The organism is Mesorhizobium sp. P2_E10 (assembly GCF_056404235.1).
In genome coordinates, this window is the sequence record NZ_JBFUEK010000008.1 from 53,511 (window position 1) to 109,852 (window position 56,342).

General features: G+C 62.8%; 51 protein-coding genes, 2 pseudogenes and 1 riboswitch (2 of these 54 cut by a window edge). Of the genes and pseudogenes, 26 read left to right on the forward strand and 27 right to left on the reverse strand.

Annotated elements, in window-relative coordinates:
• From AC1D0N_RS21200 to rpmG, 3 genes are all read left to right on the forward strand, one after another.
• Nucleotides 1-1,175, forward strand: partial view of an MFS transporter gene (locus AC1D0N_RS21200; RefSeq protein ID WP_477247315.1) — the 3' portion only. Its footprint begins 1 nt before the window's first position; 1,175 of the gene's 1,176 nt are visible here — the last part of the coding sequence; only part of the start codon is in view: it crosses the left edge, with 2 bases visible at nucleotides 1-2; it ends in the stop codon at nucleotides 1,173-1,175.
• 121 nt (nucleotides 1,176-1,296) lie between these two features.
• Nucleotides 1,297-1,755: a YqfO family protein gene (locus tag AC1D0N_RS21205; RefSeq protein WP_477247317.1), complete on the forward strand. Its 459-nt coding sequence runs from the start codon at nucleotides 1,297-1,299 to the stop codon at nucleotides 1,753-1,755.
• A gap of 164 nt (nucleotides 1,756-1,919) precedes the next feature.
• Entirely contained in the window at nucleotides 1,920-2,087 is a 168-nt protein-coding gene (rpmG, locus tag AC1D0N_RS21210) for a 50S ribosomal protein L33 (protein WP_006201775.1), read from the forward strand.
• A 480-nt stretch (nucleotides 2,088-2,567) separates the two neighbouring features.
• Here the strand turns inward: rpmG and AC1D0N_RS21215 are convergent, their stop codons facing one another.
• Both AC1D0N_RS21215 and AC1D0N_RS21220 read right to left on the reverse strand, forming a co-directional pair.
• Nucleotides 2,568-3,941 carry a PleD family two-component system response regulator gene (locus tag AC1D0N_RS21215; RefSeq protein WP_477247319.1) on the reverse strand — a complete coding sequence of 458 codons (1,374 nt, stop codon included), beginning with the start codon at nucleotides 3,939-3,941 and terminating at the stop codon, nucleotides 2,568-2,570.
• A gap of 33 nt (nucleotides 3,942-3,974) precedes the next feature.
• On the reverse strand, nucleotides 3,975-4,346 hold the full coding sequence (locus AC1D0N_RS21220) for a response regulator (RefSeq protein WP_023667574.1): 372 nt from the start codon (nucleotides 4,344-4,346) through the stop codon (nucleotides 3,975-3,977).
• 237 nt (nucleotides 4,347-4,583) lie between these two features.
• Here AC1D0N_RS21220 and AC1D0N_RS21225 point away from each other — a divergent pair, with 237 nt between their 5' ends.
• Nucleotides 4,584-4,883 carry a DUF3572 domain-containing protein gene (locus AC1D0N_RS21225; protein ID WP_477247322.1) on the forward strand — a complete coding sequence of 100 codons (300 nt, stop codon included), beginning with the start codon at nucleotides 4,584-4,586 and terminating at the stop codon, nucleotides 4,881-4,883.
• On the forward strand, nucleotides 4,880-5,533 hold the full coding sequence (locus tag AC1D0N_RS21230) for a hypothetical protein (protein ID WP_477247323.1): 654 nt from the start codon (nucleotides 4,880-4,882) through the stop codon (nucleotides 5,531-5,533). Before AC1D0N_RS21225 ends, AC1D0N_RS21230 begins: the two co-directional genes overlap by 4 nt.
• Nucleotides 5,534-5,558: 25 nt before the next feature.
• Here the strand turns inward: AC1D0N_RS21230 and AC1D0N_RS21235 are convergent, their stop codons facing one another.
• On the reverse strand, nucleotides 5,559-7,091 hold the full coding sequence (locus AC1D0N_RS21235) for a hypothetical protein (RefSeq protein WP_477247325.1): 1,533 nt from the start codon (nucleotides 7,089-7,091) through the stop codon (nucleotides 5,559-5,561).
• Nucleotides 7,092-7,194: 103 nt separating this feature from the next.
• A complete protein-coding gene (locus tag AC1D0N_RS21240) occupies nucleotides 7,195-7,770 on the reverse strand; it encodes an N-acetyltransferase family protein (protein ID WP_477247326.1) in 576 nt (191 codons plus the stop codon).
• A 65-nt stretch (nucleotides 7,771-7,835) separates the two neighbouring features.
• On the opposite strand from AC1D0N_RS21240, the gene AC1D0N_RS21245 reads away from it, so the two are divergent.
• The gene (locus AC1D0N_RS21245; protein ID WP_477247328.1) at nucleotides 7,836-9,164 is read left to right on the forward strand and encodes a DNA polymerase IV; all 1,329 of its coding nucleotides are present in this window, start codon (nucleotides 7,836-7,838) and stop codon (nucleotides 9,162-9,164) included.
• A 10-nt stretch (nucleotides 9,165-9,174) separates the two neighbouring features.
• Here the strand turns inward: AC1D0N_RS21245 and AC1D0N_RS21250 are convergent, their stop codons facing one another.
• Nucleotides 9,175-9,681: a hypothetical protein gene (locus AC1D0N_RS21250; protein ID WP_477247330.1), complete on the reverse strand. Its 507-nt coding sequence runs from the start codon at nucleotides 9,679-9,681 to the stop codon at nucleotides 9,175-9,177.
• A gap of 185 nt (nucleotides 9,682-9,866) precedes the next feature.
• On the opposite strand from AC1D0N_RS21250, the gene AC1D0N_RS21255 reads away from it, so the two are divergent.
• Entirely contained in the window at nucleotides 9,867-10,748 is an 882-nt protein-coding gene (locus AC1D0N_RS21255; RefSeq protein ID WP_477247332.1) for a DMT family transporter, read from the forward strand.
• Here the strand turns inward: AC1D0N_RS21255 and dnaE are convergent.
• Nucleotides 10,745-14,239 (reverse strand): DNA polymerase III subunit alpha, encoded by a 3,495-nt coding sequence (gene dnaE / locus AC1D0N_RS21260; protein WP_477247695.1) that lies wholly within the window; start codon nucleotides 14,237-14,239, stop codon nucleotides 10,745-10,747. The two genes, AC1D0N_RS21255 and dnaE, sit on opposite strands and share 4 nt — an antisense overlap.
• Before the next feature lie 270 nt (nucleotides 14,240-14,509).
• Between dnaE and AC1D0N_RS21265 the strand changes: the two genes are divergently transcribed.
• Entirely contained in the window at nucleotides 14,510-14,737 is a 228-nt protein-coding gene (locus AC1D0N_RS21265; protein ID WP_477247334.1) for a hypothetical protein, read from the forward strand.
• 26 nt (nucleotides 14,738-14,763) lie between these two features.
• Nucleotides 14,764-15,195 (forward strand): hypothetical protein, encoded by a 432-nt coding sequence (locus AC1D0N_RS21270; protein WP_477247336.1) that lies wholly within the window; start codon nucleotides 14,764-14,766, stop codon nucleotides 15,193-15,195.
• A 21-nt stretch (nucleotides 15,196-15,216) separates the two neighbouring features.
• Here AC1D0N_RS21270 and AC1D0N_RS21275 read toward each other — a convergent pair whose 3' ends face one another.
• On the reverse strand, nucleotides 15,217-17,229 hold the full coding sequence (locus tag AC1D0N_RS21275) for an acetyl-CoA carboxylase biotin carboxylase subunit (protein ID WP_477247338.1): 2,013 nt from the start codon (nucleotides 17,227-17,229) through the stop codon (nucleotides 15,217-15,219).
• Nucleotides 17,230-17,426: 197 nt separating this feature from the next.
• Here AC1D0N_RS21275 and AC1D0N_RS21280 point away from each other — a divergent pair, with 197 nt between their 5' ends.
• The 6 genes from AC1D0N_RS21280 (at nucleotide 17,427) to AC1D0N_RS21305 (ending at nucleotide 22,225) form a co-directional block, all read left to right on the forward strand.
• Complete coding sequence (locus AC1D0N_RS21280; RefSeq protein ID WP_477247340.1) at nucleotides 17,427-18,554, forward strand: S-(hydroxymethyl)glutathione dehydrogenase/class III alcohol dehydrogenase; 1,128 nt, start codon at nucleotides 17,427-17,429, stop codon at nucleotides 18,552-18,554.
• A 68-nt stretch (nucleotides 18,555-18,622) separates the two neighbouring features.
• Nucleotides 18,623-19,192, forward strand: a complete 570-nt coding sequence (gene gfa, locus AC1D0N_RS21285) for an S-(hydroxymethyl)glutathione synthase (protein WP_477247342.1) — start codon at nucleotides 18,623-18,625, stop codon at nucleotides 19,190-19,192.
• A 64-nt stretch (nucleotides 19,193-19,256) separates the two neighbouring features.
• On the forward strand, nucleotides 19,257-19,724 hold the full coding sequence (locus AC1D0N_RS21290; protein WP_477247344.1) for a YaiI/YqxD family protein: 468 nt from the start codon (nucleotides 19,257-19,259) through the stop codon (nucleotides 19,722-19,724).
• A 22-nt stretch (nucleotides 19,725-19,746) separates the two neighbouring features.
• On the forward strand, nucleotides 19,747-20,427 hold the full coding sequence (locus AC1D0N_RS21295; RefSeq protein ID WP_477247346.1) for a DUF1345 domain-containing protein: 681 nt from the start codon (nucleotides 19,747-19,749) through the stop codon (nucleotides 20,425-20,427).
• A 126-nt stretch (nucleotides 20,428-20,553) separates the two neighbouring features.
• Nucleotides 20,554-21,432, forward strand: coding sequence for a cytochrome b/b6 domain-containing protein (locus AC1D0N_RS21300; RefSeq protein WP_477247348.1), 879 nt, complete (start codon nucleotides 20,554-20,556; stop codon nucleotides 21,430-21,432).
• Nucleotide 21,433: 1 nt separating this feature from the next.
• The gene (locus AC1D0N_RS21305; RefSeq protein ID WP_477247349.1) at nucleotides 21,434-22,225 is read left to right on the forward strand and encodes a molybdopterin-binding protein; all 792 of its coding nucleotides are present in this window, start codon (nucleotides 21,434-21,436) and stop codon (nucleotides 22,223-22,225) included.
• A gap of 158 nt (nucleotides 22,226-22,383) precedes the next feature.
• Here the strand turns inward: AC1D0N_RS21305 and AC1D0N_RS21310 are convergent, their stop codons facing one another.
• The gene (locus AC1D0N_RS21310; protein WP_477247351.1) at nucleotides 22,384-23,385 is read right to left on the reverse strand and encodes a hypothetical protein; all 1,002 of its coding nucleotides are present in this window, start codon (nucleotides 23,383-23,385) and stop codon (nucleotides 22,384-22,386) included.
• 258 nt (nucleotides 23,386-23,643) lie between these two features.
• A riboswitch (glycine riboswitch) is annotated at nucleotides 23,644-23,730 on the forward strand.
• 148 nt (nucleotides 23,731-23,878) lie between these two features.
• Between AC1D0N_RS21310 and gcvT the strand changes: the two genes are divergently transcribed.
• The 3 genes from gcvT to gcvP are packed head-to-tail and all read left to right on the forward strand — an operon-like array spanning nucleotide 23,879 to nucleotide 28,177.
• Nucleotides 23,879-24,973, forward strand: coding sequence for a glycine cleavage system aminomethyltransferase GcvT (gene gcvT, locus AC1D0N_RS21315; RefSeq protein WP_477247353.1), 1,095 nt, complete (start codon nucleotides 23,879-23,881; stop codon nucleotides 24,971-24,973).
• A gap of 5 nt (nucleotides 24,974-24,978) precedes the next feature.
• The gene (gene gcvH / locus AC1D0N_RS21320) at nucleotides 24,979-25,347 is read left to right on the forward strand and encodes a glycine cleavage system protein GcvH (RefSeq protein WP_477247355.1); all 369 of its coding nucleotides are present in this window, start codon (nucleotides 24,979-24,981) and stop codon (nucleotides 25,345-25,347) included.
• A 19-nt stretch (nucleotides 25,348-25,366) separates the two neighbouring features.
• Complete coding sequence (gene gcvP / locus AC1D0N_RS21325; protein WP_477247357.1) at nucleotides 25,367-28,177, forward strand: aminomethyl-transferring glycine dehydrogenase; 2,811 nt, start codon at nucleotides 25,367-25,369, stop codon at nucleotides 28,175-28,177.
• Between the two features lie 15 nt (nucleotides 28,178-28,192).
• On the opposite strand, the gene AC1D0N_RS21330 is transcribed toward gcvP, so the two are convergent.
• The 9 genes from AC1D0N_RS21330 to cpaB form a co-directional block, all read right to left on the reverse strand.
• Nucleotides 28,193-29,329: a GGDEF domain-containing protein gene (locus tag AC1D0N_RS21330; protein ID WP_477247359.1), complete on the reverse strand. Its 1,137-nt coding sequence runs from the start codon at nucleotides 29,327-29,329 to the stop codon at nucleotides 28,193-28,195.
• Nucleotides 29,330-29,534: 205 nt separating this feature from the next.
• Entirely contained in the window at nucleotides 29,535-30,005 is a 471-nt protein-coding gene (locus AC1D0N_RS21335) for a tetratricopeptide repeat protein (protein WP_477247361.1), read from the reverse strand.
• Nucleotides 30,006-30,138: 133 nt separating this feature from the next.
• On the reverse strand, nucleotides 30,139-31,101 hold the full coding sequence (locus AC1D0N_RS21340; protein ID WP_477247363.1) for a type II secretion system F family protein: 963 nt from the start codon (nucleotides 31,099-31,101) through the stop codon (nucleotides 30,139-30,141).
• A 1-nt stretch (nucleotide 31,102) separates the two neighbouring features.
• Nucleotides 31,103-32,068, reverse strand: a complete 966-nt coding sequence (locus tag AC1D0N_RS21345; RefSeq protein ID WP_477247365.1) for a type II secretion system F family protein — start codon at nucleotides 32,066-32,068, stop codon at nucleotides 31,103-31,105.
• Nucleotides 32,069-32,071: 3 nt separating this feature from the next.
• Nucleotides 32,072-33,493 (reverse strand): CpaF family protein, encoded by a 1,422-nt coding sequence (locus tag AC1D0N_RS21350; protein ID WP_477247367.1) that lies wholly within the window; start codon nucleotides 33,491-33,493, stop codon nucleotides 32,072-32,074.
• Nucleotides 33,490-34,704 carry a CpaE/TadZ family protein gene (locus AC1D0N_RS21355; protein ID WP_477247369.1) on the reverse strand — a complete coding sequence of 405 codons (1,215 nt, stop codon included), beginning with the start codon at nucleotides 34,702-34,704 and terminating at the stop codon, nucleotides 33,490-33,492. Before AC1D0N_RS21355 ends, AC1D0N_RS21350 begins: the two co-directional genes overlap by 4 nt.
• Nucleotides 34,705-34,752: 48 nt before the next feature.
• Nucleotides 34,753-35,022, reverse strand: a complete 270-nt coding sequence (locus AC1D0N_RS21360) for a hypothetical protein (protein WP_477247371.1) — start codon at nucleotides 35,020-35,022, stop codon at nucleotides 34,753-34,755.
• Nucleotides 35,023-35,026: 4 nt separating this feature from the next.
• Complete coding sequence (locus tag AC1D0N_RS21365; protein WP_477247373.1) at nucleotides 35,027-36,448, reverse strand: type II and III secretion system protein family protein; 1,422 nt, start codon at nucleotides 36,446-36,448, stop codon at nucleotides 35,027-35,029.
• A 57-nt stretch (nucleotides 36,449-36,505) separates the two neighbouring features.
• Nucleotides 36,506-37,411, reverse strand: coding sequence for a Flp pilus assembly protein CpaB (gene cpaB / locus AC1D0N_RS21370; protein ID WP_477247374.1), 906 nt, complete (start codon nucleotides 37,409-37,411; stop codon nucleotides 36,506-36,508).
• A 254-nt stretch (nucleotides 37,412-37,665) separates the two neighbouring features.
• Between cpaB and parE the strand changes: the two genes are divergently transcribed.
• Both parE and AC1D0N_RS21380 read left to right on the forward strand, forming a co-directional pair.
• Nucleotides 37,666-39,720 carry a DNA topoisomerase IV subunit B gene (gene parE, locus AC1D0N_RS21375; protein ID WP_477247376.1) on the forward strand — a complete coding sequence of 685 codons (2,055 nt, stop codon included), beginning with the start codon at nucleotides 37,666-37,668 and terminating at the stop codon, nucleotides 39,718-39,720.
• A 73-nt stretch (nucleotides 39,721-39,793) separates the two neighbouring features.
• Complete coding sequence (locus tag AC1D0N_RS21380) at nucleotides 39,794-41,821, forward strand: FUSC family protein (RefSeq protein ID WP_477247697.1); 2,028 nt, start codon at nucleotides 39,794-39,796, stop codon at nucleotides 41,819-41,821.
• A gap of 147 nt (nucleotides 41,822-41,968) precedes the next feature.
• On the opposite strand, the gene AC1D0N_RS21385 is transcribed toward AC1D0N_RS21380, so the two are convergent.
• Nucleotides 41,969-43,090, reverse strand: coding sequence for a DUF2336 domain-containing protein (locus AC1D0N_RS21385; protein ID WP_477247378.1), 1,122 nt, complete (start codon nucleotides 43,088-43,090; stop codon nucleotides 41,969-41,971).
• Nucleotides 43,091-43,202: 112 nt separating this feature from the next.
• Here AC1D0N_RS21385 and AC1D0N_RS21390 point away from each other — a divergent pair.
• Nucleotides 43,203-43,694: pseudogene (locus tag AC1D0N_RS21390) on the forward strand (MaoC family dehydratase); the annotation flags it as partial.
• A 3-nt stretch (nucleotides 43,695-43,697) separates the two neighbouring features.
• Nucleotides 43,698-44,579, forward strand: coding sequence for an HpcH/HpaI aldolase/citrate lyase family protein (locus AC1D0N_RS21395; RefSeq protein WP_477247379.1), 882 nt, complete (start codon nucleotides 43,698-43,700; stop codon nucleotides 44,577-44,579).
• Here AC1D0N_RS21395 and AC1D0N_RS21400 read toward each other — a convergent pair.
• Together AC1D0N_RS21400 and AC1D0N_RS21405 are read right to left on the reverse strand one after the other, a co-directional pair.
• Nucleotides 44,576-46,477, reverse strand: a complete 1,902-nt coding sequence (locus tag AC1D0N_RS21400; protein ID WP_477247381.1) for a CASTOR/POLLUX-related putative ion channel — start codon at nucleotides 46,475-46,477, stop codon at nucleotides 44,576-44,578. The two genes, AC1D0N_RS21395 and AC1D0N_RS21400, sit on opposite strands and share 4 nt — an antisense overlap.
• A gap of 108 nt (nucleotides 46,478-46,585) precedes the next feature.
• Nucleotides 46,586-47,170: a nitroreductase family protein gene (locus tag AC1D0N_RS21405; RefSeq protein WP_477247383.1), complete on the reverse strand. Its 585-nt coding sequence runs from the start codon at nucleotides 47,168-47,170 to the stop codon at nucleotides 46,586-46,588.
• Between the two features lie 167 nt (nucleotides 47,171-47,337).
• On the opposite strand from AC1D0N_RS21405, the gene AC1D0N_RS21410 reads away from it, so the two are divergent.
• Complete coding sequence (locus AC1D0N_RS21410) at nucleotides 47,338-48,303, forward strand: hypothetical protein (protein WP_477247385.1); 966 nt, start codon at nucleotides 47,338-47,340, stop codon at nucleotides 48,301-48,303.
• Nucleotides 48,304-48,518: 215 nt separating this feature from the next.
• On the forward strand, nucleotides 48,519-49,415 hold the full coding sequence (locus AC1D0N_RS21415; RefSeq protein ID WP_477247387.1) for an ankyrin repeat domain-containing protein: 897 nt from the start codon (nucleotides 48,519-48,521) through the stop codon (nucleotides 49,413-49,415).
• 84 nt (nucleotides 49,416-49,499) lie between these two features.
• On the opposite strand, the gene AC1D0N_RS21420 is transcribed toward AC1D0N_RS21415, so the two are convergent.
• From AC1D0N_RS21420 to AC1D0N_RS21440, 5 genes and pseudogenes are all read right to left on the reverse strand, one after another.
• Complete coding sequence (locus tag AC1D0N_RS21420; protein WP_477247389.1) at nucleotides 49,500-50,438, reverse strand: lysophospholipid acyltransferase family protein; 939 nt, start codon at nucleotides 50,436-50,438, stop codon at nucleotides 49,500-49,502.
• Nucleotides 50,439-50,522: 84 nt separating this feature from the next.
• The gene (gene thrS, locus AC1D0N_RS21425) at nucleotides 50,523-52,499 is read right to left on the reverse strand and encodes a threonine--tRNA ligase (protein WP_477247391.1); all 1,977 of its coding nucleotides are present in this window, start codon (nucleotides 52,497-52,499) and stop codon (nucleotides 50,523-50,525) included.
• A gap of 164 nt (nucleotides 52,500-52,663) precedes the next feature.
• Nucleotides 52,664-52,801 (reverse strand): annotated as a pseudogene (locus AC1D0N_RS21430) (class D beta-lactamase); the annotation flags it as partial.
• Nucleotides 52,802-52,942: 141 nt separating this feature from the next.
• On the reverse strand, nucleotides 52,943-53,317 hold the full coding sequence (gene yidD, locus AC1D0N_RS21435) for a membrane protein insertion efficiency factor YidD (protein WP_477247393.1): 375 nt from the start codon (nucleotides 53,315-53,317) through the stop codon (nucleotides 52,943-52,945).
• Nucleotides 53,318-53,408: 91 nt separating this feature from the next.
• Nucleotides 53,409-53,573: a hypothetical protein gene (locus AC1D0N_RS21440; protein WP_477247394.1), complete on the reverse strand. Its 165-nt coding sequence runs from the start codon at nucleotides 53,571-53,573 to the stop codon at nucleotides 53,409-53,411.
• A gap of 92 nt (nucleotides 53,574-53,665) precedes the next feature.
• Here AC1D0N_RS21440 and AC1D0N_RS21445 point away from each other — a divergent pair, with 92 nt between their 5' ends.
• A complete protein-coding gene (locus AC1D0N_RS21445; protein WP_477247396.1) occupies nucleotides 53,666-54,571 on the forward strand; it encodes a LysR substrate-binding domain-containing protein in 906 nt (301 codons plus the stop codon).
• Nucleotides 54,572-54,596: 25 nt separating this feature from the next.
• Here the strand turns inward: AC1D0N_RS21445 and AC1D0N_RS21450 are convergent, their stop codons facing one another.
• Together AC1D0N_RS21450 and AC1D0N_RS21455 are read right to left on the reverse strand one after the other, a co-directional pair.
• Entirely contained in the window at nucleotides 54,597-55,040 is a 444-nt protein-coding gene (locus AC1D0N_RS21450; RefSeq protein ID WP_477247398.1) for a hypothetical protein, read from the reverse strand.
• A 47-nt stretch (nucleotides 55,041-55,087) separates the two neighbouring features.
• Nucleotides 55,088-55,534, reverse strand: a complete 447-nt coding sequence (locus tag AC1D0N_RS21455) for an iron-sulfur cluster assembly scaffold protein (RefSeq protein ID WP_477247400.1) — start codon at nucleotides 55,532-55,534, stop codon at nucleotides 55,088-55,090.
• A 243-nt stretch (nucleotides 55,535-55,777) separates the two neighbouring features.
• Between AC1D0N_RS21455 and folE the strand changes: the two genes are divergently transcribed.
• Nucleotides 55,778-56,342 carry the 5' portion of a GTP cyclohydrolase I FolE gene (folE, locus tag AC1D0N_RS21460; protein WP_455861560.1) on the forward strand. Its footprint extends 62 nt past the window's final position, so the window shows 565 of its 627 coding nt (coding positions 1-565); its start codon is at nucleotides 55,778-55,780; the stop codon falls past the right edge of the window.

Genomic DNA, 56,342 nt, shown 5'->3' on the forward strand with positions numbered 1-56,342 from the left:
TGACGGTCGATACCCAACCACAGGGCGACGAACGCGTACACTGGCTGCCGATGATCGCGGCGATCTCGTCGATCAGCGTCGTCGGCATCGCCATCGGCCTCGGCATGCCGCTGCTCAGCGTCATCTTGGAAACGCGCGGCCATTCGGCATCGATGATCGGCCTCAACACCGCGGTCGCCGGCCTGGCCTCGATCGCCGGCGCCCCACTTGCCACCCCGCTCGCCATGCGCTTCGGCGTCGCATGGACCATGATTGCCATGATTGTCGCGGGGGCGCTCGCCTTCGTCGGTTTCCATTTCGCGCCGGATTTCTGGATGTGGTTTCCATTGCGCATCGTGCTGCACATCGCGCTGACGGTGCTGTTCATCCTGTCGGAGTTCTGGATCAGCACCTCGGCGCCGCCGCACCGGCGTGGCCTGGTTCTCGGCATCTACGCCACCGTCCTGTCGCTCGGCTTTGCCGCGGGACCGTGGCTGTTCGCCCATCTCGGCAGTTCCGGCTTCGCGCCCTTCGGCGTCATCATCGGATTGGTGACGCTGGCCGCCATACCGGTGCTGGCCGCGCGGAACGAAAGCCCCACCATTGTGGCCGACGGCGAGACCAGCAATTTCCTGCGCTACATCTGGCTGGTGCCGACGGCGACCGCTGCCGTGCTGGTATTCGGCGCCGTCGAAACCGGCGGTTTTGCGCTGTTCCCGGTCTACGGCAACCGCATCGGCTACTCCGAGGCCGACGCCGCCCTGCTGCTGACCATGATCGGCCTCGGCAACGTGCTGTTGCAGATCCCGATCGGCATGATCAGCGACCGCGTCTCAGACCGCCGCTATCTGCTTCTGGCCTGCGCCATCGTCGGACTGGCAGGCACCATCTTCATGCCGTTCTTCGCCCAGAACTGGCATCTGATGGCGGCACTGCTGTTCGTCTGGGGCGGTGTGGTCGCGGCCATGTACACGATCGGCCTCGCTCATCTCGGCTCCCAGCTCTCCGGCCATGAACTGGCATCCGCCAACGCTGCCTTCGTGCTCTGCTATGGCGTCGGCATGGTGCTCGGGCCGCAGGCGATCGGCATTGGCATGGACGCTTTTGGACCGTCCGGTTTCGGTTGGGCGCTGGGCCTGTTCTTCGGCGCCTATATCGCGCTGGTCGGCGTCAGGCTGTTGCGAAAGATCCTGTAGCGCACTGCATGGCCGCCAGCCCTGCGTTCATAGCCGCTCGCTGTGGCTGCTGACAGAACCGTGTCAGGAGCCTCCGGGTAAAAGAGTGTCCTCGAAAACACCTTGAGTTGAGGATATCTCCATGATCGACAGCGGCTTTGAAACCACATCCCTTCGAATGACGCTTCTGCTGCTTGTGACCTTCCAGGCGCCGGCCGCGGATGTCGACCGCATCATGGACGCCGTGGTCGCGATAGCGCCGCTGGTCATGGGCAAATATGACCGCAATGCCTATCAGTCGGCGCACGGCATCGAACGCTACAGGCCCCTGGAAGGCACTGCCGCGGGGCCGGAGACCGAACTGCGGCGTCGCCCGGGCACGGTGGAGGTTTCGTTCGAATTGCCCGATGACCAGGCACTGGCCTCCCGGGTGGTCGAGGCAATCTTCCAGGCGCACTCCTATCAGGAACCGGTGATCCGCATTCAGCCAATCCTCGCCAGCCGGTCCAAGGGGCTGGATGACCAGGCCAATCCGAATCGCTGGTGGAACACGACGGGTGACTGGAAGAAGGCCGCCTCGCCGCTCAAGGAGGACGCCTGACAAAGGGGAACGGTGGGCTCCAGACCGGCTCGGGAATTCGTGACCAAGCCGCGCGGGCTTGACTTTCAGGGCGCTTTCTTTATGTGTCGCGCCAAGTTTCCCGCGTCCGGGTGTTTCCCCGTGCTCCAGCGGCTAAAACTCCACCAACACAACGGACGAACATCATGGCCAAAGCCGCAAATATCAAGATCAAGCTTCTGTCGACCGCCGACACCGGTTTCTTCTACGTGACCAGCAAGAACAGCCGCACCAAGACCGACAAGCTGTCGTTCCGCAAATACGACCCGGTCGCCAAGAAGCACGTCGAGTTCAAGGAAACCAAGATCAAGTGATCTGGTTTCTCTCCGCGATACAAAAACGCCGCCCATTGGGCGGCGTTTTTGTTTCAAGGCGCGCTGAAAAGCACGAAACTTCCGAAGTTTGGCGCGGAATCCTGATGTAATCCTTTTGAGAGAAGGGGGCCGGTCGGCGGTTGGCAGCGGTACGAGGAGGCCACTATGTGCCAGCGCCGGCCGGCCGACCCCACGGACCCAGGAGATGCGGCGGACCTGAGCATCATGGGGTATTTTTCGGATCGATCCGGCAATCTGTCCTCGCGCCGGCTCCGTCTATGGGCTGCACATTTGCGCAACAGCTTATGGAAATCAACAGTTTCTTAACCAAGGCTCCCGAATCGCTTGGATTAAGGTAAATTCGTAACCCTGTCGGGTTGACAGGATAATCGGGCGCCGGCCCCTGGGCATGATTAGAAAAGATCATGCTCGAACACCGAGATAGAACTCCATCCCGCGTCCATCGGGATGGAACAGGCCCTAAGCCGCCTTGGCAACGACGCGATTGCGGCCGCCGCTCTTGGCTTCATAGAGCGCAAGATCGGCGCGCTTCATCAGTCCCGCGACCGTATCCGCCCCCTTGAGCACCGACGATACACCGACGCTGACGGTGACTTCGACCGTCTTGCCCTCATGACCGAGGGCAAAGGGCAGCTGGGCGATTTCGGCGCGAATACGCTCGGCAACCCTTTCGGCGACCGCGCCATCCGTGTCCGGCATCACCACCACGAATTCCTCGCCGCCGAAGCGGCAGGCAAGGTCGATGCCGCGCACATTCTTACGCAGCCGCCGCGCGAATTCGCGCAGCACCGCATCGCCACCGTCATGACCATACGCGTCATTGATCGTCTTGAAGCGGTCGAGATCGGTGATCATCACCGAAAGGGGCCGTCGTCGCGCCACGGCGCGATCGAACAGCGTCTGCAGATGGCTGTCGAGGTAGCGGCGGTTGTGCAGCCCGGTCAGTCCATCGGTCACCGCCATCTCGATGGTCTGGGTGACGCTGGCGCGGAGCTGGTCGTTATAGCGCTTGCGGCGCACCTGCGTGCGCAGCCGCGCCAGCAACTCCTGCTGGTCGATCGGCCGCATCAGGTAGTCGTTGATGCCGAGTTCGAGGCCGCGGATGATCCGCCCCTCCTCACCTTCCTCGGCAAGGAGGATGATCGGCAGGAAGCGGGTACGATCGAGCGAACGCAGTTGCGAGCATAGCCGCAGCGGATCGAATTCGGCAAAGGCCGTCGAGATCATGACGCATTCATAGGGCGCTTCGGCAGCCTGGAAGAAGCCGGCATGCGGATCGGTGGCAATGTCGAGATCGGCACTGTCGCACAGCATCTTCTGGATGCGCTCGACCGAGGATTTGCGCTCGTCGATCAGCAGAACTTTTGGCGTCGCGTCTTCGGACGTGAAGGTGCGGCTCAAAAGCTCCTCGATGCCGATGTTGCGTGTGGTCGAGGCACGCAGGCGCAATTCGTCGGTCAGCGACTTCAGCCTGACCAGGCTTTTCACGCGCGTCATCAGCTGCAGGTCATTGACCGGCTTGGTCAGGAAATCGTCGGCACCCGCCTCGAGACCGCGCACCCGGTCCGCAACCTGGTCGAGCGCGGTGATCATGACAACCGGGATATGCGATGTCGCCGGATCGCTCTTCAGCCGCCTGCAGACCTCGAACCCGTCCATGTCAGGCATCATCACATCGAGCAGCACGACATCGACCTTGCCGTTTTCGCAGGTCTCGATCGCGTCCGGCCCGTTGGAGGCGGTCAGCACCTCGAAATATTCGGCCAACAGCCGGACCTCGAGCAGCTTCACATTGGCAGGGATGTCGTCGACGACGAGGATCCGCGCAGTCATGTCATGAGGCTCCGGCTAGGCTGGCGATGCGCATCAGGCATCGCCCAGATAGGATTTGATGGTTTCGATGAAACGCGGCACCGAGATCGGCTTGGAAATATACGCCTCGCAGCCACCCTGGCGAATGCGCTCCTCATCGCCCTTCATGGCAAACGCGGTGACGGCAATGACCGGGATGGAGTGGAGGTCATCGTCCTCCTTGAGCCATTTGGTCACCTCCAGGCCTGACACCTCAGGCAGCTGGATATCCATCAAGATGAGATCCGGCCGGTGCTGGCGCGCCAGATCGAGCGCTTCCAGACCGTTGCGCGTGCGCACCGTCTCATAGCCGCTTGCTTCGATGAGGTCCCGAAAGAGCTTCATGTTGAGCTCGTTGTCCTCGACGATCATGACCTTCTTAGGCATCGATTTCCCGTCCCGGCGAGCCTTCTGCCCGAAGGCTGCCGTCATGCGCCCTTGTTGGAGCACACCAAACCCACGTTCACTCTAAGGCAATATGATTGACGAAACGGAAACCCGCAGTTGCAAAAGCTATTCGGATTCCATCTCGAAAACCGCATTGGACCGGGGCGGTGGCTTGCCGCAGGCGACGCTTGCGATTACTGCGGAAAAGAGACTCATTTCCGCACCAAGAAGGTAGTGATGGCAAACGCAGCGTCAATGCGCGAGGAAGCCGAAACCATTGCCGTGAAGGCGCTGGGCTTCGTCGCCGCCGATCCGGAACTTCTGCCGCGCTTTCTGGCGATCACCGGCATCGAAGCCCATTCCATCCGGCGGGCCGCCAGCGAGCCGGGATTCCTCGCCGGTGTGCTGCAGTTCATCCTCGCCCACGAACCGACCTTGTTGCGCTTCGCCGAAGAAACCGGCACGCCGCCGGCCTCGGTCGGCAAGGCCTTCCGAGCGTTGCCGCTGGGCGGCGACGACCATGAGCATTCGATATGAGCGATGATCCCGAAACCGCAAGGCAGATCGAGGAACTTGCCGCCGACGACCGGCCGCTGCTGGTGCTCGACGTCGACGATGTCGTGCTCGAATTCATCCGGCCGTTCCCGCGTTTTCTCCAGTCGCGCGGCTTTGAACTGACGCTGGCCTCGTTTCGTCTCACCGGCAATATCGCCGAAACGGCGAGCGGCCGTCTGATCGACCAGGCGGAGGTGACCGATCTCCTGGGTGATTTCTTTGACGCGCAGGCCGACTGGCAGAGTGTCACCGACGGCGCCGCGCACGCGCTGACGAGCCTCGGTGATCGCGTCGAGATCATCCTGCTGACAGCCATGCCGCACAGACATCGCGCGGTGCGCCGCGCCCATCTCGACGCTCTCGGGCTGAACCACCCGCTTTTAACCACCGAAATGGCCAAGGGCCCGGCCGTGGCCAAATTACGCGGCACCAAGGGCCGGCCAGTGGCCTTCGTTGACGACCAGCCGCACAATCTGGTGTCGGTGCGCAGCGCCGTTGCCGACGCGCACCTCTTCCACCTGATGGCCGACAATTCGCTGCGCGCCTTCCTGCCGCCAGTGCCTGACGACATCGTGGTTGTTGAGGATTGGCACGCGGCTATGCCGAAGATCGCGACGGCGCTCGGGCTCTAAAGCCAGCCGCGTCGAAGCCCGGCGCTCAGGGACTAAGCTTCGCCCCTGCCCCACCACCGCTGTTCCCCTCGCCAGGAGTCACATCCTGATCGGTGTTGTCTTCCACCACAGGATCGGGACCCTTCAACATGGCGCCGTTGACCGCCACCGAACCGTCGTGCTTGGCGTTGATGACCCATTCCAGCCGGCCGTCCGGGAGGGTCTTGGCAAATCCCTTGATGGCCAGCGCGCCGGTGAAAGCTTGCGAAGCCTGAGGGTCGGTCCTCGCCGCTTCCTGCAGGCTTGCCACGATCTTGTCATAGCCGGTGACGTCGATGGTCACGTTGGCATCGGGCTTCTCGCCATCGGGAAACGTCATGTCGCCCTCCAGCGCGATTTCAGCACCGCCGCTCTTGACCGTGCTGTGGCCGACGAAAATCTTGGGACCATTGGCCAGGAAGTCAGCCTTCAGCCCCTCGCCAAAATCGTCCGACAGCGGCGGATTCTTGTTGAGATCGAAGGCTTCGATTGCCTTCTTCGCCATGGTGTCGAGATCGATGTTGGCGCCGCCGAAATTGAGATCGAAATCGGTGGGCAGCAGCGCCACGCTCCAGGCCGGAACAAGATGTTGCGGTATCGAGAGCCCCGACGCTTTGATCCCGTAATTGATCGTCCCGCTGCGGGCGACGCCGTCCATGCCGAAAGCAACACCCACATTGGCCGCGCCGAAACTGCCGACCGGGCTGCCGACGCTGAAATCCTTGAACCTGTAAGCGCCATCGATCCGCTCCCATAGCGGCAGCGCGGCCAAGAGGTGCGACTTGAGTTCGGCTTGGTTGGCCTTCAGATTCGCCTCGTCCTGATTGGCCACGGCGAAGGCCAACAGGTCCAGAAGAGGCTTCGTCCGCAGCCCCTTGCCTTTAGCGTCCACCGACAATTCGGGCGACTTGATCGCCAGCGGGATTTTCTGCCCGCTGTTAGGGTTATCGATCGCGATCGATTCGGCAAAGTCGGCGATTGTCTGAACCATGTTGAAATCGACACCGCCATTTGCGCCCTTGATAGCGCTTATTGTGGCAGTTCCAGCACCAGAACTCATATCCGTGCGCTGCCTGGCATCCTGCGACGTCATCGTCATGCCTTCCAGCGACGACGTCGCGCTGCTGAAAGCCGCCAGTTCGGGATCGTAGATGCCGACGAACTTGCCGCCCTTGATCGACACCTTCATGCTTTGCGGACCCTGAGGCCCGTTGAACTCCATCGTCCCTTCTGGTGCCAGATTGCCTGAGACATCCCACGCGCCATCGCTGCGTGGCTTGGTCAAGAGCGCATAGGGCGTGAGATCAAGCTTCAAGCCATCCTGTTTGCCCAGGAGATCCACGAGCGGCTTGAAATCGAATGCGAGCTTGTAGGCATCGCCGTCGACCGAAATCTTCAGAAACCCTATGTCGAACGGCGTCTTGCCGAAATAGCGCGCCAGATTGTCGGTAAGCTGCTTCGCGCCCTGGCTATCAACCGTCTGGCCAAGCGCCGGTGCGCTGCAGGCAAGAAGCAAAACAAATGGCAAAACGCGCTTCATATCGATCCTCCACTCTATTGCGGCCGTCAAAACCGTTCTTGCCACTGGTAGGGAAATACCATCACGGCTGCAAGACAACACCCATGATTGCTGGCGGGCTGTCCTACAGCACCAGCCGCATCAGCGGCCGGCCGGTTTTGCGCTCGACCAGCCGCTCGAAGCCGGCCTTTTCGAACACCCGCGACGAGCCGACGAACAGGCCAATCGATCGCGAATCGCGCGACAGGTCGATCGGGCAGGCCTCGACCTGCCGCGCACCGTTCTCGCGGGCAAAGGCGATGCCGCCTTCGACCAGTCGGTGCGAGATGCCTTGCCCCCGCGCCTTGACGCGGATGAAGAAGCAGGAGATCGCCCAGACGCCTGGATCCGTGGCATCGCCCTGGTTGACCGGCGCCGACCCCCTGCCCTGATTGTTCCATTCGGGCACGTCGGCACGCGGGCCGATCTGCATCCAGCCGACCGCCTTGTCGTCCTCGAAGGCCAGCAGGCCGGGTGGCGGCCCGGCCTCGATCCGCGCCTTGATATGATCCTTGTTGCGCTCGCGGCTGCTCTCGCGACGCACGGCCGGCGCCAGCCGGAAATGCGTGCACCAGCAGCCGTAACAGGCGCCCTGCTTGCCGAAAAGGTCTTCGAAATCCGCCCACAGCGCGGGCGCCAGCGGCTTTATGGTCGTGGCCATGCGTTCTCCCCAGGCCAAGCTTGTCGCTGCCCTCGGACTGACGTACCATTGCATTTGTTCTCTTTATGTTCGCAGCGATGGCGGCCCCTGTCAACAATCCCGAGCACGGTTTTTGCCGCGACTGCCTGACCTTTCAGCGCAGCGAGGCACGCCGTTGCGAGCGCTGCGGCAGCCCGAGGCTGGCCCGCCACCCCGAACTCTACCGTCTGCATCTCGCCCATATCGATTGCGACGCGTTCTATGCGGCCGTCGAAAAGCGCGACAATCCGGCGCTGAAGGACCGGCCGCTGATCATCGGCGGCGGCAAGCGCGGTGTGGTCTCCACCGCTTGCTACATCGCCCGCATCCACGGCGTGCGCTCGGCGATGCCGATGTTCAAGGCGCTTGAAGCCTGTCCGGAAGCGGTCGTTCTCCCGCCGGATATGGAAAAATACGTCCGCGTTGGCCGCGAAGTCCGCGCGTTGATGCAGGCGCTGACGCCGCTTGTCGAGCCGCTTTCCATCGACGAGGCCTTTCTCGACCTTGCCGGCACCGAGCGGCTGCACGGCATGCCGCCTGCCGTGGTCTTAGCGCGGTTCGCGCTGACTGTCGAAAAGGAGATCGGCATCACCGTTTCGGCCGGCCTTTCCTACTGCAAGTTCCTCGCCAAGGTGGCCTCGGACTTCCGCAAGCCGCGCGGTTTTTCGGTGATCGGCGAGGCCGAAGCGCCGGGCTTTCTGGCTGAGCAGCCGGTGACGATGATCTGGGGTGTGGGAAAGGCCTTCGCCGCAAACCTCGAACGCGACGGCATCCGCAGCATCGGTCAGTTGCAACGCATGGAGCGCGGCGACCTGATGCGTCGCTATGGCGTCATGGGCGACCGCCTCTACCACCTGTCGCGCGGCGAGGACGACCGCCGCGTCCACCCCGACCAGGACGCCAAGAGCGTATCGGCGGAGACCACCTTCGACACCGACATTGCAACCATGGACGAACTGGTTCCGGTGCTTAGAGCGCTGTCGGAGAAGGTCTCGGGGCGGCTGAAAAAGTCAGGCATCGCCGGACGCACCGTCGTGCTGAAGCTGAAGACGCAGGATTTCAAGCTTCGCACCCGCAACCGCCAGCTCGGCGACCCGACCCGACTGGCCGACCGCATTTTCCAGACCGGGCTCGAACTGCTGCGCAAGGAAGCGGACGGGACGAAATATCGGCTGCTCGGCATCGGCGTCAGCGACCTCTCGGACGACGACAAGGCCGATCCGCCCGACCTGGTCGACATCCAGTCACGCAAGCGCGCCATGGCCGAAGGCGCCATCGACACGCTGCGCGACAAGTTCGGCAAGAAGGCGGTGGAAACCGGCTATACCTTCGGCAAGGGCCGCAACGCCCACCCGCCCGAACCGATCGACGATTGAGGCATCGAGATCAAGTTCGCTTCAGATCGATCCGGCTCGTCACCACGCTCTTGCCGGTCTTCGGATCGACGTCGGTAACCGTCAGCCGCATGCCGTCGCCGCTGGTTTTCTCGACCGTCAGCCGCGCCTTGAGATCGCCGTTGACGACCTGGGCCCAACGAATGCCGAGATTGATCGCATTGCCCGATCGGCTGCCGGCGAGCTGCGCCGGCCCGGTGCGCGATCCGACATAGACGCCGCTGTATTTCGCACCTGTGACCTTCAAGTTGGCGCTGATGGCCCGCGTTACCACAACGAGACCGCGGCAATTGCCATCCAGCGAGAGCGAGGTTGAGGTCGCATTCGACTTGAAGCTGCAGGATACACCGACATTCGGCACATCGGTGGTTACCTGGACCGTGCCTTTGCCAGCGAAATTCCCCTGCAATGAGCTCAGAAAATCGGCCTCGTCGGCATGGGCTGCGCCGCTTGCGGCCATCAGGCACCCGGCAAGCAGAAATCGTGCGAATGATTTCATCTTAAACTCTCCCCGTTGGTGTTGAAAAACCGCACTTCCAACAATTTTGGCAAATACCGGGAATCAACGCCTGCCGCAGCGGCAGGTTCCGCTGCCGACATGACTGTTTTGCAACGCGGCTGTGGCCCAGTCGAATGCGGCGGCTAGCGGTTGCGATAAAGGTCCCGACTTGCGAGATAGCGCACATGGCACCTGCTCCCTCGATCCCCAAGGCCGCATTCTGGATGGCGCTGTCGATCGCATCGTTCCTGGCGATGTCGGTCGCCGGCCGTGCCACGACAGCCGAACTCAATGTCTTCCAGGTGCTGGAGCTGCGCTCGGTGATCGGCTTTTTCATCCTGCTGCCGCTGGTGATGATGAGCGGCGGCTTTGCCGCGATGCGCACGCAGCGCCCCGTCGCCCATATTGCCCGCAACCTCATCCACTACACCGGCCAGGCGGCGTGGCTTTACGCATTGACGCTGATCCCGCTCGCCGTGCTGATCTCGATCGAATTCACGACACCGATCTGGACGGCGCTGCTGGCGGTCGGCTTTCTCGGCGAACGGCTGTCGCGGCCTAGGCTGGCGGCGATCGCGCTGGGTCTGATCGGCGTGGTGATCATCGTGCGCCCCGGCGTCGGCGCCGTCGATCCGGGACATCTGATCGTGCTCGGTGCCGCGGTCTGCTTCGGCATCTCGGTGGTCATGGTCAAATCGCTGACGCGCACCGACAGCGTCGTGCGCATCATCTTCTGGATGCTGATCATCCAGTCGGTGGTCGGCTTGATCCCGGCGCTCTACGAATGGCGCAACCCGCCGCTGGAACTCTGGCCGTGGATCGTGCTGATCGCCTTCAGCGGCATGTCCTCGCATTTCTGCATGGCCCGCGCGCTCGCTTATGCCGACGCGACGGTCATCTCGCCGATGGATTTTCTGCGCGTGCCGTTATCGGCTCTGATCGGCTGGCTGCTCTATAGCGAGCAGATCGACGCCTTCACCGCCGGCGGCGCGCTGCTCATCCTGATGGGCAATCTGCTCAACCTGCAGCGCAAGGCACCGCAAGCAGCCGAGATCGCGGCATCCTAGACCAGCTCGACTTCCACCACGCCCTGCACCGCGCGCATGGCGGATGCAATTTGTGGCGAGACGCGATACCCGCCCGGCAAAGCGATCTCGACCTCGCCCTGCGCCTCTCCCTTGATCAGGATAATACTGACCTGGCTGTCGCCACGCTGTTTGAGCTGCGATTGAATGATTGAAGTTGGGCCCTCGTCTCTCACAAAGACCCGCAGCGCCTTCTGGATGCGGCTGGCCTCGTCCTCCAGCGACTGCACCGAGTTGATGCGCAGATTGACGCCTTCAGGCCGGTCCTCGGCCGAAACGGTGATCACCACCGAGCGGCCGGGCTCGAGCAGGTCGCGATACTGCGCCAGCCCCTCGGAAAACAGCACCGCCTCGTACTGGCCCGACGTGTCGGAAAAGGCGATGACGCCCATCTTGTTGCCGGTGCGCGTCTTGCGTTCCTGCTTGGTGGTGACTGTGCCGGCCAGCCGCCCGGCGGCGGCACCGCGTTTGACGGCGGCCGAGAACTCGCCCCAATTCTGCACCCGCATCTTCTGCAAGGCAGCCTTGTACTCGTCGAGCGGATGCGCCGAGAGATAGAAGCCGACGACCTGGAATTCGCGGTGCAGGCGATCGGCGGCGAGCCATGGCTCGGTCACCGGCAAATTGAGCGCCTGCGATTGGCTCCCAAGCGAAGCGCCAAAGATATCGGCTTGACCGGAGACGGCGTTCTGCTGCGCCAGCGACGCCAGTCCCATCATCCGCTCGACGCCGGCCATCATCGCGGCGCGGTCGTGGCCGAAGCAATCGAGCGCGCCGGCGGTGATCAGGCTTTCGAAGACGCGCTTGCCGACGATCTTGGGATCGACCCGCTCGCAGAAATCGGCGAGGTTCTTGAACGGTTTTTCGCCGCGCATGGCGACGATATGTTCGACCGCCGCGTCGCCGACGCCCTTGAGCGCGGCCAGCGAATAGAAGATGCGGTTCTCGCCAACCTCGAAATTCCGGAACGACGTCATCACCGACGGCGCCGAGACCACGATGCCAAGGCGCAGCGCATCCTGGCGGAAATCGGCGAGCTTGTCGGTGTTGCCCATGTCGAGCGTCATCGACGCCGCCAGGAACTCGACGGGGTAATGCGCCTTCAGATAGGCAGTCTGGTAGGAGACAACCGCATAGGCGGCCGCGTGCGACTTGTTGAAACCGTAGTCGGCGAACTTTGCCAGCAGGTCGAAAATGAAGTCGGCTTGCGGCTTGCCGACGCCGCGCTCGACCGCGCCCGAGACGAAGCGCTCGCGCTGCTTGTCCATCTCGGCACGGATCTTCTTGCCCATGGCGCGGCGCAACAGGTCGGCTTCGCCCAGCGAATAGCCGGACAGCTCCTGCGCGATCTGCATCACCTGTTCCTGGTAGACGATGACGCCTTGCGTCTCCTTCACCAGATGGTCGATCTTGGGGTGGATCGAGGCCATCTCCTCCTCGCCATGCTTTCTGGCGTTGTAGGTCGGGATGTTCTCCATCGGGCCGGGACGATAGAGAGCGACCAGCGCGATGATGTCCTCGATGCAGTCCGGCCGCATGCCGATCAGCGCCTTGCGCATGCCGGCACTTTCCACCTGGAACACGCCGACCACTTCGCCGCGCGACAGCATGGCGTAGGTGTCGGGATCGTCTAGCGGGATCGTCGCCAGATCGATCTCAATGCCGCGACGGCGGATCAGCTTGACCGCGGTTTCCAGCACCGTCAGCGTCTTCAGGCCAAGGAAGTCGAATTTTACCAACCCGGCCTGCTCGACATATTTCATGTTGAACTGGGTGACCGGCATGTCCGAGCGCGGATCGCGGTACATCGGCACCAGCTCAGACAAAGGCCGGTCACCGATGACAATGCCGGCGGCGTGCGTCGAGGCGTGACGGTAGAGCCCTTCCAGCTTCTGCGCCATGTCGAGCAAGGTCTGGACGATCGGCTCGCGCTCGGCTTCTTCGGCAAAGCGCGGCTCGTTGGCGATGGCGTCGGCGAGCTTGACCGGGTTGGCCGGGTTCTGCGGCACCATCTTGGACAGCTTGTCGACCTGGCCATAGGGCATCTGCAGCACGCGGCCGACATCGCGCAGCACGGCGCGGGCCTGCAGCGTACCGAAGGTGATGATCTGTCCCACCTGGTCGCGGCCGTATTTCTGCTGGACGTAGCGGATGACCTCCTCGCGCCGGTCCTGGCAGAAGTCGATGTCGAAATCGGGCATCGAGACGCGGTCGGGATTGAGGAAGCGCTCGAACAGCAGCGAGAAGCGCAGCGGGTCGATGTCGGTGATCGTCGTCGAATAGGCGACCAGTGACCCCGCGCCCGAACCGCGGCCCGGTCCGACGGGAATGCCTTGCGCCTTGGCCCATTTGATGAAGTCGGCGACGATCAGGAAGTAGCCGGGAAACTTCATCTTCTCGATGATGCCGAGCTCGAAATCCAGCCGCTCGCGATATTGCTCGACCGTGTAGCCGACGGTGGGTCCATGCGCCGCCAACCGGGCGTCGAGGCCTTCATGCGCCTGCCGGCGCAGTTCGTCGGCCTCTGCCTTCAGCGCCACTTCATTGTCGGCAACATCGCCACCGGTGAATCGCGGCAGGATCGGATTGCGGTTTTTCGGATAGTAGGAGCAGCGCAGCGCGATCTCGACGGTGTTGTCGATCGCTTCCGGCAGGTCGGCGAACAGCCGCGCCATATCCGCCTGGCTGCGCAGGAAATTGTCTGATGACAAGCGACGGCGATTGTCGGCGGCGACCACCGAGCCCTCGGCAATGGCGATCAGTGCGTCATGCGCGTCATAGTCGTCACGCGCGAAGAAAAACGCCTCGTTGGTGGCGACCAGCGGCAGATCGTGACTGTACGCGAGATCGACCGAGGATTTCTCGATCGCCCGATCATAGCCGGAAACCCGATCGAGTTCGACATAGAGCCGGTCGCCGAACAGCGCCTTGAGTGCGAGGAGCCGTGCCTCGGCCAGATCGCGGCGATCTTCCTTCAGCGCCCGGCCGATCGGGCCGCGCTGCCCGCCGGTGAGGCAGATCAGACCGTCGGAATGGCCTTGCAGCATCTCGGTGGTCAGATGCACGGGTTCGCCCGGCGGCGTCTCGAGATAGACCCGGCTGACCTGCTTGACCAGATTGGAGTAGCCGGCCTCGGTCGCGGCGAGCAGCACCACGGGGCTCATCTCGGGCCCATGCCGGCGGCGGTCGCGTTGCGCGTCGCTGGTTTCGCCGGAAAAGACCAGATCGATCTGGCAGCCGATGATCGGCTGGATGCCGTCCTTCACCGCCTTCTGGGCAAATTCGAGCGCGCCGAACAGATTGTTGGTGTCGGTGACGGCTATCGCCGGGCACTCGTCCAGCACGGCGTGGCCGACGATCTTGCTGAGCTGCAAAGCGCCTTCGAGCAGCGAATAGGCCGAATGCACGCGCAGATGGATGAAAGGCCGCGCCGGCGCCTCAGGCCTTGCCGCCCTGGCAATGGCCTCGCGCATCAGCGGATCGCGTGTCGTCTTTTCGTCTGCCACTCGACTTGGCTCTCAATTCTGCCGGCGAATCTGGTTGTCGCCCTAATCTAGGCTCCCGCGCCACCGCCCGCCAGCATTCCCCGCCCCGACATCTGCCGATCCCCTGACAAACTCAACGCCGGCGCGAACGGCCGCCAGCGCCCGAGATCAGTCCATGTGAAGCGCTTCATGGTTGACGGGCACCGGCACCGGCACACTGCCAATGTGGACGAAATCATCTTTTAACAGGAGATTTTCATGGCCAACCGTTTTGTCGTCGATCTCAGCGGTCTCAAGCTCTCCAAGGGCATGGATGAGAAGCTGGCGAAAACCATCCAGCACGCGGTGCTGGCGACGATCGCCGAGACGCACACGCAACCGGAACTCGTCTTGCGCTTTCCCAGGGAATGGCTCGGACTGGTCGCGCATATCGACCAACACCAGCTGCCCGCGCTCGACAAAGAGATCAACGGAATGCTGCGCTGACACCCATGGCACTTGTCTCGGCAAATATGAAAAAGACCTCGGCGAGCCCGAAAATCGCCGAGGCCGGCGAAAAATCCTGTCCGAGCGCCCGCGCCGAGCCGGGAGCCTTGCTCATCGGCGTTGTCGGGGTGGACGGCATTGTCCAGCCGATCCCGACGCGCCTCGAGATCGATGCCGAATTCGTCGACCTGGCGAGCAAGGCCGGCGTGCCGGAAGCGCGCTTCCGCTTTGCCGGCCGTTGCGTCGAAGGCAAATGCAAGCAGTGGACCGGCAATTCCTGCGGCGTCATCGAAAAGGTGCTGACAGGGATGGCTGAGCAGATGATCAAGCCGGCCGAAAATCTGCCGCGCTGCGCCATCCGTGGCTCCTGCCGCTGGTACAGCCAGCGTGGAGCGGATGCTTGCCGTGCCTGCGTCTACGTCGTCACCGACCAGAGCATGCTGGCCGCAGACGCCTGACTGCGATCCGCCGTCGAAAAATCAGGCGAACTCCATGATCACCGCATCGACGGCGAGGCTATCGCCCGGCTTGGCGTTGAGTTTCGACACGGTGAGGTCGCGATCGGCGCGCAGCACGTTTTCCATCTTCATCGCCTCAATCACGGCCAAAGTCTCGCCCACCTTGACCTCCTGCCCCTCGGCTACGGCAATCGACACGACGAGGCCCGGCATCGGGCAGAGCAGCATTTTTGACGTATCCGGCGGCACTTTTTTCGGCATCAGTCTTTCGAGCTCGGCGATGCGCGGCAGCATGGCGCGCGCCGTCACCGACATACCTTTCCAGGCGATGCGCAGCCCGTTCGGCAGCGGCCTGATCTGCGCCGCGATCTTGGAGGAGCCGACCGTGCCGCGCCAGATGAGGTCGCCCGGCCGCCAGTCCGACGCTACCGTCAGCGCCTTGCCGCCGTCGATCGACAGGTCGATTTCCATCGGGATCGAGATCATACCCTCGAGGATGGCGGCCGAGAGGTAATCCTGGCCGATCTTGACCACCCAGTCCCGCTTCAGGGCGCCGGAATGCGGCGCCAGCCGCCCGCCCAGCCGGTCGAGCCGGTCGCGGCGCAGCAGTTCGACCGCGGTGGCGATCGATGCCAGCACGGCTTTTTCTTCGTCGTTGGGAACGATCGGTGCAAACCCGCCGGGATATTCCTCCGCAATGAAGCCGGTCGAAAGCCGGCCTTCCCGCCAGCGCGGATGCTGCATCAGTGCGGCCAGGAACGGGATGTTGTGCTCGATGCCGTCGACGACGAAACTGTCCAGCGCCACCGACATAGCGTCGATGGCCTCGAGCCGCGTCGGCGCCCAGGTGCACAGCTTTGCCACCATCGGGTCATAGAACATCGAAATTTCCGAGCCTTCGGTAACGCCAGTGTCGTTGCGGATGATGACGTCGCCGAACTGTCCTTCCTCCGGCGGCCGGTAGCGCGTCAGCCGGCCGATCGACGGCAGGAAATTGCGATAAGGATCCTCGGCGTAGAGCCGGCTTTCCACCGCCCAGCCGTTCAGCTTCACCTCGCTCTGCTTGATGGCGAGTTTTTCGCCGGCGGCGATGCGGATCATCTGCTCGACGAGATCGATGCCGGTGACGAGTTCCGTCACCGGGTGCTCGACCTGCAATCGCGTATTCATTTCAAGGAAATAGAAGTTCTTGTCGCTGTCGACGATGAACTCGACGGTGCCGGCGCTCTGGTAGTCGACCGCCTTGGCCAGCGCCACCGATTGCTCACCCATGGCCTTGCGGGTCTTGGCGTCGAGGAAAGGCGACGGCGCCTCCTCGGCGACCTTCTGGTTGCGGCGCTGGATCGAGCATTCGCGTTCGCCGAGATAGAGCGTGTTGCCATGCGCATCGGCCAGCACCTGGATCTCGATATGGCGCGGATCGACGACGAATTTTTCGATGAAGACGCGGTCGTCGCCGAACGAGCTTTTGGCTTCCGAGCGCGCCCGGTCAAAACCGTCGCGCACCTCCGACTGACTCCAAGCGATGCGCATACCCTTCCCGCCGCCGCCGGCCGAGGCCTTGATCATCACGGGATAGCCGATCTCGCCGGCGATCTTTTCGGCATGATCGGCATTCTCGATGACGCCGAGCCAACCGGGCACGGTGGAAACCTTGGCGGCATTGGCGAATTTCTTCGATTCGATCTTGTCGCCCATCGCTTTGATCGCCTTGGGCTTCGGGCCGATGAAGATTATGCCCTCCGCCTCCAGTGCCTCGCAGAAGGATGCACGCTCGGAGAGAAAGCCGTAGCCGGGATGCACGGCCTGCGCGCCCGTCTGCTTGCAGGCGGCGATGATCTTTTCCGGCAAGAGATAGCTCTGCCCGGCCGGCGACGGTCCGATATGCACCGCCTCGTCGGCCATCTCGACATGCACGGCGTCGCGATCGGCGTCGGAATAGACGGCAACCGTGGCAATGCCCATCTTGCGCGCCGTCTTGATGACACGGCAAGCGATCTCGCCGCGGTTGGCGATCAGGATTTTGGTGAACATGCTGATGTCGTTCCCTCCGGCCATTCCTTTTATGGCCTGTGCTTGTGCGGTCAAGCCGACCATGCAATTCACCGCCTTTCAATCGATTTGCGATTCCAATTCGCCGCTGTGGCCCAGTCTTGCCACCAGCTTCCAGTTGATCGCATCGAGAAAACCTGAAAGCTTGAGCAAAAAACCGCCTTGGGAGGAATTGTCTGATGAAAACCCGCGCCGCTGTTGCTGTCGCCGCCGGAAAGCCGCTGGAGATCATGGAGGTCGACCTCGATGGTCCGCGCGACGGCGAAGTGCTGGTCGAGATCAAGGCGACCGGCATCTGCCACACCGACGAGTTCACTTTGTCAGGCGCCGACCCTGAAGGCCTGTTTCCGGCCATTCTCGGCCATGAGGGCGCCGGCATCGTCGTCGATGTCGGCAAGGGCGTCACCTCGGTCAAGAAGGGCGACCACGTCATCCCGCTCTATACGCCGGAATGCCGCCAGTGCCCGTCCTGCCTGTCGCGCAAGACCAATCTGTGCACCGCGATCCGCGCCACCCAGGGCCAGGGCCTGATGCCGGACGGCTCGTCGCGCTTCTCGATCGGCAAGGACAAGATTTTTCACTATATGGGCTGCTCGACCTTCTCCAATTTCACCGTGCTGCCCGAGATCGCGCTGGCCAAGGTCAATCCTGACGCGCCGTTCGACAAGATTTGCTACATCGGCTGCGGCGTCACCACCGGCATCGGTGCTGTCATCAACACCGCCAAGGTCGAGCAGGGCGCCACATCAGTTGTCTTCGGCCTCGGCGGCATCGGCCTCAACGTCATCCAGGGGCTTCGCCTTGCCGGCGCCGACATGATCATCGGCGTTGATCTCAACAACGACAAGAAGGCCTGGGGCGAGAAGTTCGGCATGACGCATTTCGTCAATCCGAAGGAGATCGACGGCGATATCGTGCCCCACCTCGTCAACATGACCAAGCGTGGCGCCGACCAGATCGGCGGCGCCGACTACACCTTCGACTGCACCGGCAACACCAAGGTGATGCGCCAGGCGCTCGAATCCTCACACCGCGGCTGGGGCAAGTCGGTCGTCATCGGCGTTGCCGGAGCCGGCCAGGAAATCTCGACACGGCCATTCCAGTTGGTCACCGGCCGCACCTGGATGGGCACCGCCTTTGGCGGCGCGCGCGGCCGCACCGACGTGCCAAAAATCGTCGATTGGTACATGGACGGCAAGATCGAGATCGACCCGATGATCACCCACACGCTGAAGCTCGAGGACATCAACAAGGGCTTTGATCTCATGCATGAGGGCAAGTCGATCCGAAGCGTGGTGGTTTACTGAGGAGAAAAGAGCCGCCGACCGAAGGGCCAGCGACTGAAGTTGCACGGGTTCAACAAGGGAGGAAGAAAATGCCTGAGAAATTGCATCCGAAACTCGACAATGGACTGCCCAAGGAGAGCGCCAGCTTTGCCGGCGGCACGCTGGTCTGTGCCTGCACCAGCAAGCCGGTGAAGGTGAAGGTCAAGGGCCAGATCGCCCACAACCATGCCTGCGGCTGCACCAAATGCTGGAAGCCGGCAGGCGCGGTGTTCTCGGTCGTGGCCGTCGCCGGCACCGGCGACGTCACCGTCACCGAAAATGCCGACAAGCTCAAAGTGGTCGATCCCGGCGCGCTGATCCTTCGCCACGCCTGCACCGGCTGCGGCGTCCACATGCACGGACCGGTCGAGCGCGACCATCCGTTCAAGGGCCTCACCTTCATCCACCCCGAGCGCTTCCAGGAAGACGGCTGGTCACCGCCTGGCTTCACCGCTTTCGTCTCCTCGATCATCGAATCCGGTGTCGACCCGAAGCGCATGGACGGCATTCGTGCGCAGTTGAAGTCAATCGGCATCGAGCCCTATGACTGCCTCAATCCCGGCCTGATGGACTACATCGCGACATGGACCGCGAAGAAGTCCGGCGCCTTGCCGGCTTGAAGATCTGAAAAGAAGCGTTCATGGGGCCGGAGAACGATCCGGCCCCATATTCATTGGAAGCAAGATGCCCGCACCATCAATTCTCGTCGATGCAGACGCCTGCCCGGTCAAGGCCGAGGTCGAAAAGGTCGCCGAGCGTCATGGCGTCGTCGTCACCTACGTCTCCAATGGCGGCCTGCGCCCGTCGCGCGATCCGATGATCCGAAACGTCGTGGTGTCCAAGGGAGCCGACGCCGCCGACGACTGGATCGTCGAGAATGCGAAACCCAACGATATCGTGGTGACAGCCGACATCCCGCTTGCCGCCCGCACGGTGGCGCTGGGCGCCCATGTGCTTGGCCCTACAGGACGCCCGTTCACGCCGGAGACGATCGGCATGGCGGTGGCGATGCGCGACTTGAAGCAGCATCTGCGCGAGACCGGCGAAAGCAAGGGCTACAATGCCAGCTTCGCGCCGCAGGACCGTTCGCGCTTTCTCGGCGAACTCGACCGTATCTTGCGGCGGGCGCTGAAATCCGCCACACCGGGATAGAAACGGCACTCGAGGCCGCGCCATGGCGACAGACATCCCCATCACCAACCCGCTGCACCGGCACAAGCAATTCCTGGTGTCGGCCTGCGTCGGCATCCCGGCGCTGGTTATCGCGCTGATCTCGGGGGTGACGCTTGCCTATTCGATTTCGATTGCCGCCGATGCGTTCTTCGTCGTCTTCATTGCGCTCGTCATCGCCAAGATGCCGCTGCTTTCCGGCCGCTACCTCAGCAAGAATGCACGTGAGATCGACCTACCCGTGCTTGGCATCTTTGCCATCACGCTCGGCATCGTCGGCATCGCCATCGTCTTGCTGTTCCTGCTGATCAATCACAAAGACCGCGACCCCACCGAGCTCGGCTTCGCGATGCTGTCGATCCCGCTCGGCTGGTTCACCATCCATGCCATGGCCGCACTTCACTATGCGCATGTCTACTGGATGGACGGCGACGCGATCGATTCCGAAACCAAGAAGAAGATCCCAGTCGGCGGCCTCGAGTTTCCCGGCAGCAAACGGCCGGAGGGCTGGGATTTCCTCTACTTCGCCACGGTCATCGGCATGACCGCGCAGACCGCCGACACAGCCATAACCACCTCGCATATGCGCCGCGTCGTGCTTGTGCACTCGATCCTATCGTTCTTCTTCAACACGGTCATCGTCGCTGCCGTGGTCAACCTCGCCGTCAGCCTCGGCGGTTCGTGATAAATCCGGGCCCGTAATAAATCCGTGATCGGGTGAAACATCGCTATGGATTGCGACGTATTGGGAGGAGAACGTTGATCGCAGAGGCCGCGCCGAAATCGCGCGGCCGGGAGGCAAAGAATAAACATGGAAACGGTTGCCAGGAGCCAATCCGTAGGGGCAGACGCGGCCTCGCCCAGGGTTGAAACGTTGATCTACCGGCAGTCGCGTTGGACGCGGCTGACGCACTGGCTTTGGGCGATCTCGCTGTTCTTCATGCTGCTTTCCGGCCTGCAGATCTTCAACGCCCGCCCGCAGCTCTACATCGGCAAGCAGTCGGGCTTCGAATACAACAACACCGTCTTCGCCATCGGCGCCGAAAACACCACAACGGGCACGCGCGGCTACACCGAAATCTTCGGGCACCGCTTCGACACAACCGGCGTGCTCGGCTGGTCGGGACCGGCTGGCCAGGAGACTGCGCGCGGCTTTCCGTCCTGGGCGACGATACCGTCCTACTACGACCTCGGCACCGCCCGCGTGGTGCATTTCTTCTTCGCCTGGATCCTGACCACGACACTCATCGTCTGGCTGGTCGCCAGCGCGCTCAACGGCCATCTGCGCCGCGATCTCGCGCCGCGCCTCGACGATCTCAAGCGGTTGCCGCAGGACATTATCGACCACGCCAAGCTGAAATTCCACCACACGCGCGAATACAACACGCTGCAGAAAATGGCCTATGGCGGCGTCCTGTTCGTGCTCCTGCCGCTGATGATCATCACCGGCCTTGCCATGTCGCCGAGCATGAACTCGGTGCTGCCATTCCTCAACGAAGTGCTGGGCGGCCGGCAGACCGCGCGCACCATCCATTTCACCGTGATGCTGCTGCTCATTGGCTTCTTCGTCATCCACATCCTGATGATCCTGGCTGCCGGGCCAATCAACGAATTGCGTTCCATCATCACCGGCTGGTACCGCACCGATTCTCCCTCGCATGACGACAAACCCGCCGAGAGGAGCGCCTGACATGGCAAAATTCCAGATCAGCCGCAGAAAGTTCCTGACCTCGGCCAGCCTTGGCGTGTCCGGCATCATGCTGTCGGGCTGCGATGCCTTCGACAGCCAACTCGGCATGGGCGACGGCCTGCGCAGTTTCCTCGAAAACGCCAACGGCCTGACCTATCGCGCACAACGGTTGCTCGCCGGCCGCGATGCGCTGGCGCCGGAATTCACCGAGGCCGACATCCGCCAGCCGCAGCGGCCGAACGGCGTCACCGCGCCGGACGACGATGTCTACAAGGGCCTGCTCGCCAACAATTTCGCCGATTGGCGACTGGAGGTGACGGGCCTGGTCGAAAAGCCGCTGTCGCTCAGCCGCGAGCAGCTTCAGAACATGCCGAGCCGCACGCAGATCACCCGTCACGACTGCGTCGAAGGCTGGAGCTGCATCGCCAAATGGACAGGCACGCCGCTGTCGCTGGTGCTCGACCAGGCGGTGGTCAAGCCGCAGGCGCGCTACGTCATGTTCCATTGCCTCGACACGATCGACCGCAGCCTGTCCGGTGACGTCAAATATTACGGCACGATCGACCTGATCGATGCCCGCCATCCGCAGACGATCCTCGCCTATGGGTTGAACGGCAAGCCGCTGCCGGTCGAGAACGGCGCGCCGCTGCGTGTGCGTGTCGAACGCCAGCTCGGCTACAAGATGCCGAAATACCTCTACAAGATCGAACTGGTCGACGGTTTCGCCGACGTCGGCGGCGGCCGCGGCGGCTATTGGGAAGACAATGGCTATGACTGGTACGGCGGGATTTGATAAAATGGATCCGTATAGGCTCCGTCGAGATTCAGGTCAGGCCGAGTCGAAGATGGTGGCTTCCGAGAACCGGAGCGGAGCGTACTTGAAGTACGTGAGCACCGGAAGCGCAGGAAGCCGCCATCTGCAGGCCGGCCTCACCTGAATATCGATGGACCCTAGGCAACCTTGTCGAGCAGCGGTTTCAGCGCCGAGTGGATCTCCGGCGAAGCGTGCTTGATCAGCGTCAGCAGCGCGCGCTCGTTCTCGTACAATGGCCGATCGCTGCCGATGCGCTCGGCCAGCCATTTCGCCTCGCTGGCGTCGATCGTCTCGGCGCGGCGGGCAAGCGCCTCTGTCGCCCTGTTCTTGGATTCCCACTCGGCCTCGATATTGTCAGGTGACCGATAGGCTTCCATGATGCCGGCGAGCCCGCCTGACACCATACGGCCGAAGAAGCCGCCGATCTCGGGTTCGGCCTGCTCGAAAAAGGTGTCCCGGCGCAGCGCCACATCGCGCGTCGGCGCTTCGTAGCCAGCCGAACACATGACGAAATTGGCGATCGCCTTGACGAACAGATCGTTCCAGGACGGATCATTGCTGGCCGCCGCGGTCTGCTCGTTGATCTTGAACAGCACCTCGGCCTCGGCGCGGGTGATGGCGATGTTGCCGTCGCCGCCATGGGCGTAAAGGATGCGGCGCAGCAATTCGACCTCGGCCTCGGCGATCAGCCCGGGAACCAGGCTGCCGCCAAGCATCAGCGGTCCCTTGCCGTCGATCACCGCATCGGAGACCTGTTGCAGCGCATAGGCGGAAAGCCGGCTCGGCGAGGATTTCGCTATCTCCAGCACATGCACGAGCAGCTCAAGCTCTGTCCGGCTGTCGACCATGCCGTCGCGCGAGATCGCCCGGACCAGCCAGTCGGCATTGTCCCCGGAAATATAGCCCGCCGGCTTTTCCTGATGGACGATATAGTCGCCAATGGCCTCGACAAAGAACACCGGCCATTCCTCGCATTTGTCCTTGGCCGTCGCGTCGAGCGCGAACAGCGCTTCGGCTTCGCCGCGCGTCACCACGCCGTCGCTGAACACCTCGCGGCGCAGCATGACCACGTCCTCGGCCGTGATGCGGCCTTTCGAGGTCAGCCCCGCCACTGGTGCGGTCATGATGAGTTCGCCCATTTTCGGTCCCCGTCCGCTGCCGGCTACTGCCGGTCGCCAAGCGTCATCTCCTACCCTTGTACCAGCAGTGTCTTGAAAAACCGGCAAACGGCGTGGTTAGCGAAGCCTTGTCGGCCAATGCATGTTGCCAACCGGTTTTAGGAGAACGACATGCATCAAAACAAAGATCCGAAGCGCGGCACGCTTTAAATGTCGCTGGCAGGTGACAAGGTGTCGTTCACGGGCTATGGATGGCGAGTCGAGGACTTTTGCGAGTCCTACCTGTTTGCGGGAGAGAGCAGCGAAAGCTGCCGCCGAAGGGGAAATCGCCCGAAATCTCTCAGGCAAAAGAACCGTAGACGGGAAAGACACTCTGGAAAGTCGGGGCTTGCCCCCGCGCCGAAGGTGTAAGCGCTGCCGACAGAGTTACGGGGCGCGAGTCTCTCAGGCTTCAGACAGAGGGGCACGGACTGGTCGCCATCAGCGGCCGATTGCGTGCGACTCTGGAGATGACATGACGGGCGACCCAAAACACCTTCCCCTTAAGGATATTCACACCGCCGCCGGTGCGCGCTTTGGCGCCTTCGCCGGCTGGTCGATGCCACTGACCTATCCGGCCGGCGTGATGAAGGAGCATCTTCACACACGCGAGCATGCCGGCCTGTTCGACATCTCTCACATGAAGCTGTTCGAGATCAGTGGCCCGGGCGCTGTCGCCCTGCTCAACCGCGCCTGCCCTCTGGATGCCGGCGCGCTCGAAATCTCGCAGTCCAAACTGTCCTTTTTCCTCAATGAAGCCGGCGGCATTCTGGACGATTTGATCGTCACCAGGCTCGGCGACGAGCGCTTCATGGTGGTCGCCAATGCCGGCAACGCCGAAGCCGACGAAAAGCACCTGCGCGCGCTTGCCAAGGATTTCGAGGTCAAGGTCGACGCGCTCGACCGTGTCTTCCTGGCGATACAGGGTCCGGAAGCCTGGGCTGCCTTGTCCCGCGCGGGCATCGAGACCGGCTCGCTGCTGTTCATGCATGGCATCGAGCCGAAGAAAAACTGGTTCATGAGCCGCTCCGGCTATACCGGCGAAGATGGGTTCGAGATCGGCCTGCCGGAAGCGGACGCGCGGATCCTGGCTGCCAAGCTGCTCGAGGACGAACGCGTGCTGTGGATCGGCCTTGCCGCCCGCGATTCGCTTCGGCTTGAAGCCGGGCTCTGCCTGCACGGCCAGGACATCACGCCGGAGACCGACCCGGCCAGTGCGGCCCTGATGTGGGCAATCCCCAAGGATATCCGTGCCACTGGATCCTTCATTGGCGCTGATGTCTTACGCAAGACCGCACAAGGCCCGTGGTGGAAACGCGTGGGCTTGAAGCCTGAAGGCCGCCAGCCTGTGCGTGCCGGCTGTGCCCTGTTCGATGCCGACGGCAATGCCGCCGGCCATGTCACCTCCGGCGGATTCGGCCCGTCAGTTGGCCATCCCGTCGCCATGGGCTACGTCCCGACAGCTCTGGCCAAGCCGGGCACGAAACTGTTCGCCGATGTTCGCGGGACCAAAATCCCGATCGATATCAATTCCTTGCCCTTCACTCCTCATCGCTACCGCAAAGGATAATCCTCATGGCAAAAACCTATTTCACCGAAGATCACGAATGGCTGCGTGTCGAGGGCGGCATCGCCACCGTCGGCATCACCGACTATGCGCAAGAGCAGCTCGGCGATCTCGTTTTCGTCGAATTGCCGGAGCTGGGCAAAAAACTGGCCAAGGGCGACACCGCAGTGGTGGTCGAATCCGTCAAGGCGGCGTCCGACGTCTATGCGCCGGTCGACGGCGAGATCACCGAGGCCAACGGCACGCTCTCGTCCGACCCATCGCTGGTCAATTCAGCGGCGACCGGCGACGGCTGGCTGTGGAAGATGAAGCTCGCCAATGAAAGCCAGCTCGAAGGCCTCATGGATGAGGCCGCTTACCAGGCCCATATCGGCTGATATCAGGATCATAAGAAACATGAGCGCAGCACTCACTCCCTTTTCGGCCCGCCATATCGGTCCTGATGTCAACGATGTCAGAGCCATGCTTGCGGTGATCGGCGTTCCCTCAGTCGAGACGCTGATCAGCCAGGCCGTGCCGAGATCGATCCGCCTCGACGTACCGCTGACCCTGCCCGCACCGGCCAGCGAAGCCGAGGCGCTGGCAGAATTGTCGGCGACCATGGCAAGAAACACGGTGCTGAAGAGCTTCATCGGCGCCGGTTATCACGGCGTGCATGTGCCGCCGGTCATCCAGCGCAATTTGTTCGAGAATCCGGCCTGGTATACGGCCTACACGCCCTATCAGGCCGAAATCAGCCAGGGCCGGCTCGAAATGCTGTTCAATTTCCAGACCCTGGTCACAGAGCTAACCGGCCTGCCGGTGGCATCGGCCTCGCTGCTCGACGAAGCAACGGCGGTTGCCGAGGCTGTCGGCATTGCGCTGCGCCATCATCGTGACAAGCGCACCAAGGTGGCGCTGGCCGGCACGCCGCACCCGCAGACGCTGGACGTGGTGCGCACCCGCGCCGAGCCGCTCGGCATCGAGATCGACGGCGAGACGATCGACGACAACACCGCAGCCCTGCTCGTCTCCTGGCCGGACACTTTTGGCGTCTACGGCGACCATAAGGCGGCGATCGAAAAGGCCCGTGCAACAGGCACCGTCGTCGTCTTCATTGCCGATCCGCTCGGCCTGACGCTGACGGATGCGCCGGCAAAACTTGGCGCCGACATCGCTGTCGGTCCGATGCAGCGTTTTGGCGTGCCGATGGGCTTTGGCGGCCCGCACGCCGCCTATTGCGCGGTCTCCGATAAATTGACCCGGCTGATGCCTGGCCGCCTCGTCGGCCAGTCCACCGACAGCAAAGGCCGCCCGGGCTATCGTCTCGCCCTGCAGACACGCGAACAGCATATCCGCCGCGACAAGGCGACCTCCAATATCTGCACCGCGCAGGCGCTGCTCGCCAATATGGCGACGGCCTATGCGATCTGGCACGGCCCGGCCGGACTGCAAGGAATTGCCGGCTGCATCCATGCACTCGCCAGCCGCCTCGCGGCAGGCCTGAAAGCATCAGGTGTTTCCGTGCTTGGCACAAGCCGCTTCGACACGGTCACAGTCGAGGTGAAGGGCAAGGCAGCTTCGATCGCCGCTGCCGCTGAAAAGGGTGGCCGGTTGCTGCGCGTCATCGATGCCGACCGCATCAGCATCGCCTTCGACGAGACCTCCACCGAGGCCGACCTGAAGGGGATCGCCGCCCTGTTCGGCGTCAAGGCCGACGATGCCGGCGCCAGCACCGTGCCCGGAAAACCGCGCGGCAAGGAGTTCCTCTCCCAGCCGGTCTTCCACGACAACCACTCGGAAACCGAGATGATGCGCTTCCTGCGCCGTCTCGCCGACAAGGACCTGGCCCTCGACCGCGCCATGATCCCGCTGGGCTCCTGCACCATGAAGCTCAACGCCGCCGCCGAGATGATGCCGGTGAGCTGGCCGAGCGTCGCCAATCTGCATCCCTTCGCGCCGGCCAGCCATTCAACCGGTTATCGCGCCATGATCGGTGAGCTGGAAGGCTGGCTGTCGGAGATCACCGGCTTCGATGCGGTGACGCTGCAGCCCAATGCCGGCAGCCAGGGCGAATATGCCGGCCTGCTTGCCATTCGCGGCTATCACCGCTCGCGCGGCGAAGGCCATCGCACCGTCTGCCTGATCCCCTCCTCCGCGCATGGCACCAATCCGGCGAGCGCGGCGATGGCGGGCATGAGCGTGGTCGTCGTGCGCTGCCTGGAAGACGGCAACATCGACATGGACGATATGAGGGCCAAGGCCAACGAGCATTCCAAGAATCTCGCAGCGCTGATGTTCACCTATCCCTCGACGCATGGCGTCTACGAGGAAGGGGCGCGCCACCTCTGCGCCCTCATCCATGAGCATGGCGGTCAGGTCTATTTCGACGGCGCCAACCTCAACGCCCTGGTCGCGCTGGCGCGGCCCGGCGACATCGGCGCCGATGTCTGCCACATGAACCTGCACAAGACCTTCTGTATCCCGCATGGCGGCGGTGGTCCTGGAGTCGGTCCGATCGGCGTCAAGTCGCATCTGCAACCCTATCTGCCGGGTCACGTCACCGAGGGTTCGGCGCATGCCGTGTCGGCCGCACCGTTCGGCAGCGCCTCGATCCTGCCGATCACCTGGATGTACATTCGCATGATGGGCGCCTCCGGCCTCAAGCAGGCGACCGAGACCGCCATCATCTCGGCCAACTACGTGGCGACACGGCTCGCGCCGCACTTCCCGCTCCTCTACAAGGGCAGGCATGATCGCATCGCGCATGAATGCATCCTCGACACCCGCGTGCTCAAGGACAGCGCCGGCATCAGCGTCGACGACATCGCCAAACGCCTGATCGACTATGGCTTCCATGCGCCGACCATGTCGTTCCCGGTCGCCGGCACGCTGATGGTCGAACCGACCGAGTCGGAGCCCAAGCGCGAACTGGACCGATTTTGCGAGGCGATGATTGCCATTGCCGGCGAGGCCGCCAAGGTGGCGAAGGGCGAGTGGCCGCTGGCCGACAACCCGCTGGTCAATGCGCCGCATACTGCGGCCGAGGCGCTGGCCGGCCAATGGAGCCATCCCTATTCGCGGCTGGAAGCGGCCTACCCCGCCGGCGACGCCGACAGCGCGGCCAAATACTGGCCGCCGGTGTCGCGCATCGACAATGTCGCCGGCGACCGCAACCTGGTCTGCTCCTGCCCGCCGCTGTCGGAATATCTGGGCGCCGCCGAGTAATCCTCTCGGCGGCAATCAGGCAGAGCGCAGGGCCGGCTCGTCGGCCTTGCTGGCTTTGTTCTGGACGACGACGCGATTTCGCCCGGCGCGCTTGGCCGCATAGAGTGCAGTGTCGGCATCGGCCAGCACGACGTCGAGGCTGGCGCCGCCTGCCTCGCCAAAGCCGATGCCGCCGCTGACCGTGCTGCGCAATGGACCAAGCGAGGTGGCCACCACTTCCGTGCCGAAGCTGACGCTGATCTTGCTTGCAAGGTCGTAGGCTTTTTCTTCCGTCACCCTGGACATGACCAGCACGAATTCTTCGCCGCCCAGCCGAAAGGCATCGACGCCGGTCTTGCCATATTTCCGGATCACCGCGGCGAAGCGGCACAAAACCTGATCGCCGACCGGATGGCCGAAGACATCATTGGTCTTCTTGAAGTGATCGAGATCGAACATGACGACCGACATGAACGGACCGAAGACGCGCTCGCCGTAGAATGCGGTCAGCGCCCGCCGGTTCATCAGCCCGGTCAAGGGATCGGTCATGGTCTCGGCCTTCAATTCGATCTGCGCCTGCAAATGATGCAGCGAGAGCGTCAAGGCGCCGAGCCCGGTCATGCAGGCAACCGCGACGACTGAGTTCAAGCGTTCGGCCCAATTGTCCGGCGCAACGCCGAGTACCCACTGCCCTTTGACGACAAGCATCGCGCCGCAAAGTCCGAACGACAGCCCGCAGACGCCACTCAGGAACGAAACCACCAGCAGAATTCGGCGCTCCTGACCGCCGCCCTTGATCCAGAACATCGCCCCGATCACCGCAAGCAGCGCCGTTACTTCAGCGTAGGTGACAACGAAGCCGACACCGTCGAGGCCGAGATAAGTCACGCCCGCGCATACCGCCATCGCAAGCAGTGTCGGCATAACAGCACGTCTGTACTCATGCACGCCGAGATATTGCATGGCCGCCAGGCAGATGGTCAGAAAACCCAGGCTGAGCAACGCCAAGACGATCTGGCAAAGCCACGGGCTCGGATCCCTGGTGTAGTGCCAAAACAAGATCACATGCGCGACCAGGACGAGAATGCCGCACGCCACGCTCAGCACAAAGCGCCCGCGCGGCGCGGTCAACCAGATCGCAAACATGGTGACGCTGAGGCATATGCCAGACAACGCAGCTGCAAGCAGAAGCGAACTGAAATCCAACATGTGTGAGCAGCAGCCTCTTGGGGAGATGGTCGGGTGCGCTGCATTCTAGGGCAGCTACAGGCTGCAAATGCGTAATTTCGGTCGGCCGTCCGACGCTACTTTCCGACAAGGTTTACAAAGCGTCGCTGTCTCGTCTTGCGGGAGAAGCCGCGCACGACGAAGCGACGTTTCAGCCCTTGTTCAGCAGCGCCAGATTGGCATTGACCACCGTTGGGTCGGTCATGCCGGCCCTGGCCTCCAGAAGCAGCGCCTTGGCCTTCTTGCGGTTGCCGCGCAACAATTGCGAATAGCCCATATTGTTGATGATCTGCGGCTTGCGCCCGGCGACCTTCAAAAGCTGATCGTAGGCGCGGTCGGCAAAGTCGAAGCGGCCGAGTTCGTCATAGGAAGCGGCAAGCCCCATCCAGGCCTCGGCATTGTCGGCCTTCAGTTCCACCGCCTTGCGGAAATGCTTTTCGGCAAGACCGTAATTCGCCTCGCGAAATTGCACCTTGCCCTCCGTCAGGTCGGACGAACTGACGTCCTTTGCCTGTGGTGGGATGGCGGTGGTCTTGGTCGCATCGACACCGCTCGACGTGCAACCCGTGACCATCAAGACTGCCGCAATCGCGGCCATTGCCGTGAGAGATCTGTAACGCATGCCCCTGCCTCAATCGCCCGATTTGCCGGGTCGTTCTTCAGGAAGCAGACTACAACAGGGCGATTAACCTTCGGTGCTAAAATGCGCCTAAAATTTGGTTTCGCGCAAAGATCCTGTTAACCAGGCCGCCCCGTCAATGTGCCGTCATTTTGACGATAACCGGAATGACGGCAATCATCAGCACCACCGGCAGGATGCAGACCACCACCGGCACCGACATCTTGGCCGGCAAAGCGTGCGCTTTCTCCTCGGCCAGCGACATGCGCTTGTGCCGCATTTCGTCGGAGAAGACGCGCAGCGCTCCCGACAGGCTGGTGCCGAGTTCCTTGGACTGCTGCAGCAGCGTCGCAAACGAACGCACCTCGTCCAGGCTAAGGCGGTCGGCGAGCGCCTTCAGCGCGTCGTCGAGACTGCGCCCTGCCCTGAGCTCCAGCGATACCAGCTGCAGGTTCTGGCTCAGCGCCGGATAGGTCTTGGCGAGTTCCTTCGAGACGCGTTCGATCCCGGCTTCCATGCTCATCCCGGCATCGGAACAGACGATCATCAAATCCATGAAGTCGGGAAAGCCGTTGCGGTATTCGCGCATCTTTTCCCGCACCTTCTGGCTCAGCACCAGGCCGGGCAGGAAATAGCCGGCCGCTCCCGACAGGATGATGAAGGTCCAGCGGCTGGTCGCGGTCGCATCGGCGCTGGCCATCCATTGATTGACCAGAAACGCACCGATCGCGCCGCCGACAAAGGCAGCGAAACGGACCAGGAAGAACATGCCGACCGCGCGCGGTTCCATGTAGCCGGCCTGGATGAGTTTCATGCGCAGCCGGGCGACATTTTCCGGATCGCTCTTGGCATAGAAGTCCTGCGCCCGCTTCACCGCCTTTTCGCGCACCGCGTTGGAATTCTTCTTCGGTGTCGGTTCGGCCCGTTCAACCACCTTGTTGTCCTCGACCTTGAGCCGGCGCTTGAGGTCGTTGCGGTCGCCTTTCGCCACGACCAGCGGCCACGCCACCGCGCCGCCGCCCAACGCCAGCAGCATCACGGCCACGGGCATCAGCGAGGTCGGCGCCAGCGAAGCGAGGAACTGGATGATTTGTTCCATGTCAGAACCTGAAGTTCGACATTTTGAACATAATGACGTTGCCCAGCATCAGCCAGGAGATCGAGCCGCCAAGCAGGTACCAGGTCTTCGGTATATCCCAAACATCGCGATAGAATTGCGGCATCAACACCATGATGCCGGTAAACAGCAGCGCCGGCACCGCGGTCAGGATGTAGGCCGACATACGGCCTTCTGACGAAATGGCGCGCACCTTGCGCCGCAGCTTGCCGCGTTCGCGGATCGTCGTCGACAGCCCGTCGAGGATTTCACGCAGATTGCCGCCCGAACTGGTCTGGATCGACACGGCAGTGATGAACAGTGGCAGATCCTCATGGCCGACCCGGTCGAACAGCGAATTCAACGCCGAAACCAGATCCGAGCCATACGTCACCTCGTCGGCGATGACGCCGAACTCGGTGCCGATCGGATCGGGCATTTCGCGCGACACCATGGCGATTGCCACCGGCACCGGATGGCCGGCCTTGAGGCCACGCGTGATCAGCTCCAGCGCTTCCGGCAACTGCAAGCCGAACCGCTTCAGCCGTTTGCCGCGCATGGAACGCATTGCCATCACCGGCAGCAGCGGCACCAGGACGACCAGCAACAGAAGCCCGAGCAGCAGCGGCAGGCCGTACCAGAGTGCGGCAAACGTCATCGCCAACGCCACGCCCGACGTGATCATCAGGAATTTCGGCAACGGCATGGTCATACCCGACTGCGTGCGCAGCGCGCGGAAGCGGTCGGGTGAAAACAGCGACGTGCCGGCTTCGAGGCCGCGCTCCTTGCGCAACTGGATCAGCACCTGTTCCTGGCTGATCTTGTTTTCCTGCAGCTTCATGCGCCGGTTGATGGCGGTGCGCTTGTCGCTGCGCCCTGCATAGAGCAGATAGCAGCCCTCGGCGATCATGATGCCGGTGAGTGCTGCCGCCGCGTAGACGACGTAGATGGCGCTGAAATTCTGGAACACCGCCTACTCCTGCGGCCGGCCTGGTTCGAAATATTTTCCCGGGAATTCGATGCCCATGGCGCGCAAATCCTCGAGGAAGCGCGGACGGATGCCGGTCGCCTCGTAATAGCCGAGGATCTTGCCGTCGGCTTCCATGCCGGTGCGCACGAAGCGGAAGATCTCCTGCATCTGGATGACGTCGCCTTCCATGCCGGTCACCTCGGCGACGCTGGTCACCTTGCGCTTGCCGTCGGACAGGCGGGTCAGCTGCACGATGAGGTCGATTGCGCTGGCGATCTGGCTGCGGATCGACTGCACCGTCATCGGCATGCCGGTCATGCCGAGCATCTGTTCCAGGCGCGAAATGCAATCGCGCGGCGTGTTGGCGTGGATGGTCGCCATCGAGCCTTCATGGCCGGTGTTCATCGCCTGCAGCATGTCGAAGGCTTCCTCGCCGCGGCACTCGCCGAGGATGACGCGGTCCGGACGCATGCGCAGCGCGTTCTTGACCAGGTCGCGCTGCCTCAACTCGCCATGGCCTTCGATGTTGGCTGGGCGCGTTTCCATGCGCGCGACATGCGGCTGCTGCAGCTGCAGCTCCGCCGCATCCTCGATGGTGATCAACCGTTCGTCTTCCGGAATGAAGGCCGACAGCGCATTCAGCATCGTCGTCTTGCCGGTGCCGGTGCCGCCGGAGATGATGGTCGTCTTGCGGGCATGCACGGCCGCGGCCAGCACTTCGGCCATGTTCTGGGTGATAGCGCCGAACTCGACCAGCTTGTGCAGGCCGAGCTTGTTCTTGGAAAACTTGCGGATCGACACCAGCGGCCCGTCGACGCCGACCGGCCGAATGGCGGCGTTGAAGCGCGAGCCGTCCAGCATGCGCGCATCGACCATCGGCTGCGATTCATCGACGCGCCGGCCTACAGCAGCAACGATTTTGTTTATGATTCGAAGCAGATGCGCCTCATCCTTGAAGGGGATATGGACCTGCTGCAGCTTGCCGCGTTTTTCGACAAAGCAATTCTGGTGGCCGTTGATCAGAATGTCGTTGATCTCGGGATCCTTCAGCAGCGGCTCCAGCGGACCGAGGCCGACCATCTCGTCGACGATGTCGTCAACCAGCGCGTCAAGCTCGATGGTGTTGATCGCCATCCGCTCCTGGCGCGCCTTTTCGGAGACGAATTCATGAACCTGACGGCGCATCTCGTCCTTGGGCAGCCGTTCCAGCGCGACCAGGTTAATTTCCTCGAGCAGCATCCGATGGATACGAACGCGCGCGTCACCCACCTTGTTGCCGCCCTTGGCCGGCGTGGCCTCGGGCTTGGCCGGCAAGGCCTTGCGGGTCGTCGGAATGACAACGGCGTGGTGCGCGACCGGCGCGACATCAGCCGGCCTTTGCGGGCGCGTGTCGCGATTCTGCAGTGTCGAAAAGCGGCTGGTCATCCGGCCTTCCTTTTCAGCAATCCCTTGCCGATACTGAACAGCGAGCGCGATTTCTCAGGCGTCGCGACCGCTTCTTCCGGCAGGATGATTTTCTTGAGATCGTTGACGACATTGGCGTTCGGGTCGATCTCGTGCAGCGGGACGCCGCGATCGACGGCTTCGCGCACCAGCCGATAGTTGTTGGAGATGCCGCCGACGAAATGCTCGCCGAGGATTTCCTGCACATCCGCATGCTTGATGCCGTTGTCGAACATCTTCTGTTCGAAACGGTTGACGATGACGTTCGGCTTCACTTCCTTGCCGGCCGTCTCGTAGACGGCCTGGATGAGGCGCTGCGTGTGGCGCAGGCAGGGCACCGTCATTTCGGCGACGATGTAGAGCTTGTTGGAGCCGAGCAGCACCGTCTCCGTCCACGGAAACCAGGTGCGCGGCATGTCGATGACGACATTGTCGAAATAGGCCGAGACGAGATCGAGCATGCGGACCACGACATCGGTCTTGAAGGAGCGCATTTCCGACGGCCGCGTCGGCGCCGCCAGCACGCAGAGCCCGCTCGCATGCTTGGACAGCATCACGTCGAGCAGCTGCCGGTCGAGGCGCTCGGGCTGGTTCTCGATTTCGGTGATGTCGAAGCGCGGTTCAAGGTCGAGATATTCGGCGCAGGCGCCCTGCTGGAAATTGAGATCGACCACGCAGGTCGACGCGCCGCGCGTCACCGAATGGTGCAGCTGAAAGGCGGTCTGCAGCGCCAGCGTCGTGGTGCCGACACCGCCGGCAGCCGGCATGAAGGTGTAGATCTGCGACTCGGTGTTTTCCTCGCGGCCCGGCCCTTGCAGCGCGCGGATGACGGAGCGCACCAGATCGGCGGTGGTGATCGGCTTCACCAGGAAATCGGCGACCTTTAGCTGGACCAGGATGCGCACCGCCGCGGCGTTGAATTCCTGGGTGACGACAACGACCGGAACGCGGCCTTCCAGACGGCGCATGATGCGCTGCAGCGACTCGACCTCTTCGAGCTTTGCCGCATCCATGTCGACGATGAGGGCGCCGAAATCGGCCTCCTGGACCTCGCCGCGAAGCTCGGTGACATTTTTCTCGACCGTCGAAAGCTGGATGACCTCCGAGGCGGCGAACGCCGTGCGCGTGTCCTGCAGGAAAGCCCTGTCACTGGATACGAGCAGGATATTCTTGGTCTTGATGCCGCTTGCCATTGTTTTTCAGCCTGTCAGGTCATTCGCCAATAAAATTCAAGCGCCAGATCAATCGGTTGTGGTCGCCTGTGCAGCCTGGGTGCCGCCCGCCTGACCGGCGGCCCCGGCTGCCGCGGAGCTGCGTTGGGCCGGAACCAGAAGCTTCGTGTTCTGGACCCCGTATTTCCACGGATCGACCATCTGCATGACCGTATTGGCGGCCTGCGCGTTGCCGGCGCCTATCGTCGGCCCTTCGCTGCGCACATAGTCGTCACTGGTGCAGCCGCTGGAAATGCCAGCGAGCAACAGGGTGATGCATAGTCCTGGAACCAGGCGCATGGCTTCAATCCTTCGGCAGGTCGAGGAAATGCCCGACCGTGGTGACTGCGGTCGGCTGTGCCGTGCTGCCGCCGGCCATTGCCAACGCACGGTTGGCGTCGGACGCCTTCACTTCCTCGGTGTTGTTGAGAAAGTAGTCGGCATTGCTGGCCGGCTGCGTGCCGTCGGTCGGCTCTGCGAGCTTTTTCGACGGGTCGACCGGCTTGACCAGATAGGGCGTGACGATGATCACCAGGTCGGTCTCGCGCCGCTGATAGGCCTTGGAGGAAAATAGCGACCCAAGCACCGGCAGTTTGCCAAGGCCGGGAATGCGCGAGGTCGTGATATCGTTCTGCGACTGCAGCAGGCCGGCAATCATGAAGCTCTGTCCGTTCTTCAGGTCGACCGAAGTCTTGGCGCGACGCACGATGAAGCCCGGCACCGAGATGTTGCCGATGTTGTAGGAAGCCGACGCGTCGATCGAGGACACTTCCGGCGCGATGTCCAGGCTGACCAGCCCGTCCTTGAGCACGGTCGGCGTGAAATCCAGGCTGACGCCATACTTCTTGTAGCTGACGGAGATCTTGCCATTGTCCTCGGAGACCGGGATCGGGAACTCGCCGCCGGCGAGGAAGCTTGCCGTTTGGCCCGAACGGGCGATCAGGTTCGGTTCGGCCAGCCGCCGGGCGAGCCCGTGGTCTTCCAATGCCTTGATGGCGATGTCGATCGAAACGCCATTCGACAACAGCCGGCCGATGATCTCGCCCGACCCTGCCGGCGCGATCTCCCCGGGAGCCAGCGTGACGTCGCGCCCGCCGATGCCGTAGGCAAAATTGGCGCTGTACTTTGCACCGAGTTCCTGGCCGGCCTGGCGGTTGATCTCGACAAAGCGGACATTGAGCTGAACCTGCTGCGACGACGAGATGTTGACCGAGTTGATCACATCCTCTTTGCCGGAAAAGCGCGTGGCGATCTGGTTCGCCTTCTCGGCGGCGACCGCATCGTCCGCCTCGCCCGACAGCACGACGCGGCCATTGGCGGAACCAACCTTGATGTTGGCGTCCGGAACGCTGGCACGAATGGTGCTTGCCAACTGGTCGGTATCAAGGGTCACCTCGATGTCGACAGTACCAACCAGCTGCTTGTTTTCATTGAACAGCGCGACACCGGTGGTGCCGAGATTGTTGCCGAGCACATAAAAGGACTTGTCGGTCAGCGGATTGACGTTGGCGATCTCCGGATCGCCGATGACGATCTGGTAGAAGGCGGCACTGGTCACGATCGTCTTCGGCTTGCCCTTGGCCACCTTGATCGACGCGTTCTTGGTCGACGAGACGTAGACGATGTCATTGTCCGCTCTGGCCGGCGCATTGAGGCCCAGCGTTCCCGCCGCGGCCAGGCAAGCCGCCATCGCCAGCGCCCGCACAAGGCGCAGCCGTTTTGTCATCCGATATGCATTTGGCGCCAACATTGTCCCGTCCCTCGCCCAGTCCCCACTGGCTGCTTATTTCTGGTCCCGCGTAGGAACCTGGTATTCCTCGGCCTGCGTGCCGCGCGTCACGATGATCGTCTTGAACTTCGGCTTCTCCGGCTCCTTGGTCAGGGCATCGAACAGCGAGCCGGCCGAGGCCTTGACGCTGGATGCGACGGAGCCGCCGAAGGATGAGATGGTGGTGACGCCGTTCTTGCCGTCACCGCCTTCGCTGGAAGAGCGAAGCGAGAAGGACAAGGTGCCGACCGTGCGGGCAAGCGCAACCTTCTGCGCGCCCTCGGTCGTCACCTCGATGGTCACCGAATTGGCGATCTGCGGCGCGGTCTGGCGCTCGTCGGCGCCCTGCCCGACGCTCAGCACCTTGGCGTCGGATACGACGATTTCGGAGGTGACGGTCGAACCCGACGCGCCTTGCGCGTTCTTGGCCACTTCCTGGATTTCGCCCGCATCGCGGGTCAGCACGACGTCGACACGGTCGCCCGGCGTCACGAAGCCGCCGACACCGGCAATCTCGTCGGTGCGGATGGTTACCGCCCGCATTCCCGGCGACAGCATGTTGGAAAGCGTTGCGCGGCCATTTGGCCCCGACAGTTTGGAGAGCAGCACCGGTTCGTTGATCTCGATCGGCGACAGCACCACGCGGTTGCCGTCGGCAAGCAAGGCATCGACGGTGGTGAAGGCCCCTTGCGGGACGGAATCCTGCGACCACGGGATTTCGCTGAGCTGTGCCCGGTCGAGTTGCATCCCGTAACGCAGCGGCGCGTTCGCCACCACGATGGTCTTGAACTCGATCTTGGGTGCTTCCGGTACCGAGATTGACGCCGTTTTCTCTCCGAGATCGGCCTTGGCCTGGCTCTTGACCCAGAAATCTGCGGCAAAAATCGAGATCGCCCCGAAAACGGCGGCGATGCCGATCATGGTTATGGCCTTGCCCCTCACACCGATACCCCTGAAACCCTTGGTCTTTTGTTTGTTGCAGCCGACGCTAGGCCGCATAGTTAAAGAAACAGGAATTGTGGCCGGCTCAATTCGACCTATTTCCGCCGGCTTGGTTATCGAATGGTTTTAGGCTAAGACGTTCCAATCCCCCGAACGGAACAGGAACCCTCGTTCGCCCGCAAAAAGCGTGGCAGTATCGAAGGTGATTCGCAGCATCGGAATCTATGGCCAGCATGGACGACAACAACGATCTTTTCGGTAGCCTGGACAAGCAGCCGCAACCGGTTCGCGCCGCGCCACGCGCGGCCGATCCGATTGTCCAGGCGGCCAAGCGCCCGGCAGCAACCCGCGACGGCAGCGAGGGCTACAGTGCCGCCGACATCGAGGTGCTGGAGGGGCTGGAGCCGGTGCGGCGCCGGCCCGGCATGTATATTGGCGGCACCGACGACAAGGCGATGCACCATCTGTTCGCCGAGGTCATCGACAACTCGATGGACGAGGCGGTCGCCGGCCATGCGACCTTCATCGACGTCGAGCTTACCGCCGACGGCTACCTGGCCGTCACCGACAATGGCCGCGGCATTCCGGTCGATCCGCACCCGAAATTCAAGAAGCCGGCGCTCGAAGTCATCATGACGACGCTGCATTCGGGCGGCAAGTTCGATAGCAAGGTCTATGAGACGTCGGGTGGCCTGCACGGCGTCGGCGTTTCCGTCGTCAACGCGCTGTCGGATCATCTCGAGGTCGAGGTTGCCCGTGGCCGCCAGCTCTATCGCCAGCGCTTTTCGCGCGGTGTTCCGGTGACCGGGCTGGAACAGCTCGGTGAGGTCCACAACCGGCGCGGCACAAAGATCCGTTTCCATCCCGACGAGCAGATCTTTGGCAAGGGTGCGGCGTTCGAGCCGGCGCGGCTCTACCGCATGACGCGCTCAAAAGCCTATCTGTTCGGCGGCGTCGAGATCCGCTGGACCTGCGATCCCTCGCTGATCAAGGACAAGGACACGACGCCGGCGAAAGCCGAGTTCCATTTTCCAGGCGGCCTGAAGGACTATCTGAAGGCGTCGCTTGGCGACGACTTTCAGGTCACCCGTGAAATCTTTGCCGGCAAGAGCGAGAAGCAGGGCGGCCACGGTTCGCTTGAATGGGCGGTGACCTGGTTCGGTGGCGACGGGTTCATCAATTCCTACTGCAACACCATCCCGACCGGCGAAGGCGGCACGCATGAGGCCGGCTTCCGCAACGTCTTGACGCGCGGGCTTCGCGCCTATGCCGAACTGGTCGGCAACAAACGCGCCTCGATCGTTACCTCGGAAGACGTCATGATCTCGGCGGCGGGCATGCTGTCGGTGTTCATCCGCGAACCGGAATTCGTCGGCCAGACCAAGGACAGGCTGGCGACGATCGAGGCAATTCGAATTGTCGAGACCGCGATCCGCGACCCCTTCGACCATTGGCTGGCCGACAATCCGCAGGAAGCCTCTAAACTGCTCGAATGGGTGATCGCGCGCGCCGACGAACGGGTGCGCCGGCGCCAGGAAAAGGAAGTGTCGCGCAAGAGCGCGGTGCGCAAGCTCAGGCTGCCCGGCAAGCTCGCCGACTGCACGCAGAACGCAGCCGCCGGCGCCGAACTGTTCATCGTCGAAGGTGACTCGGCCGGCGGCTCGGCCAAGCAGGCGCGCGACCGTGCCAGCCAGGCGGTATTGCCGCTACGCGGAAAAATCCTCAACGTCGCCAGCGCCGGCAATGACAAGCTGGCCGCCAACCAGCAGATATCGGACCTGATCCAGGCGCTTGGCTGCGGCACGCGGTCGAAGTACCGCGACGAGGACTTGCGCTACGACCGGGTCATCATCATGACCGACGCCGATGTCGACGGAGCCCATATCGCCTCGCTGCTGATCACCTTCTTCTACCAGGAAATGCCCAGCCTGGTGAACGGCGGCCATCTCTATCTGGCGGTGCCGCCGCTCTATTCGATCCGGCAGGGCGGCAAGGTCGCCTATGCCCGGGATGACGCCCACAAGGACGAGCTCTTGCGTACCGAATTCACCGGCCGCGGCAAGGTCGAGATCGGCCGCTTCAAGGGGCTGGGCGAGATGATGGCCGCGCAGCTCAAGGAAACCACCATGGATCCGAGGAAGCGCACGCTGCTCAGGGTCGACGTGATCGATGCCGTGGCTGCGACCAAGGACGCGGTCGACGCGCTGATGGGCACCAAGCCGGAGGCCCGCTTCCGCTTCATCCAGGAACGCGCCGAATTCGCCGCAACGGAAGTGCTGGATATCTGAACGCCTGCCGTTCTAGTTTACCGCTCTGGGAGACGAGCATGTGACCTGGGCGCGGCTGGACGAGCATATCGGCATGAGTTTCGCCGCGCTGACGCAGCCGACGCGCTCGGACTGGATTTTTGCCCTGCGCACCGTTTCGGCCGGCCTGATCGCGCTTCTCGCCGCCTACGCCCTCAAGCTCGACCATCCGCAATGGGCGATGATGACGGTGTTCATCGTCGCCCAGCCGGTCGCCGGCATGGTGCTGGCGAAAGGCTTTTACCGGCTGCTCGGCACGCTGGCCGGCGGTCTGGCGGCGATCGGCATCACCACCGTCTTCGGCACCGGTCCCTGGCTGCTGGTCACCGCGCTGGCAGTCTGGATCGGTCTCTGTACCCTGGTCTCGTCGCTGCTGCGCAATCCGGAAGCCTATGGCGCGGCGCTTGCCGGCTATACCGCGATGATCATCGGCCTGCCGGCCTTCGGGCAGCCGCATTTCGTCGTCGATCTTGCCGTGGCGCGCTGCGCCGAAATCGTGCTCGGCATCGCCTGCGCCGGCCTGACCAGCCGGCTGATCCTGCCGAAACTGGCGGCCAACGCCATCATCGCCAGGCTGAAGCGCAGCATCCTCGACCTTGCCGTCTATGCCGGCGGCGCCTTCTCCGGCGGCGATACGGCAATGCTTGCCGGCCTGCACCGAAAGCTGATCGCCGATGCCCAGACGCTCGGCGAGATGCGCACCTATGCACGACTGGAAGCGCCGAGCTTCGCCACCCGCGCCCATCCGGTCAGGCGCACCATCGGCCAGCTTCTGTCGGCGCTGTCGGCGGCGCGCGCGCTGCATGCCCACGCCGCGCCGAAAAACGCCGCCCTCATTCCGGTGCGCACCGACCTGCAGACCCTGGTCGGCGAACTGGCAGCCAAACCGGGCGCTTTGGACGACACCGCGCCCTGGGTGGCGCGGCTCGATACGATCGCCGCCAAGGCCCGGCAAACGCCGGACATGTCATCCGTGCAAGACGGCGACAGGCTGGGCACGGTCACCCGTCTCACCATTGCCGCCGATTTCGCTGAAGCCCTGAAGCAGGTGCTGCGCGGCCTGGATGCGCTACGCGCTCCCGCCTCCCGCCCGGCGCGCGACCGCAAGCAGCCGGCTCTGGTGGTACATCGCGACTACCATGCGGCCTGGCGCAACGCCGTGCGCGCAGCACTTGCCACGCTGCTGGTCGCCGCCTTCTGGCTGACGACGAAATGGTCCGAAGCGGCAGGCACGGTCATCCTTGTCGCCGTCGTCTCCAGCCTGTTTGCCGCGCGCCCCGATCCGGTGCAGTCGGCCTGGGGCTTTTTCAAGGGAACGTTGCTGGCCCTGCCCTTCGCCTTTCTCGTCGGTCAGGTCGCCCTTCCCGCTCTGCCCGGCTTCGGCTGGTTCGCGCTCCTTGTGGTGCCGATCCTGGTGCCGGCGGCACTCGCAATGGCCAATCCGCGCTACGTCGGCGTCGCCACCGCCTTCGCCATCAATTTCCTGGCGTTCCTCAGCCCGCATCAGGCGATGACCTATGATCCATGGCCGTTCTTCGCTGGCTCTGCGTCGATCCTGGTCGGCATCCTTTTGGCGATCGGCGTCTTCCTCGTCGTGCTGCCCGCCGACCCCTGGGTCACCATCAACCGCATCGTGCGGGCCATGCGCGAAGATCTGGCGCGGCTTTGCCTGCATGAACGCGTGCCGAGACGCTCGGCCTTCGAAAGCCTCGCCTACGACCGGGTCAACCAGTTGATGCCTCTGACGCCGCGCGCCGGCAAGAAGGGCGACGCCATTCTTGACGGCAGCATAGCCGCCGTCACCGTCGGGCTTGAAATCCTGCGCCTGCGCAGCGCGCAGCAGAATCCCTCCACCCCACCCGAGACCGCGCTTTCGATCACCAATTTCCTGCGCGGACTGGCGCGCGAACTGCTTTTCCGGCGCCCGGGCGAACCGCAAACGGCGACCGTCGCTGTGGCCAGGCAATATGCAGCCGGCCTCACCGAGCGCAGCGACACCGCCGAGATGCTGCAGATCGCAGCCTCGCTGCGCATCATTGCCGCCGCGATCGAGGACTTTCCGGAGTTCTTCGCTAAGGACTAGGTCTAGGGTGTGTTGAGATTCAGGTCAGGCCGAGCCGAAAATGGCTGATACCGAGAACCGGAGCGGAGTGTACTTTTGGGTACGTGAGCACCGGAAGCGCAGGAAGCTGCCATTTGCAGGCCGGCCTCACCTGAATATCAGCACACCCTAAGCGGCGGCGATCGCCAGCGCATGTCCCCGCGCGTTTTCCCGCAGCGCGTCGAGATGGATCGACTTGACCAGCCCGGCGAGATCGCCCTCCGCCGATTGTCCGCCCAATTCCTTCAGCATCAGCCAGCTGACTTCCTGCACGCCGGCGACGCGTTTGCCATTGGCAACCTCACGCCAGATTTTTAGCGCGCGCACGATGACGGCGTGGGTGGCGCCGGCAAGGCCGGCGCTACGGAACAGCGCCTGCAGCGCCACATCGTGACCGCCGGCGAGCAGAGCCCTCACCCGTTGTTCGGATTGCTGGCTGAGCGCGACCAACGCCGAGCCGAAGAAATCGACCTTGCCATGCGCGATGGTGCGGATGATGAAGCTTGCGGTGAGATCGCCGCGCAGGCGCAGATGCTCGATGAGCGCAGCGTGTTCGGCCGCCTTGGTGCCTTCGATCAGCGTAACCGAAGCCTTGATGCAAGCGTCGCGCGTGACGCGTTCGGCTCTGGCCGCCCCCATCAGCGCCATCACCAGCGGCGAAGTTTTCAGCGTTTCGCCGAGTTTGACCAGCAGCATATGCCGGCAGTCGGCCGGCAGGCGCGCATCGGCGATCATCGCTTCGCGAACCGCAGGCACGTGGCCATGCCGTTCTGCCATGCGGCGAAAGCTGAGCGAGGCAATGTCGGCGCCGCTGTTGGTGAGAAGGGTGGCGCAGGCTTCCGGCTCGCCGATCTCGGCAATGGCCGCGGAAACCGACATCGAAACGACCGGCCGGTCGGCAATCAGCTTCTGCGTCGCCTTCTGGCCGCTGGCAACGCGATCGATCAGGTCGGCATCGGTAAGCAGCGGCGAACGCGCCAGCACCAGAGCGGCCACTTCCGGCTGGTCGGAGGCCAGCGCGCTGATGATCTGCAGCGGCGCGTGATGGCTCATCGACAGCGCTTCGGCGATAGCCTGCCGCACCTTTGACGACGCGTCGTCGAGCAGCAGCGTCAGCGCGGCTTCGGCGGCACAGCGGTCCTCGAAAGGCAGGTCGGCATTGATATAGGCGCGGGCCAGCGCGCTTGCCGCGGCAGCGCGCTCGGAAACCCTCGCCGTGTAGATCCATTTCAGGAAATGCGAAACTACCATGCCGTCCGCTACGCCCCTACGCCCGAGTCCGTTCTGGCCCGTGTAGACCGTAGGCAGAAATGGTTTACGAAGCGTTCACCATGTTTCTTAACCGGCTTGATGGACTGGCAGCCAACGCCTATCAAGCAAGCGGAAGCGGAGGAGATCGATCATGGCCGGGCTTTATCTTGAGGAGTTCGTCGTCGGCCATGTCTTCCAGCACACGCTGCGCAAGACCGTAACCGAAAGCGACAACATGCTGTTTTCGGTGATGACGCTGAACCCGCAGCCGCTGCACATCGATTTCGACTTCGCCGCCAAGAGCGAATGGGGCAAGCCCTTGGTCAATTCGGTGTTCACACTGGGCCTGATGATCGGCATTTCGGTCAACGACATCACCGTCGGCACCACCGTCGCCAATCTGGGCATGAAGGAGACGGTGTTTCCGCACCCGATCTTCCACGGCGACACCATTCGCGTCGAGACCACAGTGATCTCGGTGCGCGAATCGAAATCGAAGCCGGACCGTGGCATCGTCGAGTTCGAGCATCGCGCCTACAATCAGAACAATGTGCTCGTCGCCAAATGCACGCGGCAGGCGATGATGATGAAGAAGGCGATCTAGTCCATGCGCTCGCTGCTCTTTGTTCCCGGCGATTCCGAAAGGAAGTTGGAAAAGGGTTTTGCCGCTGGCGCCGACGTGGTCATCGTCGACCTCGAGGATTCGGTGGCGCCACAGAACAAGTCTCTGGCGCGCGACATCGCGGCAAGGGTCATCGTCGAGCACCGGCTACGCACGAAGTCCGCGATCTATGTCAGGGTCAACGATCTCTCGACCGGGTTGACCGACGACGATCTCGCCGCACTGGTAGCGGCCAAACCCGACGGCATCATGCTGCCGAAGTCGAACGGCGGCCAGGATGTACAGCATCTCTCGGCAAAGCTCCGGGTGTATGAAGCCGAAAACGGCCTACCGGACGGCGCGATAAGGATCCTGCCGATCATCACCGAGACCGCTGCCGGCGTGCTGGCGGCCGCGAGCTACGCCCAGGTCAGCGCGCGGCTTGTCGGTGTCACCTGGGGCGCGGAAGATCTGTCGGCGGCGATCGGCGCCCGCACGGCGCGTGACGAGCGCGGCCGCTACACCGACGTCTTTCGGCTTGCCCGCACCATGACCATCCTCGCCGCCGGCGCTGCCGAGGTCGCGGCCATCGACACCGTCTTTCCGAACTTTCGCGACATGGCCGCCTTCGAGGCGGAATGCACGGAAGCCGAGCGCGATGGCTTCACCGGCAAGATGGCGATCCACCCGGCGCAAGTGCCTGTCATCAACGCCGCCTTCACGCCCTCGGTCGAAGCGGTGCAACACTCGCTGGCAATCGTTGCGGCGTTCGAAGCGGCGGGAAACCCGGGCGTGGTCGGCATCGACGGCAAGATGGTCGACCGTCCGCATCTGCGGCTGGCCGAACGGCTTCTGGCACGAGCCAGAGCAGCCGGGGTTTTCGCTTAGTCTCGCGCCAGCACGATGATCCGGTCCTCCTGCACATAGGCCAACGCTTCCGACTTCAGCGGGTTGACGGTGACGCCGCCCAGCGCCCGCTGGTCGACCTCGCCGGCGCGGATTCGCCGGTAGCCTATGGCGATCTCGCCGCGCAAGCGCGCCGATTCCGCGATCGTCCAGAAGGTCAAAGGCTGGTCGATGGCGACATAGTCGGCAACTGGGCGCATGTAGATTTCGGAGCCCTTCTCGTCGAGCAGGTCATCGAAGATCGCGGCGAGGTACTGGTTCTCGGACGCCTGCGCCAGCATCAGGCTGACCAGCCTGTTGCTGACGACGAAATCATCGGCCTTGGTGACCGCGGCAAGCTCCCGGTTGCGCACGTCGATCATCTCGCTGACGATGCTGATATGCTGGCCGGCATCGTCTGCGATCTTGCGCAGATGCAGTAGCGTCACCAGCGTGCGCGTATCGGCGGGCTGCGCCGCCATGGTTTCGCTGTAGCCGAGCACCAGCACGTGGTCGTAGGAAGGTACGTCGAGGCTTGCCAGGGCAGTGCTGCTCGACGTGTCGGTAATGCGGCAGGAAACCGACAGATTGTCGCCGACAACGGGCAGTGCGGCAACTTCCTGCTCGAGGCCTGATGCATCGGCGGCGATGGTCAGGATCGAGCCCGGCGCAACGTAGCGCGACAGTTCATAGGTGATGATCGGACCGCGCCGGTTCCAGCCGAGGATCAGCGTGCGCTCCGGCTTCGCCTCGATCGACCGCGGGCCAAGGATCGCCGCTGCGTTGGTCTCGATCCTGGCGCTTCCCAGCTTTATCGCGGCATCGTCCTCGGCGATGATGATGGCGCGCATGTCCGTGCCGATCACCAGGTCCGACGGCGGGTTGAGGTTGACGCGCCCCTTTTGGTCGCAAAGCCCGATCAGCGCGCAGTGCTCGTACGCCATCACCGCTTCGCCAAAAGTCTTGCCGGTGAGGTCCGGCTGCTCGGTCGTGTAGATTTCGCAACCATCGAAATCGAGCAGCTCCGAATAGACGCCGCTGAGACCCGACTGCCGGCTCGAATGCACGACGATGCGCGAGATCAGCTGGTCGGCCAGCACGAGCTGCACCTCGGCTCCGCCCACGACGCGGGCGACCTCGGCGTTCTTGCCATCGCGGATCTCGGCGGCGATGTTGTAGGGGACGGTGCGCCGGTCCGGATCGTTGACCAGCGCCAGCACCGTCTTGATGACCTGCGAATCCGGATCATCGCCGTTCGGTGACAGCACGATGATCGACCGCGAGTTCTGCGGATTGACGATGGCCAGGTCGTAGAGATCGGTCGGGTCGCCGCTACGGCAGATGATGCGCGTATTGCCCAGTTTGCCGACCTTGGCCGCAATCTCGTCCTCCATCTCGACCTTGTCCATATTGGCCATGACGACGATGCGCGGACGCCGGCGGCTGGCATTGGCAATGACGAGTTCGGAGATGACGTCGAAGATCGACGGCGACCAATTGAGGATGATGGTGTGATCGGTTTCCAGCACCCGCGAACGGCCCTTGCGCAATTCATCGAGCTTGCTGTCGACGCCGGCGCTAAGCACGCCGATGAGAGCCGACACAACGAAGATGCCGGCAAGCGTGACCAACAGCATGACCAGACGGAAGGCCCAGCCGGTGTCGCCGCCCATCGTACCGGAATCGAGCGTGCGCATCAGCGATTCCCAGAACGCTTCGACAAAGTTCAGCGGCTCGCCGCCTTCCGGCGCGATGCGAGTCACGGCGAGGAAAGCCGCGGCGGCGATGATGATCAGCAGGGAAAGGACAGCAAGCCAGCCGATCAGCGCGATCGGACCGGCGGCCATGCTCTTGTCGAACCCGTAGCGCAGCCGGGTTCCCAGCGAGTCTCGTTTCTTCATGTCGTCGGTGCCCCGCACTTATCCCCAAGGTCGATGCGCCTACCCCAACGCATCGCCGAAGCCGCTCTCTTAGCCTGTGTTCAAATAAAGAGGAATCGCTTTCGCGTGTCAGCCCGCCCAAGGCCCTGCGTAATCGGCATAGAGCTTTGCCGGATCGGGTCGTGGACGCTCCGGCGCCGGCCCCTGATAGGAGCCGATATGAACGAAGCCGACGACGCGCTCATGTGGCGCCAGCCCCAGGATCGCCCTGCCCTCGGCCACGTCGGAATACCAGTTGCTGATCATGTTGGTGCCGTAGCCCAGCGCATTGGCCGATATCATCAGGTTCATCGCCGCCATGCCGCCCGACAGGAACATTTCCCATTGCGGGATTTTCGGGTTCTCTTTCGGCACCGACACCACGCCGATCACCAGCGGCGCGCGTGAAAAGCGCGTCAGTTCCTGGTTGCGGCGGTTCTCGGTCAACGGTCCTTCGCGCTGTTCGGCAAGGGCGGCGAGCTTCTTGCCGATCTCGATGCGCGCCTCGCCGCGATAGACGATGAAGCGCCAGGGCTCGAGCCGGCCGTGATCGGGCACCCGCGTGGCGGCGGCGATCATCGTTGCGATATCCGCGTCGCTGGGCGCCGGCTCCTTCAGATCCGGGATCGGCGCGGAATTGCGGGTCAGCAGAAAGTCGATGATCGGCGACGCCATGGGCGCTAGTCTCCTAAAAACACTCAATTTTGGGCTGAAGCACGCCATTGGAACATCGGGCGGCTCGGGCATTGGCGTGGGTAGCGCCGGACGAAAGAGCCTCTAGCAGAAGCGGATCAGACTCTTAAGCCTTGAAATTGCCACCGCCTTGGGCTTCAACGCAAGGCATGTTTGAGGGGACATTGCGTCTTTTCCTGATTTGGCTCGGCGCCGCACTGTTCCTGGTGCCGGCTTCGCTCGCCGTCGCGCAGAACGCCGACGGTCTCAGCAACCTGAAACTTCCCGGCATTTCGAGCTATGCAACCCCGAAAAGCGAAACGCCGCTGGCTTCGGCCGGCAGCGGCGCGATCACGCTGTCGGCGCAACTGACCGACAAGGGCGCCGACATCACGCGCGGCATCGTCTGGCGTGTCTTCAAGCCTGAATCTGCCAGCGACGGCAAGCTGCCGATGGTTGCCTCCGCCCATGGCGGCACCGCCGTGTTCCAGCTCGAGCCCGGCAGCTATCTCGTCCACGCCTCGTACGGCCGGGCCGGCGCCACCAAGCGCATCACCGTCGGCAAGGAAGCCAAGCGCGAGAGCCTGGTGCTCGATGCCGGCGGCCTCAAGCTCGACGCCGTGCTGTCGGGCGGGGTGCGTATACCGCCGAAAAAGCTGCGCTTCTCGATCTACGAAAGTCGCACCGAAGCCAATGGCGACCACGCGCTGATCATCCCCGATGTCGAGCCGAACAGCGTCGTCCGGCTCAATGCCGGAACCTACCACGTCGTCTCGAACTATGGCTCGGTGAATGCGGTCATCCGCTCAGACATCCGGGTCGAGGCCGGCAAGCTCACCGAAGCCACCGTCGAGCATCATGCGGCCGAGATGACCATGAAGCTGGTGCGCGAGACCGGTGGCGAGGCGATTGCCGACACCTCCTGGTCTTTGCTCAACGAATCCGGCGATCCGATCCAGGAAACCGTTGGCGCCTTCGCCTCGATGGTGCTGGCCGAGGGCGACTACACCATCATCGCCAAGAATCGCGACCGCATCTACCAGAAGGATTTCACGGTCGTGGCCGGGCAGAACCAGGAAATCGAGGTTCTGGCCACCGACGCCTCGGCCATCGATCCCGAGGAAGGCGCCGACTAGGTAGTGGACTCACAAACGCGAAGCCGGATGGCCGCGAGCTTGACGAAAGCAAGGAAGTTAGCGGCCTAAAAACGGACGACTGGCGCAACAAGTCGCTCGACCCGGATCAATGGTTGTTGGGCACCGGCTGGAGTGGCTCCGATCAGGCATTCGTGGTACGTTTTACTATCTCAAAACCGTGGCGCGTACCGCGGCTTGCCCTTGGGAGATGCCAAATGCGCATGCCCTTGCTCTTCATTTCACTGCTGCTTGTACACTTCCCGTTTGTATCGCATGCCGCCGCCATTCACGACGCCGCCGTAAAGGGAGATGTCGCGGCGATTACGGCTGCGCTCGACGCCGGTGCCGGCGTTAATGAGAGCGACAAGCAAGGGACACCTCTCTATCTTGCGGTCAGAGGCGGGCATCTTGCGGCGGCAAAACTACTCATCGAACGCGGTGCCGACGTCAATGCCGCCACGACGCCGGCTTTGGGTCCTGCCCTCATGCCGGCCTTGGCAAAAAGCAACATCGAATTGATCAAGCTGCTGCTGGACGGCGGCGCAAATCCTAATGCGCAGCGCGGCCGCGAGGCCGCCCTCCACATCGCAGTCAGATCCGGTTGCCTCGATTGCGTGAAGGCACTGGTCGAGGCCGGCGCCGACGTGAATGCGAAGACAAAGGACGGCAAGACACCGCTCCACATGGCAAAATTCACGAAGCAACGCGAAGTCGCTGACTATCTCTTGTCGCACGGCGTCGTCATGCCAACGCCAGCCCCTATCTTGATGAAGCTGGCTTCTGCCGATGTCGAGAAAGGCCGAACCTACTTCACACATGTGTGCCACGGTTGCCACAATGCCGAGCCACAGGGAGGGATCAAAACGGGACCGAACTTGTGGGGCGTCGTCGGCCGCGACAAGGCATCCATGCCAAATATGCGTTACTCCGACACCTTGATGGGCTTGGAGGGTGTATGGACATACGAGGACCTGAACAAATATCTGCTTGAGCCCATGCTCACCACGCCGGGCGTTTACATGGAGGTGCCTGGCGTCCCGGACGAGACCGAACGGGTCAACCTGATCGCCTACTTGCGTACACTCAGCGACAAACCGCTCCCGCTGCCCTAGCAGCTATTGAGCAAAGGGGCGAGATTGGTCGAAACGTTGATCGACTGATCGTCGTTTACGAGTACACGCCCTGGTTAGCGCTTCTCAAGCTGCCTTGCGCAGGCGTCGGGGCAGGAAGTGGACGCGGCCCTGCGCCACAGCCGGCGCCAGATCGAAGACGCCGCGATGCAGACGCTCGAGCAACGCCTTGCGGTCGCGCAACGGCTCCAGTTCGCTCCAGCACAGCACATCGCCGATGCGCACGTCGATCGGCTTGCCGGACAGCCGCGCGAACTCATGGATGAGGAGCGAAATGCGCAGCGTCAGCGAGGCCTTGCCGACGAATTTCGCCACCCTTCCGTCGCGCTCGGCCAGGTTCATCGGGCCGCTCACCAGGTGGAACAGCCTGCCGTTCTGCCCGGAAAAATGCATCGGGATGGCCGACGCCTTGGCGTCCTGGACGAGGCGGGCCGGAAACATCTTCCACGGCAGGTCGCGCGCCCGGCCAAACCCCTTTGGTGCCGTGGCGACCCCGCCGGCCGGAAACACCACGATGGTGACCCCCTCCTTCAGCAGCCGCACCGCCTCATGGCGCACCGCCATGTTGTTCTTCAGCGCGTCCTTGGTCTCGGAAAAGTCGATCGGCAGCGAATAGGGCTCCATTTCGCGGATCTTGAGCAGATCCTTGTGGATCATCACCCGGAACGGCCGCCCCAGTTGCTCGGCCAGCGACAGTACGGCAATGCCGTCGCCGATGCCGAACGGATGGTTGGCGACGATCACCAGCGGCGTGTCGGGCAGGTTTGCCGGCGGCCATTGATCGGCGGTGCGTATCCGGACGTCGATCAACTCCAGCATCCGGCTGAACACGGCCTCGCCGGTCGGAACCACCTGGCGGCGCCAGAAATCGTAGAGCGCCGCGAAGCGATCGCGGCCCGACAGGCCTTCGATCGAATGAATGACCCAGCGCGTCAGCGCCGGCTGGCGCGGATTGGCATAGGACAGCTCGGGAAATGGTTTTTCGCGCAATTTCAGCTTGAGCATCATGGCTCGTTACAAGGTTGGCGTGACAGGCATATGAAAATGGCGGTGGATCGCTCCACCGCCATTTCGTCGAAAATCAAAGACCTATGCCGCGCGTTTGCGCCTGCGATCCGGCGTCAGCGCCTCTTCGGTAAGCATCGCCACCGCCTGGCCGAGGCCCAGCGATTCCTGGTCGCGCGATCCGAGGCGACGGATGTTGACCGTCTGCTCCTCCGCCTCGCGCTTGCCGCAGACGAGGATGACCGGAACCTTGGCCAATGAGTGCTCACGCACCTTATAATTGATCTTCTCGTTGCGCAGATCGGCTTCGGCCAGCAGCCCGGCCGCCTTCAATTGCGCGACGACCTTCAACGCATAGTCGTCGGCGTCGGAGGTGATCGTCGCCACCACCACCTGCAGCGGCGCGAACCACAACGGGAAATGGCCGGAATAGTTCTCGATCAGGATGCCGAGAAAGCGCTCCATCGAGCCGCAGATGGCGCGATGCACCATCACCGGCTGCTTCTTCTCCGAATCCGAGCCGATGTAGAAGGCGCCAAAGCGTTCCGGCAGGTTGAAGTCGACCTGCGTGGTGCCGCACTGCCATTCGCGGCCGATGGCGTCCTTCAGCACATATTCGAATTTCGGCCCGTAGAAGGCGCCCTCGCCCGGATTGATCGAGGTCTTGATGCGATTGCCCGACCGCGAACGGATCGTCTCCAGCACACTGCCCATGATCGCCTCGGCATGGTCCCACGCCTCGTCGGTGCCGACGCGCTTGTCCGGCCGTGTCGACAGCTTGACGCTGATCTCATCGAAACCGAAATCGGCATAGGTCGACAGGATCAGATCGTTGATGCGCAGGCATTCCGACGCCAGCTGCTCCTCGGTGCAGAAGATATGCGCATCGTCCTGCGTGAAGCCGCGCACGCGCATCAGCCCATGCAGCGCGCCCGAAGGTTCATAGCGATGGACATTACCAAATTCCGCAAGCTTTACGGGCAGATCGCGGTAGGATTTCAACCCATGCTTGAATATCTGCACGTGGCCGGGGCAGTTCATCGGCTTCAGTGCAAAGACCCGGTCGTCGTCGGTATCGTCGCCGGCAACCGTTACCTTGAACATGGCGTCGCGATACCAGCCCCAATGGCCTGACGTCTCCCACAGGCTCTTGTCGAGCACCTGCGGCGCGTTGACCTCCTGATAGCCTTGCTCGTCGAGGCGGCGGCGCATGTAGTTGACCAGGTTCTGGAACATCTTCCAGCCCTTGGCGTGCCAGAAGACGACGCCAGGCCCCTCCTCCTGGAAATGGAACAGGTCCATCTCACGGCCGAGCTTCCTATGGTCGCGTTTTTCCGCTTCCTCCAGCATGGTCTGGTAGGCGTCGAGCTGCGCTTGGTCGACCCACGCAGTGCCGTAGATGCGCGTGAGCATCGGGTTGTTGGAATCGCCACGCCAATAGGCACCGGCCACCTTCATCAGCTTGAAGGCGTTACCGATCTGCCCGGTCGAGGCCATGTGGGGGCCGCGGCAGAGATCGAACCAGTCGCCCTGCGCGTAAATCTTGAGGTCCTGGTCCTCGGGAATGGCGTCGATCAGTTCCAGCTTGTAGCGCTCACCCTTGTCGGCAAACACTTTTTTCGCCTGCTCGCGCGACCAGACCTGCTTGGTGAACGGCTTGTTGCGCGCGATGATCTCGCGCATCTTCTTCTCGATCACCGGAAAATCGTCGGGCGTGAACGGCTCGTTGCGGGCGAAGTCGTAGTAGAAGCCGTTCTCGATCACCGGCCCGATGGTCACCTGCGTTCCCGGCCATAACTCCTGCACGGCCTCGGCCAGCACGTGTGCTGCGTCATGGCGGATCAGCTCCAGCGCGCGCGGGTCCTCGCGGGTGACGATCTCGACCTTGCCGGACTTGCCAAGCGGGTCCGAGAGATCGCGCACCACGCCATCGATACTGTAGGCGACGGCCTTCTTGGCCAGCGACTTCGAGATCGATTCGGCGAGGCCAGCACCGGTCATCGCCGCGTCGTAGTCGCGCACGGAGCCATCGGGAAATGTCAGGGAAACGGAATTCAGCATAGATATCTCCTATCCAGTCCCGCAAACGAGCGCGGGTGGTTAAAATGCCGAATGCATCCGGCAGCGGCAGCCTTTTAGGGGCAGATTCTGCCGCCGTAAAGCCAGCTTGAACCTTGGCCATTCATTTGATGAGTTGCGGCAGGTCTTTCAGGAACGCCGCACGCGCTCGCAGCATCCAGGATCAGCGTGCGTTCGACGTCCCTGAGCGGCGCGGATTGGGCACGCATCGGAAAACCCAGCAGCCACGCCAGCAGGAACAGGACCACGGCGAAAATGAAGGGAAGACGGTCGACCTGACGCATTTGGCAATTGCTCCTGAGGGGGTGTCAGGAGGGCTTAGCGACGTCTCTTGTCTCGATTTTGTCTCAAATGCGCAGTCTTCGTGCAGGCTGGCGTTAACCCTACCAGATCGTAAATCGGCAGGCTGGCGCGGGCCAGCACAATCAGCCTTGCGCCTCGCCGCGCTTCTTTCCGATCCGCCAATACCGCCACGGCGTGAACCAGACATAGCGGTCGGCCAGCGCCTCGGGGACACGGTCGGTGCCGTGCGTGCCGAAGGGTCCGCAGCGCAGCACGCGGAAAAGCCCCATCCAGCCGCCGGCCCACAGCCCGTGGCGGGCAATTGCCTCATGCGCATATTCCGAACAGGTCGGCAGATGCCGGCAGGAATTGCCGACAAAACCCGACAGCGTCAGCTGGTAAAGCCGGACAAACGACGTGCCGAGGATGCGGCCGGGAGTCTTGCGCCAGGGGCCAGGCCAGTTGCGCCCACGGTGCAGTGGCCTGGTCTCATGCGCATGCCGATCTTGGTCGCGCACCGCAGTCTCCGCATCGCGTTTCTCCGTGGGATAGATGTGGGCTTCGGCCGCAGAACGCAATCCCTTTCCACTCACCGCTTTGTTGGCCGTCTCAGGGTCTTGAGCGGCGAAAAGGATACCGGTCCTCCGAAGGCGACCAGCGAGCCGGGCTGGCCGGTCTTTCCTCGCGGCGCGTGGCGTGCTGCGGCCTCTCGCCATACCACTGAAACGTTGCAATCCGCATGACATCGCCAAAAATTTCCAGGAACTGGATCATGGTCGTGTCTCCTTTGACGCCGATTAGACCGCCACTGGCCTTCGCCTTCAAACGAGTATAATTTCGAGCTTGGATAACTTGAGATTATGCGAATGAAGCGCGGCCGCCTTCCGCTGACAGCGTTGAGAAGCTTCGAAGCCGCCGGGCGGCAGCTGAGTTTCAGCCGCGCTGCGGAAGAGCTTTTCGTTTCGCAAGCGGCAATCAGTCGTCAAATCCGCGAGCTTGAGCAGTTCCTGCATCAGCCACTGTTCTATCGCCACCATCGCCGCGTCGAGCTGACCGACCCCGGCCGCCGCCTGCTCGACCAGTTGATCAGGAGTTTCGACGACATCGACAGCCTGCTTTCGGAAATGGTGGCGGCTCCGGCGCAGTCGGTGGTTCGCGTCAGCGTCGAACCGTCGCTTGCCTCGGTATGGCTGGTGCCGCGGCTCAACCGATTTCGTCAATTGCGGCCCGATATCGACATTTCGCTCGAGGTCGACCCAAGGCCGATCGAGTTCCGCAGCGATCAGCCCGAGCTTGCCTTGCGCTTCAGCGCCCACAATACCTCATGGCCCCGCAGCGAAGCCGAGCGACTCGCCTCGACTGTCGATTCACCTGTCCTGTCGCCGGCGTTGCTGGCATCGGGGCCTGCCCTGAGTAGCCCGGCCGACCTCGGCCGCTACACGCTCCTCCACGAGGAGAACCGTCAGGGCTGGGCGCGCTGGTTCGAGGCAGCCGGCGTGGCCGCCGACACTATACCGGCGCGTGGCCCGATGCTGGCGGATGCATCGCTGTCCAAGCAGGCAGCCCTGCTTGGACACGGCGTGGCGCTGGGCGATCTTTTGCAGATCGGCGAGGAGATCGCATCCGGCGCGCTGATCAAGCCATTCGACATCGACGTCGCGTCGGGCGCCTACTGGCTGGTGGCCAGAAGTTTGAAGGACCTGCCGGAACCGGCCAAGGCTTTTGCCGACTGGATCCGGGCCGAATTCGAGGAAAGCAGGCAGGCGCCCTGAGCCGCACTTGCGTGGCAGGCGACAGCTATTCCGCCTTCTTGTATTTATTGAGAGGCTTTTCGACGTCTTCAGCACCAAATTTCGGCAGCTCACTGGCTGCCAACTCTCTGGAATCAAATCCGATAACCATGTCGCGCCAGACTTGATAGCTATCTCCGTAAGATCCCAGTCCGGTGAAAGGTGTACATCGAACAATCGCGCGAACGGCTGAAGCATTGACGATCTTGCCCTGCGGTTGCGTCGTGGGGTTGAGTATCTTGGGCGGGCCGGCGAGCGAGCCATCCCGGTTCAAACTGATCTGGACACGCGTGACTATCGGCTCAACGTCGACCGGGATTGCCCAACAGGCACCCACAGTGCGCGAAACATAGGTGGCGACTTTCTCCAAGGCCGTCTTATCTGCCCCAACCGCATTGCTGGTAAGGAGCGCCGAACCGGCAAGGCTCAAAGCCAATATCAGACCACGCAAGAGCTTTCTCCGCCAAGGCCGATCGGGGGAACCGTTATATGCCGACATCACGCAGCCTGTTCGGCGCGCTTCTTCTCGATCTGGCCGATCGCGTCGACCACGGCGTCGAAGGTCAGCATGGTCGAGGCATGGCGCGCCTTGTAGTCGCGCACCGGCTCCAGATATTTCAGGTCGGCGAAGCGGCCTTCCGGCGGTGCGCCATTTTCCTTCAGCATCTTCAGCATCGTCTCGCGCACAGTGCGCAATTCGTCGGCACTGGCGCCAACGACATGTTGCGCCATGATCGAGGATGACGCCTGGCCAAGCGCACAGGCCTTCACATCATGGGCGAAATCGGTGACGACGCCATCATCCATCTTCAGATCGATCGTTACGGTCGAGCCGCACAGTTTGGAATGCGCCTTTGCCGTCGCGTCCGGATGATCGAGCCGTCCGATGCGCGCGATGTTTCCGGCAAAACCCAGAATTTTCGCATTGTAGACGTCGTCAATCATAATTTTCCAATCCGTCGCCGCCCAGCGAACAGCGATTGCCGCTGACGTGGCTTTCATTCGCTCGGCACGACCATATATAATGGTGGCAGCCGGGCATCGACAAGACAATCACAAGCCCTTGTCTTTGCTCAATTCAGTTCACGCCGCTTGCGGGCTGGAAACCGGGCGGGTTTCCAACACCCGAAAGGTCGTGGTCCGTTCAACTCGTTCCTCCTGAGAGAGGAACTACGGGAGACGCCTTTAATGGATGCCGTCATCAAGAAGATTATGCCCCCCTCCGACTATCTGGAGAAGCCGGTCACCGACAGGCCGAGCGAGGCCGAGGTCGAGGCAGCCGTGCGCGTGCTGCTGCGCTGGACCGGCGACAATCCGGAGCGCGAGGGCCTGATCGACACGCCGAAGCGCGTCACCAAGGCATTCCTCGAAATGTTCAACGGCTACGACATGTGCCCCGCCGAGGAGCTCGGCCGCACCTTCGAGGAAGTCGCCGGCTATGACGATCTGGTGATCGTCAAGGACATCAAGTTCCACTCCCACTGCGAGCACCACATGGTGCCGATCATCGGCAAGGCGCATGTCGGCTACCTGCCCGACGGCAAGGTGGTCGGCCTGTCCAAGATCGCGCGCGTCGTCGACATCTTTGCCCATCGCCTGCAGACCCAGGAAGCGATGACGGCGCAGATCGCCGGCGTCATCCAGGACGTGCTCAATCCGCGCGGCGTCGCCGTCATGATCGAGGCTGAGCATATGTGCATGGCCATGCGCGGGATCCGCAAGCAGGGTTCCACCACGCTGACCTCGACCTTCA

Bases quoted from the DNA above. Each gene is read 5' to 3' on its own strand.
- AC1D0N_RS21205 (WP_477247317.1), top strand. From the start codon at position 1,297: ATGATCGACAGCGGCTTTGAAACCACATCCCTTCGAATGACGCTTCTG.
- rpmG (WP_006201775.1), top strand. From the start codon at position 1,920: ATGGCCAAAGCCGCAAATATCAAGATCAAGCTTCTGTCGACCGCCGAC.
- AC1D0N_RS21215 (WP_477247319.1), bottom strand. From the start codon at position 3,941: ATGACTGCGCGGATCCTCGTCGTCGACGACATCCCTGCCAATGTGAAG.
- AC1D0N_RS21220 (WP_023667574.1), bottom strand. From the start codon at position 4,346: ATGCCTAAGAAGGTCATGATCGTCGAGGACAACGAGCTCAACATGAAG.
- AC1D0N_RS21225 (WP_477247322.1), top strand. From the start codon at position 4,584: ATGGCAAACGCAGCGTCAATGCGCGAGGAAGCCGAAACCATTGCCGTG.
- AC1D0N_RS21230 (WP_477247323.1), top strand. From the start codon at position 4,880: ATGAGCGATGATCCCGAAACCGCAAGGCAGATCGAGGAACTTGCCGCC.
- AC1D0N_RS21235 (WP_477247325.1), bottom strand. From the start codon at position 7,091: ATGAAGCGCGTTTTGCCATTTGTTTTGCTTCTTGCCTGCAGCGCACCG.
- AC1D0N_RS21240 (WP_477247326.1), bottom strand. From the start codon at position 7,770: ATGGCCACGACCATAAAGCCGCTGGCGCCCGCGCTGTGGGCGGATTTC.
- AC1D0N_RS21245 (WP_477247328.1), top strand. From the start codon at position 7,836: ATGTTCGCAGCGATGGCGGCCCCTGTCAACAATCCCGAGCACGGTTTT.
- AC1D0N_RS21250 (WP_477247330.1), bottom strand. From the start codon at position 9,681: ATGAAATCATTCGCACGATTTCTGCTTGCCGGGTGCCTGATGGCCGCA.
- AC1D0N_RS21255 (WP_477247332.1), top strand. From the start codon at position 9,867: ATGGCACCTGCTCCCTCGATCCCCAAGGCCGCATTCTGGATGGCGCTG.
- dnaE (WP_477247695.1), bottom strand. From the start codon at position 14,239: ATGCGCGAGGCCATTGCCAGGGCGGCAAGGCCTGAGGCGCCGGCGCGG.
- AC1D0N_RS21265 (WP_477247334.1), top strand. From the start codon at position 14,510: ATGGCCAACCGTTTTGTCGTCGATCTCAGCGGTCTCAAGCTCTCCAAG.
- AC1D0N_RS21270 (WP_477247336.1), top strand. From the start codon at position 14,764: ATGAAAAAGACCTCGGCGAGCCCGAAAATCGCCGAGGCCGGCGAAAAA.
- AC1D0N_RS21275 (WP_477247338.1), bottom strand. From the start codon at position 17,229: ATGTTCACCAAAATCCTGATCGCCAACCGCGGCGAGATCGCTTGCCGT.
- AC1D0N_RS21280 (WP_477247340.1), top strand. From the start codon at position 17,427: ATGAAAACCCGCGCCGCTGTTGCTGTCGCCGCCGGAAAGCCGCTGGAG.
- gfa (WP_477247342.1), top strand. From the start codon at position 18,623: ATGCCTGAGAAATTGCATCCGAAACTCGACAATGGACTGCCCAAGGAG.
- AC1D0N_RS21290 (WP_477247344.1), top strand. From the start codon at position 19,257: ATGCCCGCACCATCAATTCTCGTCGATGCAGACGCCTGCCCGGTCAAG.
- AC1D0N_RS21295 (WP_477247346.1), top strand. From the start codon at position 19,747: ATGGCGACAGACATCCCCATCACCAACCCGCTGCACCGGCACAAGCAA.
- AC1D0N_RS21300 (WP_477247348.1), top strand. From the start codon at position 20,554: ATGGAAACGGTTGCCAGGAGCCAATCCGTAGGGGCAGACGCGGCCTCG.
- AC1D0N_RS21305 (WP_477247349.1), top strand. From the start codon at position 21,434: ATGGCAAAATTCCAGATCAGCCGCAGAAAGTTCCTGACCTCGGCCAGC.
- AC1D0N_RS21310 (WP_477247351.1), bottom strand. From the start codon at position 23,385: ATGGGCGAACTCATCATGACCGCACCAGTGGCGGGGCTGACCTCGAAA.
- gcvT (WP_477247353.1), top strand. From the start codon at position 23,879: ATGACGGGCGACCCAAAACACCTTCCCCTTAAGGATATTCACACCGCC.
- gcvH (WP_477247355.1), top strand. From the start codon at position 24,979: ATGGCAAAAACCTATTTCACCGAAGATCACGAATGGCTGCGTGTCGAG.
- gcvP (WP_477247357.1), top strand. From the start codon at position 25,367: ATGAGCGCAGCACTCACTCCCTTTTCGGCCCGCCATATCGGTCCTGAT.
- AC1D0N_RS21335 (WP_477247361.1), bottom strand. From the start codon at position 30,005: ATGCGTTACAGATCTCTCACGGCAATGGCCGCGATTGCGGCAGTCTTG.
- AC1D0N_RS21340 (WP_477247363.1), bottom strand. From the start codon at position 31,101: ATGGAACAAATCATCCAGTTCCTCGCTTCGCTGGCGCCGACCTCGCTG.
- AC1D0N_RS21350 (WP_477247367.1), bottom strand. From the start codon at position 33,493: ATGACCAGCCGCTTTTCGACACTGCAGAATCGCGACACGCGCCCGCAA.
- AC1D0N_RS21355 (WP_477247369.1), bottom strand. From the start codon at position 34,704: ATGGCAAGCGGCATCAAGACCAAGAATATCCTGCTCGTATCCAGTGAC.
- AC1D0N_RS21360 (WP_477247371.1), bottom strand. From the start codon at position 35,022: ATGCGCCTGGTTCCAGGACTATGCATCACCCTGTTGCTCGCTGGCATT.
- AC1D0N_RS21365 (WP_477247373.1), bottom strand. From the start codon at position 36,448: ATGACAAAACGGCTGCGCCTTGTGCGGGCGCTGGCGATGGCGGCTTGC.
- cpaB (WP_477247374.1), bottom strand. From the start codon at position 37,411: ATGATCGGCATCGCCGCCGTTTTCGGGGCGATCTCGATTTTTGCCGCA.
- parE (WP_477247376.1), top strand. From the start codon at position 37,666: ATGGACGACAACAACGATCTTTTCGGTAGCCTGGACAAGCAGCCGCAA.
- AC1D0N_RS21380 (WP_477247697.1), top strand. From the start codon at position 39,794: ATGAGTTTCGCCGCGCTGACGCAGCCGACGCGCTCGGACTGGATTTTT.
- AC1D0N_RS21385 (WP_477247378.1), bottom strand. From the start codon at position 43,090: ATGGTAGTTTCGCATTTCCTGAAATGGATCTACACGGCGAGGGTTTCC.
- AC1D0N_RS21395 (WP_477247379.1), top strand. From the start codon at position 43,698: ATGCGCTCGCTGCTCTTTGTTCCCGGCGATTCCGAAAGGAAGTTGGAA.
- AC1D0N_RS21400 (WP_477247381.1), bottom strand. From the start codon at position 46,477: ATGAAGAAACGAGACTCGCTGGGAACCCGGCTGCGCTACGGGTTCGAC.
- AC1D0N_RS21405 (WP_477247383.1), bottom strand. From the start codon at position 47,170: ATGGCGTCGCCGATCATCGACTTTCTGCTGACCCGCAATTCCGCGCCG.
- AC1D0N_RS21410 (WP_477247385.1), top strand. From the start codon at position 47,338: ATGTTTGAGGGGACATTGCGTCTTTTCCTGATTTGGCTCGGCGCCGCA.
- AC1D0N_RS21415 (WP_477247387.1), top strand. From the start codon at position 48,519: ATGCGCATGCCCTTGCTCTTCATTTCACTGCTGCTTGTACACTTCCCG.
- AC1D0N_RS21420 (WP_477247389.1), bottom strand. From the start codon at position 50,438: ATGCTCAAGCTGAAATTGCGCGAAAAACCATTTCCCGAGCTGTCCTAT.
- thrS (WP_477247391.1), bottom strand. From the start codon at position 52,499: ATGCTGAATTCCGTTTCCCTGACATTTCCCGATGGCTCCGTGCGCGAC.
- AC1D0N_RS21440 (WP_477247394.1), bottom strand. From the start codon at position 53,573: ATGATCCAGTTCCTGGAAATTTTTGGCGATGTCATGCGGATTGCAACG.
- AC1D0N_RS21445 (WP_477247396.1), top strand. From the start codon at position 53,666: ATGAAGCGCGGCCGCCTTCCGCTGACAGCGTTGAGAAGCTTCGAAGCC.
- AC1D0N_RS21455 (WP_477247400.1), bottom strand. From the start codon at position 55,534: ATGATTGACGACGTCTACAATGCGAAAATTCTGGGTTTTGCCGGAAAC.